The sequence below is a fragment of the Maribacter luteocoastalis genome (genome assembly GCF_048890225.1).
GTDB lineage: Bacteria > Bacteroidota > Bacteroidia > Flavobacteriales > Flavobacteriaceae > Maribacter > Maribacter luteocoastalis.
On sequence record NZ_JBMFZG010000005.1, the window covers coordinates 115,344 to 173,014 of the forward strand.

At 37.5% G+C, this 57,671-nt stretch carries 51 protein-coding genes and 1 tRNA gene (2 of these 52 cut by a window edge); 29 read left to right on the forward strand and 23 right to left on the reverse strand.

Annotation, left to right across the window (positions count from 1 at the left end; genetic code table 11):
• Together ACOCEA_RS11205 and ACOCEA_RS11210 are read right to left on the reverse strand one after the other, a co-directional pair.
• Positions 1-460 carry the 5' portion of a carboxypeptidase-like regulatory domain-containing protein gene (locus tag ACOCEA_RS11205; RefSeq protein ID WP_420756335.1) on the reverse strand. 317 nt of this gene lie to the left of the window's left edge, so only the first 460 of its 777 coding nucleotides appear in the window; the start codon lies at positions 458-460; its stop codon lies beyond the left edge, outside the window.
• Positions 450-1,193, reverse strand: a complete 744-nt coding sequence (locus ACOCEA_RS11210) for a hypothetical protein (RefSeq protein ID WP_420756336.1) — start codon at positions 1,191-1,193, stop codon at positions 450-452. Before ACOCEA_RS11210 ends, ACOCEA_RS11205 begins: the two co-directional genes overlap by 11 nt.
• Positions 1,194-1,489: 296 nt before the next feature.
• On the opposite strand from ACOCEA_RS11210, the gene ACOCEA_RS11215 reads away from it, so the two are divergent.
• From ACOCEA_RS11215 to ACOCEA_RS11235, 5 genes are all read left to right on the forward strand, one after another.
• Positions 1,490-5,278, forward strand: a complete 3,789-nt coding sequence (locus tag ACOCEA_RS11215; protein WP_420756337.1) for a beta strand repeat-containing protein — start codon at positions 1,490-1,492, stop codon at positions 5,276-5,278.
• Between the two features lie 2 nt (positions 5,279-5,280).
• Entirely contained in the window at positions 5,281-6,444 is a 1,164-nt protein-coding gene (locus ACOCEA_RS11220) for a T9SS type B sorting domain-containing protein (RefSeq protein WP_420756338.1), read from the forward strand.
• Between the two features lie 376 nt (positions 6,445-6,820).
• A complete protein-coding gene (locus ACOCEA_RS11225; protein ID WP_420756339.1) occupies positions 6,821-7,555 on the forward strand; it encodes a M15 family metallopeptidase in 735 nt (244 codons plus the stop codon).
• Between the two features lie 40 nt (positions 7,556-7,595).
• Positions 7,596-8,363 (forward strand): M48 family metalloprotease, encoded by a 768-nt coding sequence (locus tag ACOCEA_RS11230; protein WP_420756340.1) that lies wholly within the window; start codon positions 7,596-7,598, stop codon positions 8,361-8,363.
• A gap of 159 nt (positions 8,364-8,522) precedes the next feature.
• A complete protein-coding gene (locus ACOCEA_RS11235; protein WP_420756341.1) occupies positions 8,523-8,690 on the forward strand; it encodes a DUF6747 family protein in 168 nt (55 codons plus the stop codon).
• Between the two features lie 105 nt (positions 8,691-8,795).
• On the opposite strand, the gene ACOCEA_RS11240 is transcribed toward ACOCEA_RS11235, so the two are convergent.
• Positions 8,796-9,188 (reverse strand): ankyrin repeat domain-containing protein, encoded by a 393-nt coding sequence (locus ACOCEA_RS11240; protein WP_420756342.1) that lies wholly within the window; start codon positions 9,186-9,188, stop codon positions 8,796-8,798.
• Between the two features lie 228 nt (positions 9,189-9,416).
• Between ACOCEA_RS11240 and gpmI the strand changes: the two genes are divergently transcribed.
• The 3 genes from gpmI to ACOCEA_RS11255 are packed head-to-tail and all read left to right on the forward strand — an operon-like array spanning position 9,417 to position 12,565.
• Positions 9,417-10,937 carry a 2,3-bisphosphoglycerate-independent phosphoglycerate mutase gene (gpmI, locus tag ACOCEA_RS11245; RefSeq protein WP_420756343.1) on the forward strand — a complete coding sequence of 507 codons (1,521 nt, stop codon included), beginning with the start codon at positions 9,417-9,419 and terminating at the stop codon, positions 10,935-10,937.
• A 30-nt stretch (positions 10,938-10,967) separates the two neighbouring features.
• On the forward strand, positions 10,968-11,786 hold the full coding sequence (map, locus tag ACOCEA_RS11250) for a type I methionyl aminopeptidase (protein WP_420756344.1): 819 nt from the start codon (positions 10,968-10,970) through the stop codon (positions 11,784-11,786).
• A gap of 14 nt (positions 11,787-11,800) precedes the next feature.
• Positions 11,801-12,565: a class I SAM-dependent methyltransferase gene (locus tag ACOCEA_RS11255; RefSeq protein WP_420756345.1), complete on the forward strand. Its 765-nt coding sequence runs from the start codon at positions 11,801-11,803 to the stop codon at positions 12,563-12,565.
• Positions 12,566-12,567: 2 nt separating this feature from the next.
• Here ACOCEA_RS11255 and ACOCEA_RS11260 read toward each other — a convergent pair whose 3' ends face one another.
• From ACOCEA_RS11260 to ACOCEA_RS11295, 8 genes are all read right to left on the reverse strand, one after another.
• Positions 12,568-13,581: an FAD:protein FMN transferase gene (locus ACOCEA_RS11260; protein ID WP_420756346.1), complete on the reverse strand. Its 1,014-nt coding sequence runs from the start codon at positions 13,579-13,581 to the stop codon at positions 12,568-12,570.
• Positions 13,578-13,946: a Na(+)-translocating NADH-quinone reductase subunit F gene (locus ACOCEA_RS11265; RefSeq protein WP_420756347.1), complete on the reverse strand. Its 369-nt coding sequence runs from the start codon at positions 13,944-13,946 to the stop codon at positions 13,578-13,580. The genes ACOCEA_RS11260 and ACOCEA_RS11265 overlap by 4 nt, the downstream gene beginning before the upstream one ends.
• A gap of 69 nt (positions 13,947-14,015) precedes the next feature.
• Complete coding sequence (nqrF, locus tag ACOCEA_RS11270; protein ID WP_420756348.1) at positions 14,016-15,323, reverse strand: NADH:ubiquinone reductase (Na(+)-transporting) subunit F; 1,308 nt, start codon at positions 15,321-15,323, stop codon at positions 14,016-14,018.
• A 2-nt stretch (positions 15,324-15,325) separates the two neighbouring features.
• The gene (nqrE, locus tag ACOCEA_RS11275) at positions 15,326-16,084 is read right to left on the reverse strand and encodes an NADH:ubiquinone reductase (Na(+)-transporting) subunit E (protein ID WP_420756349.1); all 759 of its coding nucleotides are present in this window, start codon (positions 16,082-16,084) and stop codon (positions 15,326-15,328) included.
• Between the two features lie 20 nt (positions 16,085-16,104).
• On the reverse strand, positions 16,105-16,752 hold the full coding sequence (locus tag ACOCEA_RS11280) for an NADH:ubiquinone reductase (Na(+)-transporting) subunit D (RefSeq protein ID WP_420756350.1): 648 nt from the start codon (positions 16,750-16,752) through the stop codon (positions 16,105-16,107).
• Between the two features lies 1 nt (position 16,753).
• A complete protein-coding gene (locus ACOCEA_RS11285; RefSeq protein WP_420756351.1) occupies positions 16,754-17,503 on the reverse strand; it encodes a Na(+)-translocating NADH-quinone reductase subunit C in 750 nt (249 codons plus the stop codon).
• 2 nt (positions 17,504-17,505) lie between these two features.
• Positions 17,506-18,768: an NADH:ubiquinone reductase (Na(+)-transporting) subunit B gene (locus ACOCEA_RS11290; protein ID WP_420756352.1), complete on the reverse strand. Its 1,263-nt coding sequence runs from the start codon at positions 18,766-18,768 to the stop codon at positions 17,506-17,508.
• 2 nt (positions 18,769-18,770) lie between these two features.
• Positions 18,771-20,123, reverse strand: a complete 1,353-nt coding sequence (locus tag ACOCEA_RS11295) for a Na(+)-translocating NADH-quinone reductase subunit A (RefSeq protein ID WP_420756353.1) — start codon at positions 20,121-20,123, stop codon at positions 18,771-18,773.
• Between the two features lie 153 nt (positions 20,124-20,276).
• Here ACOCEA_RS11295 and ACOCEA_RS11300 point away from each other — a divergent pair, with 153 nt between their 5' ends.
• The 5 genes from ACOCEA_RS11300 (at position 20,277) to ACOCEA_RS11320 (ending at position 25,390) form a co-directional block, all read left to right on the forward strand.
• Positions 20,277-21,521 carry a type IX secretion system plug protein gene (locus tag ACOCEA_RS11300; RefSeq protein WP_420756354.1) on the forward strand — a complete coding sequence of 415 codons (1,245 nt, stop codon included), beginning with the start codon at positions 20,277-20,279 and terminating at the stop codon, positions 21,519-21,521.
• 21 nt (positions 21,522-21,542) lie between these two features.
• Positions 21,543-22,673, forward strand: a complete 1,131-nt coding sequence (locus ACOCEA_RS11305; protein WP_420756355.1) for a DUF3667 domain-containing protein — start codon at positions 21,543-21,545, stop codon at positions 22,671-22,673.
• Between the two features lie 6 nt (positions 22,674-22,679).
• Positions 22,680-23,066 carry a Co2+/Mg2+ efflux protein ApaG gene (apaG, locus tag ACOCEA_RS11310; RefSeq protein ID WP_420756356.1) on the forward strand — a complete coding sequence of 129 codons (387 nt, stop codon included), beginning with the start codon at positions 22,680-22,682 and terminating at the stop codon, positions 23,064-23,066.
• A 68-nt stretch (positions 23,067-23,134) separates the two neighbouring features.
• The gene (pruA, locus tag ACOCEA_RS11315) at positions 23,135-24,763 is read left to right on the forward strand and encodes an L-glutamate gamma-semialdehyde dehydrogenase (RefSeq protein WP_420756357.1); all 1,629 of its coding nucleotides are present in this window, start codon (positions 23,135-23,137) and stop codon (positions 24,761-24,763) included.
• Between the two features lie 114 nt (positions 24,764-24,877).
• The gene (locus tag ACOCEA_RS11320) at positions 24,878-25,390 is read left to right on the forward strand and encodes a DinB family protein (protein ID WP_420756358.1); all 513 of its coding nucleotides are present in this window, start codon (positions 24,878-24,880) and stop codon (positions 25,388-25,390) included.
• Between the two features lie 344 nt (positions 25,391-25,734).
• On the opposite strand, the gene rsmG is transcribed toward ACOCEA_RS11320, so the two are convergent.
• Positions 25,735-26,370, reverse strand: coding sequence for a 16S rRNA (guanine(527)-N(7))-methyltransferase RsmG (rsmG, locus tag ACOCEA_RS11325; RefSeq protein ID WP_420756359.1), 636 nt, complete (start codon positions 26,368-26,370; stop codon positions 25,735-25,737).
• Positions 26,371-26,490: 120 nt separating this feature from the next.
• Here rsmG and ACOCEA_RS11330 point away from each other — a divergent pair, with 120 nt between their 5' ends.
• Together ACOCEA_RS11330 and ACOCEA_RS11335 are read left to right on the forward strand one after the other, a co-directional pair.
• The gene (locus tag ACOCEA_RS11330; protein ID WP_420756360.1) at positions 26,491-27,591 is read left to right on the forward strand and encodes a fatty acid desaturase family protein; all 1,101 of its coding nucleotides are present in this window, start codon (positions 26,491-26,493) and stop codon (positions 27,589-27,591) included.
• 16 nt (positions 27,592-27,607) lie between these two features.
• On the forward strand, positions 27,608-28,798 hold the full coding sequence (locus ACOCEA_RS11335; RefSeq protein WP_420756361.1) for a pyridoxal phosphate-dependent aminotransferase: 1,191 nt from the start codon (positions 27,608-27,610) through the stop codon (positions 28,796-28,798).
• A 79-nt stretch (positions 28,799-28,877) separates the two neighbouring features.
• On the opposite strand, the gene ACOCEA_RS11340 is transcribed toward ACOCEA_RS11335, so the two are convergent.
• On the reverse strand, positions 28,878-30,371 hold the full coding sequence (locus ACOCEA_RS11340) for a TrkH family potassium uptake protein (RefSeq protein ID WP_420756362.1): 1,494 nt from the start codon (positions 30,369-30,371) through the stop codon (positions 28,878-28,880).
• Between the two features lies 1 nt (position 30,372).
• Positions 30,373-31,722 (reverse strand): Trk system potassium transporter TrkA, encoded by a 1,350-nt coding sequence (trkA, locus tag ACOCEA_RS11345; protein ID WP_420756363.1) that lies wholly within the window; start codon positions 31,720-31,722, stop codon positions 30,373-30,375.
• Between the two features lie 229 nt (positions 31,723-31,951).
• Between trkA and ubiE the strand changes: the two genes are divergently transcribed.
• The gene (gene ubiE / locus ACOCEA_RS11350; protein WP_420756364.1) at positions 31,952-32,683 is read left to right on the forward strand and encodes a bifunctional demethylmenaquinone methyltransferase/2-methoxy-6-polyprenyl-1,4-benzoquinol methylase UbiE; all 732 of its coding nucleotides are present in this window, start codon (positions 31,952-31,954) and stop codon (positions 32,681-32,683) included.
• 44 nt (positions 32,684-32,727) lie between these two features.
• Positions 32,728-33,423: a type IX secretion/gliding motility protein PorT/SprT gene (gene porT / locus ACOCEA_RS11355; RefSeq protein WP_420756365.1), complete on the forward strand. Its 696-nt coding sequence runs from the start codon at positions 32,728-32,730 to the stop codon at positions 33,421-33,423.
• Between the two features lie 69 nt (positions 33,424-33,492).
• Here the strand turns inward: porT and ACOCEA_RS11360 are convergent, their stop codons facing one another.
• A complete protein-coding gene (locus tag ACOCEA_RS11360) occupies positions 33,493-34,212 on the reverse strand; it encodes a TrmH family RNA methyltransferase (protein WP_420756366.1) in 720 nt (239 codons plus the stop codon).
• A gap of 75 nt (positions 34,213-34,287) precedes the next feature.
• On the opposite strand from ACOCEA_RS11360, the gene tamL reads away from it, so the two are divergent.
• The 12 genes from tamL (at position 34,288) to ACOCEA_RS11420 (ending at position 49,992) form a co-directional block, all read left to right on the forward strand.
• Positions 34,288-36,846, forward strand: coding sequence for a translocation and assembly module lipoprotein TamL (tamL, locus tag ACOCEA_RS11365; RefSeq protein WP_420756367.1), 2,559 nt, complete (start codon positions 34,288-34,290; stop codon positions 36,844-36,846).
• Between the two features lie 62 nt (positions 36,847-36,908).
• Positions 36,909-37,976 (forward strand): class II fructose-bisphosphate aldolase, encoded by a 1,068-nt coding sequence (fbaA, locus tag ACOCEA_RS11370; RefSeq protein ID WP_420756368.1) that lies wholly within the window; start codon positions 36,909-36,911, stop codon positions 37,974-37,976.
• Positions 37,977-38,011: 35 nt separating this feature from the next.
• On the forward strand, positions 38,012-38,872 hold the full coding sequence (accD, locus tag ACOCEA_RS11375; RefSeq protein ID WP_420756543.1) for an acetyl-CoA carboxylase, carboxyltransferase subunit beta: 861 nt from the start codon (positions 38,012-38,014) through the stop codon (positions 38,870-38,872).
• A 114-nt stretch (positions 38,873-38,986) separates the two neighbouring features.
• Complete coding sequence (rpsO, locus tag ACOCEA_RS11380) at positions 38,987-39,256, forward strand: 30S ribosomal protein S15 (RefSeq protein WP_420756369.1); 270 nt, start codon at positions 38,987-38,989, stop codon at positions 39,254-39,256.
• Between the two features lie 196 nt (positions 39,257-39,452).
• Positions 39,453-41,669 carry a polyribonucleotide nucleotidyltransferase gene (locus tag ACOCEA_RS11385; protein ID WP_420756370.1) on the forward strand — a complete coding sequence of 739 codons (2,217 nt, stop codon included), beginning with the start codon at positions 39,453-39,455 and terminating at the stop codon, positions 41,667-41,669.
• 157 nt (positions 41,670-41,826) lie between these two features.
• Complete coding sequence (locus ACOCEA_RS11390; protein WP_047247652.1) at positions 41,827-42,690, forward strand: sigma-70 family RNA polymerase sigma factor; 864 nt, start codon at positions 41,827-41,829, stop codon at positions 42,688-42,690.
• Positions 42,691-42,941: 251 nt separating this feature from the next.
• On the forward strand, positions 42,942-44,924 hold the full coding sequence (gene pulA / locus ACOCEA_RS11395; RefSeq protein WP_420756371.1) for a type I pullulanase: 1,983 nt from the start codon (positions 42,942-42,944) through the stop codon (positions 44,922-44,924).
• 16 nt (positions 44,925-44,940) lie between these two features.
• Positions 44,941-45,171, forward strand: a complete 231-nt coding sequence (locus ACOCEA_RS11400; RefSeq protein ID WP_420756372.1) for a VF530 family protein — start codon at positions 44,941-44,943, stop codon at positions 45,169-45,171.
• Entirely contained in the window at positions 45,171-45,623 is a 453-nt protein-coding gene (locus ACOCEA_RS11405; protein WP_420756373.1) for a tRNA (cytidine(34)-2'-O)-methyltransferase, read from the forward strand. The genes ACOCEA_RS11400 and ACOCEA_RS11405 overlap by 1 nt, the downstream gene beginning before the upstream one ends.
• 50 nt (positions 45,624-45,673) lie before the next feature.
• A complete protein-coding gene (locus tag ACOCEA_RS11410; RefSeq protein ID WP_420756374.1) occupies positions 45,674-48,328 on the forward strand; it encodes a c-type cytochrome in 2,655 nt (884 codons plus the stop codon).
• Positions 48,329-48,376: 48 nt separating this feature from the next.
• The gene (rpe, locus tag ACOCEA_RS11415) at positions 48,377-49,030 is read left to right on the forward strand and encodes a ribulose-phosphate 3-epimerase (protein ID WP_420756375.1); all 654 of its coding nucleotides are present in this window, start codon (positions 48,377-48,379) and stop codon (positions 49,028-49,030) included.
• Positions 49,030-49,992, forward strand: a complete 963-nt coding sequence (locus ACOCEA_RS11420; RefSeq protein WP_420756376.1) for a YpdA family putative bacillithiol disulfide reductase — start codon at positions 49,030-49,032, stop codon at positions 49,990-49,992. The genes rpe and ACOCEA_RS11420 overlap by 1 nt, the downstream gene beginning before the upstream one ends.
• A 27-nt stretch (positions 49,993-50,019) precedes the next feature.
• On the opposite strand, the gene ACOCEA_RS11425 is transcribed toward ACOCEA_RS11420, so the two are convergent.
• The 8 genes from ACOCEA_RS11425 to murG form a co-directional block, all read right to left on the reverse strand.
• Positions 50,020-51,363: an alpha-amylase family glycosyl hydrolase gene (locus ACOCEA_RS11425; protein ID WP_420756377.1), complete on the reverse strand. Its 1,344-nt coding sequence runs from the start codon at positions 51,361-51,363 to the stop codon at positions 50,020-50,022.
• Positions 51,364-51,616: 253 nt separating this feature from the next.
• Positions 51,617-51,690 (reverse strand) — tRNA-Arg (locus ACOCEA_RS11430).
• A 9-nt stretch (positions 51,691-51,699) separates the two neighbouring features.
• The gene (locus ACOCEA_RS11435) at positions 51,700-52,149 is read right to left on the reverse strand and encodes a GatB/YqeY domain-containing protein (RefSeq protein ID WP_420756378.1); all 450 of its coding nucleotides are present in this window, start codon (positions 52,147-52,149) and stop codon (positions 51,700-51,702) included.
• A gap of 87 nt (positions 52,150-52,236) precedes the next feature.
• The gene (gene ftsZ, locus ACOCEA_RS11440; RefSeq protein WP_420756379.1) at positions 52,237-54,156 is read right to left on the reverse strand and encodes a cell division protein FtsZ; all 1,920 of its coding nucleotides are present in this window, start codon (positions 54,154-54,156) and stop codon (positions 52,237-52,239) included.
• 49 nt (positions 54,157-54,205) lie between these two features.
• The gene (ftsA, locus tag ACOCEA_RS11445; RefSeq protein ID WP_420756380.1) at positions 54,206-55,549 is read right to left on the reverse strand and encodes a cell division protein FtsA; all 1,344 of its coding nucleotides are present in this window, start codon (positions 55,547-55,549) and stop codon (positions 54,206-54,208) included.
• Positions 55,550-55,556: 7 nt separating this feature from the next.
• Positions 55,557-56,276: a cell division protein FtsQ/DivIB gene (locus tag ACOCEA_RS11450; protein WP_420756381.1), complete on the reverse strand. Its 720-nt coding sequence runs from the start codon at positions 56,274-56,276 to the stop codon at positions 55,557-55,559.
• Positions 56,266-57,618 carry a UDP-N-acetylmuramate--L-alanine ligase gene (gene murC / locus ACOCEA_RS11455; protein ID WP_420756544.1) on the reverse strand — a complete coding sequence of 451 codons (1,353 nt, stop codon included), beginning with the start codon at positions 57,616-57,618 and terminating at the stop codon, positions 56,266-56,268. Before murC ends, ACOCEA_RS11450 begins: the two co-directional genes overlap by 11 nt.
• Positions 57,619-57,622: 4 nt before the next feature.
• Positions 57,623-57,671, reverse strand: the end of a protein-coding gene (gene murG / locus ACOCEA_RS11460) for an undecaprenyldiphospho-muramoylpentapeptide beta-N-acetylglucosaminyltransferase (RefSeq protein ID WP_420756382.1). 1,040 nt of this gene lie beyond the right edge of the window; only the last 49 of its 1,089 coding nucleotides appear in the window; its start codon lies off the right edge, out of view — the gene reads right to left on this strand; it ends in the stop codon at positions 57,623-57,625.

A 57,671-nucleotide genomic window follows, 5' to 3' on the forward strand; every position in this document is an offset into this window, starting at 1 on the left:
ATAATTCCCTTTCCGGTTTTGTAGGCACTTTTACATAAGCATTGGGCAGCCCTAAGGTAGAGGCGGTAACCACAGGCGCTGTTTCCAAGGTAGTTACATCCTTTATAATATCACCGGTTAGGTTATAGGGCATAACCACCACCTCGTCCAATTGCTCCAAGGCATCTTCCAACGGCACCATTACCAGTTTACTTTCCAACATAGCCTGGCTCACTACCAATTCTTTCTTTTTAAACTGAATGGCAGAAAAGACCAAAGTATCATTTACCCGTACGGGAATACTAAAAAAACCATTATTATCGGTAATTGTGGCGCGCTGTGTAGTGGTATTCAAGACATGGGTGGCCGCTACATCGCCATCCTTACTATATACCCTGCCTTCCAAATCCTTGACCATGCTATTTTGACCCATTGTAAAAACAGGTGCCAAAAACAATAGCCAAAGGATATTACTCCTCATTCAGTTCTTTGCGAAACGATTTACTAAGGTTTACCAAATTATCTATCAACTGAAACTCATTCTCCTTTTTGAGCAGCGACCTTGTGGGCATACGTTCATCACAATACAATAAGAATGTATTGATCTTGTCTTGTGGAATTTGCAGGTCTACCACAAAAAACTGATCGTCATACACTTGTCGTAATACATCACTCACCAACAATTTAGGCCCTTCCTCTGCGGCTGTATCCTTGGCTTTAAAAATAGCCCTAAAGATATTCGCAAAATTAATACCATCTGTCATTCCCCTCTCAGCTCTGGACAGGGCTATGTTTTCTACTTCCGTACCCCTATCCACTTCATATTCGTATTCTTTAAACTCCTCGTTTTTCACTTGTAAATAACGCTCTTGGTCCTCTGGTGTCACTACCACCTCATCTAGCTCTGTCACCTTTTCGTTTACAGCCACCACCAATCTATTTTTCGCCAATATTTCCGGGGTAATCTTTACCATTTCATACTGGTAATTTACGGCGGTAAACACCAGTTCGTCACCAACTTTTACAGCAATTGCAAACTCGCCATCCTTATTGGTCACCGTAGCCTGTTCGGTAGTGGAGTTGATCACATACTCATTGGCAACACTCACATTCTTGTACAGTACCTCACCACGTAAAAGCACCCTGCCATCATCTTGTGCCATGGCAAAAGTGAGTTGAAAAATAAATATCAGGGAAAGTAAATTTTTGATCATAAGAGTTTGTTCAGGGCATTCCCACCATGTGGAATACAATTAAAAGCATATAAAGAAAATACAAGTTCCCGTCTTAAAAAAAAACGGGCCACTAATCTTTTGTTAATTTCTATAGTATATAATTTGTTGAAACAAAGTAGCTATTTTTTTATTGGTCAACAAATTGGTTTTCACTTCACCGAATATAGCCTTCGTTTTAACTGATACTCGCATAATTTAAACCTTGAAATAAGGGTTAATTTAGATATAATCCTATTTTTGTCTTCCCCCTAATTTGTTTCTTTAAAGACCACATTATGAAAGCTATAGTCGTTTTATTTATACTTATGTTCGTTACTGCCCCGGCCGTATACGCACAAATTAAAATAGGTGACAATCCACAAAATATAGATCCCGCTTCGGTCTTGGAACTTGAAAGCAATTCTAGGGTCTTGGTAATTACCAAAGCTACTACAGACCAAATGACCGCTATAACACCGCAAAGAGGTGGTTTGGTTTATAATACCGATACCAACTGCATACATTATTACACGGGCACGGAATGGATCAACCTGTGTGATGCCGCCAGTTTTATCATTACCAATGACCCCATAGACAATGTAGCCAGTACCATTAGTATTGTAGAAACAGATAATAGCTATAATCTGGAAGTGGCACAGAATAGTATTAGAAGCCAAAATATTGTAGATGGGGGTATTATTGGCGATGATATACAAGATAATTCTATTACGCAAGATAAGCTTGGTGAGGATAGCGTAGGCTCCAGTGAACTTCGCCAAAACTCTGTGGGATCTATTGAAATAATAGATGGTAGTATTCAGCCTACAGACCTTGCCAACACCCTTGCCGATCAAGTATTAGCCACTGATGAAAACGGCCTCGTCCTATGGAAAGATGCCAGTAGTTTACAAGGGGCCAATACAGACGGTATTTCGATATCTGGCGATGGAACAATCGCCAACCCAATACGTTTGTCTGACGACACCCAAAATAGCATTAATGATAACACCATTAGTATCGCCACCCATATCTTGGCCGATACCGATACCGATGAGACCAATGAGTTAACAGATCTTGTTTTTGATACTGCAACAAATACCTTAAGCCTTACCAATTCCGCAACTGGTAATACCATAGATTTAAGTGGATTGAACAATACGGGTACCGATGAACAGACACTAAGCATTAACAATGACCATCTCGCCATTAGCAATGGCAATGATGTGGACCTATCTCGGTATTTAGACAATACTGATGAACAACAACTAACAATAAATCCTGCCGGTTCACGTATCTCACTAACAAATGGCGGTTTCGTTGACCTTCCACCTGGCACCGTAGATACCGATGAACAGCAATTAAGTATTAACCCAGCGGGCACACGAATCTCCCTAACAAATGGCGGTTTCGTTGACCTTCCACCTGGCACCGTAGATACCGATGACCAAGATTTAAGCCTAACCGGCAATATTTTGAATATAACGGATGGCACTGGAGTTGACCTTACCCCAATCCTGGGCGAAGCAGATACGGATGACCAAGATTTAAGCTTAACCGGCAATACTTTGAATATAACGGATGGCGCAGGAGTTGATCTTACCCCAATCCTGGGTGGATTAGATACCGATGACCAAGATTTAAGCTTAACAGGCAATACTTTGAATATAACGGATGGCGCAGGAGTTGACCTTACCCCAATCCTGGGTGGAGTAGATACCGATGACCAAGATTTAAGCCTAACGGGCAATATTTTGAATATAACGGATGGCGCAGGAGTAGACCTTACCCCAATCCTGGGTGGAGTAGATACCGATGACCAAGATTTAAGCCTAACGGGCAATATTTTGAATATAACGGATGGCGCAGGAGTAGACCTTACCCCAATCCTGGGCTCCGACCAAAATGCCAGCCAAGTACCTTTTAATCCGTATGTAACTCTTTCAGCAACAGACACCCAATTGGCTATTGAACAATTGAAAGATGAATTGGACATCGCAACCATTTCTGCTGGCGGAGAAAATCCAACAAACGAGTTACAGGATATTCAATTAACAGGAAGCGTTGTTTCCCTAACCATTCCTGCAACTCCCGGTAATTCTATAGACCTTAATACGGAATTTGCTACAGATGATGAACTAGCAGCTGCTATAGCGACCTCTGAACTTGCCGATGGTGATACCGATGCTTTAAACGAGATCGAGCTGCCCGACGACTCCGCGGCCACAGCGGGGGATGTGCTTTCAACCGATGCAGCCGGGAACTATTCATGGATTACGCCAAACCTAACGGATACCGACGACCAGACGGTGGACGAGTTCACTCTCAGCCCAACGAACATACTTAGTATCTCACTTGTAGATGACGCGGTGGCGCCTGTGACCGTTGACCTGTCCGTACTGGATGAATCAGCCGACATAACGGCGAACACCACATTGATCAACAACCATATTACCGCTGATGGGGACCTTAGCGACACGAACGAAATCGAGCTGCCCGACGACTCCGCCGCCACATCCGGCGATGTGCTTTCAACCGATGCAGCCGGGAACTATTCATGGATTACGCCAAACCTAACGGATACCGACGACCAGACGGTGGACGAGTTCACTCTCAGCCCAACGAACATACTTAGTATCTCACTGGTAGATGACGCGGTGGCGCCTGTGACCGTTGACCTGTCCGTACTGGATGAATCAGCCGACATAACGGCGAACACCACATTGATCAACAACCATATTACCGCTGATGGGGACCTTAGCGACACGAACGAAATCGAGCTGCCCGACGACTCCGCGGCCACAGCGGGGGATGTGCTTTCAACCGATGCAGCCGGGAACTATTCATGGATTACGCCAAACCTAACGGATACCGACGACCAGACGGTGGACGAGTTCACTCTCAGCCCAACGAACATACTTAGTATCTCACTTGTAGATGACGCGGTGGCGCCTGTGACCGTTGACCTGTCCGTACTGGATGAATCAGCCGACATAACGGCGAACACTACATTGATCAACAACCATATTACCACTGACGGCGACACAAGCAGTACCAATGAAATACAGGCTCTTTCTATTTTAGGAAACGACCTTTCCCTTTCCAACGGAGGTGGAACCGTTACCATACCAACTGGGGCGGCTGACGGAGTAGTCTCCGGAATAGCAACGGCAGGGACAAGCTTGAATGTAACCGGCGCCAACGGGGGGTTCAACGGTAGTGTGGACCTCGAAGCCCTTGTTGACACAGCCGCGGGAAACAACGGATATCTGACCGCAGAGGTGGACGGAGACATCACCAATGAAATACAACCCTTGATCTCAAGTGACGGGACCGTGGGAATTACCCCAAATGGTATTGGGTTCGATATTTCGGTTACTTCTGGGCAAAATTTATTTAGCACTGATGGACTTATATTAAATGCAAATAGAACTCATGATTTAAGTGGCTTTAATTTTAATTTAAATGGATCAGGAAGCGTTGGTATTGGCACCAACAACCCCACAAATAAATTACATGTTGAAGGAGCAATTAGAGTACAGGGTATTTTAAATTCAAATGGAGCATTAGATGGTAGCGAACCTTCTTACAGATTTAACGGCGACACAGACACAGGCATGTGGAGTCCTGCTGCAGACGAACTTTCATTATCAGCAGGAGGACAAGAAATTTTGAAATTAACAGAATCCGTTGGAAACGGACTGGAAATTATTGCTGAAGGAAGTTTAGAATTGACAGAACTATTAATAGATGAGAATGGTAATCAAGGAAATCCTGGTGATATCCTAAAATCAACTATCACCGGTACAGAATGGTCTGAACCGGCTGTAGTAGTAATGGGAAAGGCAAATGGAGCAAATTCAATTAATGCCGATGGGGCTACTGTATCGGGAGGAGGTGGTATTAATACTGTTAATTTTACCACTACCAGGCCAGATAATAATTATATAATCCAATTGACTGTGGTTGGTGACAATAGAATTTATGTTACTTCACAAACTAATGCTGGTTTTACAGTAGAAATCCGACAAAATACTGGGAATTCGCTAGTGGTTGCAGAATGGTTCTTTACTATTACAGACTTTTAAAAATGGATAAATACCTAAACTTACTCCTATACTTTTCTCTGGTTACTCTAAGTGCCCAAACCGCCCTATACAACAACGGCACCATAAGCATACACGAAGGTGGAACTTTGGGTTTCCACACCAACCTGATCAATACTTCCCCTTTTGACAATAACCTTGGCCTGGCAGGTTTCTACGGTCCACAAGCCTTAACGGTTTCGGGTACGGTAAGCTCCCAATTTTATGACCTGGAAATTGCATTGGATAACGACCTGCAACTGGAAGTAGGGCTGGACAATAGCAACAATACCAATTTTATTTTAGGCAACATCCGCACTCCCCTTTCCCAACCTACGGTATATTATAACTTTTTGGACCGTTCCTTTTATACTGGTGAAAATGATCTGTCCAAGATCATTGGCTATGCCGCCATTACCAATCAGCAAAACTTTGTATTTCCCATTGGCGACAGCGAATTTATGCGGCCTTTGGTCATCAACTCAGAGGATAGCAACCTGTTTGCCAAATGTGCCTATTTTTTAGAAGACCCTAATAATCCAAGTTCCATACCTGGTGTTTATACTTCATTTGATGTGGATTTAAACATTGAATATGTAAGCGATATTGAATTTTGGCGCTTAGAAGGCAATGTACCGTCTACCGTAACCCTTAGCTGGAATGCACGAAGTGATATGATCCTTTTTACGGATGATGCCACTAAAATAGTGCCTGTAGGCTGGAGTAAGCTTTCCCAGCGGTGGATTAACCTGGCCGGTAGTACTCCAGTGGGCTCCTTAACCGATGGTTTTGTAACCTCTTCCTCATTTGTTCCAGATGATTATGAAATCATTACCCTTGGCGTATCCAAAATACCTTACCAACCCCTATCAAAGGAGGTACTTAGTTTGGAAAATTACTTTGTATCGCCCAATGGTGATGGTATCAACGATTCATTCTATATTCCAGAATTGGAAGAATCGCCCAATAATTTTATGCAAATTTATGACCGTTACGGGCTAAAAGTATTTGAACAGACCAATTATAGAGACCAATTTACAGGGGTTTCTAACGTAGATAATTTTGTAATAACCAGAGCGGATGGCTTACCCGTTGGGGTTTATTTTTACACCGTTTATTTAGTGGACTTAGATTTAAATTATCAAGGTTTTTTGTATTTGGCAAGATAGTTTCCGTCATTTTAAAAGCACAAACAGTTATTTAAACTATTGCATAGGTACCATATCACCGTTTTCTAGGTTACTTCTTCCAAAAAACAACAATACGTCATATATCCATGGCACATATTGGATGTAGAATAGGCTAGTCCTATACCCCATTTATAAAGTGTTACCGTAATTATAAAATTGATGTATAATACGCCGCAACATCAAAATCTGGCAGGTATTTTAACGGCACTTAAAACAATATAGACAAACGTGAAAATAACGGTGTAAATATTTCGTTTATACACCAAGCCAAATTATTTGTTTAATTTTAAATTGGAAATGATTTGTCAACGTTTTACTTGTTGTACGTACTCCTTACCTAAAAGGTCACATAATTATGAAAAGAAGAACTTTTATTAAAAATAGCAGTGTAGCGGCATTAACATTGGCCGCTGTACCTTCCATCTTTGCAAACCAAGAAAATGAGTATTCCATTCTTGAACTTATGGGTAAGGCCGATATTGATTTGCATGGCGAAGGTATAAACCTTAGAAAAGAGGCACATGATGCATTCCTAGATATGAAAAAGGCGGCATATTCTGATGGCATAGACCTAAAAATAGTATCCAGTTATCGCAGTTTTAGTAGACAGGAGGCCATATTTGAACGAAAGTATTTAAGTTACACAGAGGATGAAGGCATGAAGCCATTGGACGCTATAGACAAAATTATAGAATACTCTACCATACCAGGCACGAGTAGACACCATTGGGGTACCGATGTGGATATTGTTGACGGGTACCGGAAAGTGGATGGTGATGTATTGGTGCCGGAAAAATTTGGGGCCGGTGGACCGTACGAGGACTTTAAACTTTGGATGGACGAAAACGCGGAAACGTATAATTTTCACTTGGTTTATACTGATAATCCCAAAAGAAAAGGGTTCAAATATGAACCATGGCATTATAGCTACGCACCCCTATCTATACCCATGTTAGAAGCATTTAGAGGAAAGAATATTGTATCGGTATTACAAAAGGAAGAATTTTATGGTGCAGAACACTTTACCATTGGGTATTTGAGGTCTTATATCCAAAACAATATTTTAGACATCAATAGATCACTATTGTAACCGTTTCGTATCTTAGTGTCTATCTTAGAACACTACCATTATGCGAAGAGGAAGTTGGAAAATCCGAATATTTATAGGGTTGGCGATCGTTGCTTTTGCCTTTATCCAAAAATGTAATAACAAAGAACAGAACCCCTATACAGGTAGGACGCAAACCATAAATATGTCCCCTGAACAGGAAATTGCCATTGGTCTACAAAGTGCACCGGAAATGGCACAACAGCATGGCGGTCTTTATCCAGATGAAAGGTTACAGTCTTTTGTAGATGCCGTTGGCAATAAATTGGTCAATAGCAGCATAGCCCGGGAGACCCCTTACCAATATGATTTTCATTTGCTGGCAGATGATCAGACCATAAATGCGTTTGCTTTGCCAGGTGGGCAATGTTTTATTACCTATGCCCTATTTTCACAGTTGAATGAAGCGCAATTGGCTGGTGTATTGGGCCATGAAATTGGCCATGTTATTGGAAGACATTCTGCAGAACGAATTGCGGAAAGTAGCTTTTGGCAAACCGTTACCATGGGCGCTACCGTTGGCGCAGATATGGGCGGTGTTGTAGGCAACATTGGCCAGAACACACTTTTGACAAATGGAAGGGGCGATGAATTGGAGAGTGATGAGCTTGGTGTTCTTTTTATGATTCAGGCGGGTTACGATCCCTATGAAATGATCAAGGTAATGGAAATCCTAAAGGCTGCGGCAGGTCCCAACCGCGTACCTGAGTTTCAAAGCACCCATCCGGACCCAGAAAATAGGATAGAAAAAATTAAAGAGGCAATTGATAAATATCAAGGGCAAGGTTAAACGTTAATTTTTGCTTTTCAACGTTAAAACCAAACAAATAAACCTTGGTTTTCTTTATATTTGAAAGTCCCAAATACCATTTTTTACTTAAAATTTGACCCTTATAGCCGTGATTTAGATAATTGCGTAATTAGAACCTGCGCCTAAACGAGAACTATAATGGGAACACTTACACACTTTAAAAATCTTTATTTTGAAGCTTTTAGAAATTGCAAACCAGAAATATTGGTGGTGATTTTGAAGGCGTATTCCATTTTTTGTGGTCTAATGTTATTTATGGCAGTCTATGCTTTTATATATAGGGCTTTTAATGGATTTGAGTTTTAACGTAAACACTCTTTTACCTGAACACTATAAGAGTTTATTTTAAAATAAAAACCCGTTGCATGGCAACGGGTTTTTTGTTTTTTGATTGATGTGAATGATGAATCCTTAAGCACCCATAGCTGATTCTAAAACAGATAGTGCATCGGTGGCATTGGCTATTTCAGCATATTTTTTAACAGAAAAACCTTGATTGCTCTTCATTTTAAGATTGGCCCCGTTATCAATCAGCAATTGAAGTACATCTGCCTTATTATATCTGGCAGCAAACATAGCAGGGGTCATTCCCAAAGATTTTTGGTTAACATCTTCCCCTAATTCTATCATACGTTTAACGGTAACAAAATCACCTTGCATAATTGCCTTGCAGAAAGAACTGATCTCAATTACTTTGGTTTCATAATTGAGGGCATTGTTAAAAAAAGTTGAGGTTTCTTCGGCTTTTAAGCCGCTGCCCAAGCAAAATAAAGCAGCGGACAGTGTTAGGATTGTTTTTTTCATGATGAATGAATTTAATTGATGAATAGATTTTGATTATATAAATATAGACTCTAGCTATAGCCAAATGTTACGGCATTAACACTTAAATAACTAAAGTTTAACAAATGAGGTAACCATTCGTTAAAAGCATTAACATCATGACAATAATTTCACAAAAAGACCTTGCATTCGCTAGTTATACTTAGTAAATCGTACTATTTTTGATATCTAATTTTTTATGATAAAAAGATGAACAAAAAAGTAATCTTGATGATATTGGATGGTTGGGGAAAATCTCCCGATCCAAAAGTCTCTGCAGTAGATAATGCAAATACTCCTTTTATAGACAGTTTATATACGAAATACCCGAATGCAAACCTAAGAACCGATGGTATGAACGTTGGTTTACCAGAAGGCCAAATGGGCAATAGCGAAGTTGGACATATGAACCTTGGAGCCGGTAGAATTGTGTATCAGGACTTGGCCAAAATTAATCTGGCCGTAAAGGAAAACACCTTAAAGGACGAACCGGTCTTAAAAGATGCATTTGCGTATGCCAAAGCAAATAACAAACCGGTTCATTTTCTAGGTTTGCTAAGTGATGGTGGTGTACATAGCCATATAAACCATATCAAAGGCCTAATTACCGCAGGTAATAATTATGGATTAGAACATATGTACGTGCATGCCTTTACAGATGGCAGGGATGTGGACCCGAAAAGCGGTAAGGGCTTTTTAGAGGATTTGGTTTCTTTCTCCAAGGACAAAAACACCCAACTTGCCACGGTTATTGGTAGATATTTTGCCATGGATCGTGATAACCGATGGGAAAGGGTCAAAAAGGCCTATGATGTAATGGTAAACGCTGAAGGGGAATTGTCTACGGATATTTCCAAGAGTATTCAAGAAAGCTATGACAATGGCAAGACCGATGAATTTATTGAGCCTATAGTAATGGCCGATAATGCTGGCGCACCAATTGCTACAATTAAAGAGGGCGATGTAGTGATCTTTTTTAATTTTAGAACGGACAGGGGACGTGAGTTAACACAAGTGTTGAGCCAAAAAGATATGCATGAACAAAATATGCATAAGCTAAATTTATACTATGTAACCATGACCAACTATGATGATTCCTTTGAAGGGGTGCATGTGGTTTATGACAAAGAAAATATAAGGGAAACCTTGGGAGAAGTGCTTGCAAACGCCGGAAAAAAGCAAATAAGAATTGCAGAAACAGAAAAATACCCACATGTTACCTTTTTCTTCAATGGTGGTAGAGAAACGCCTTTTGACGGTGAGAAGCGTATCTTATGTCCTTCCCCAAAAGTAGCTACGTATGACCTACAACCAGAAATGAGTGCCTATGAAATAAGGGATGCCATTATTCCTGAACTTCAAAAAGGAGAGGCAGATTTTGTGTGCTTGAATTTTGCAAATCCAGATATGGTTGGCCACACTGGTGATTTAAAGGCGGCAATTAAAGCTTGTGAAGTTGTGGATGAGTGTGCCAATGCCGTGGTAACCGCTGGTTTAGAAAATGGATACTCTTCATTGGTAATTGCGGACCATGGAAATTGTGAGACCATGATCAATCCTGATGGTAGCCCAAATACAGCACATACCACCAATCCGGTACCTTTGATTTTGGTGGATAAAGAGTTAAAACATATAGATGATGGGGTCCTTGGGGATATTGCTCCAACCATCCTAAAATTAATGGGTATTGAGAAGTCTACATATATGACCCAAGATTCGTTGGTAGACTAAGGTATACTTAAAATAATTTACCTTTGCCAAATGATAAAGATTAAATCGGCTGAAGAGATAGAATTGATGAGGGAAAGTGCCCTAATTGTCTCTAAGACATTGGGTATGCTTGCAAAAGAAATAAAACCTGGGGTAACTACACTGTATCTTGATGGTCTGGCTGAAACATTTATTAGGGACCATGGAGCCGTACCTGGTTTTTTAGGATTATATGATTTTCCAAATTCCTTGTGCATGAGCCCCAACGCACAAGTGGTTCATGGCATACCTAACAATGACCCTTTAAAAGAGGGTGATATTATTTCGATAGACTGCGGAGCCTTAAAGAATGAATTTTATGGTGATCACGCCTATACTTTTGAAGTTGGTGAAGTGTCGCCCGAAATCAAAAAACTATTGGAGGTAACCAAGAAATCCCTTTACATTGGCATTCGTGAATTTAAAGCTGGTAACCGAGTTGGTGATGTTGGCTATGCTATTCAAAAATATACCGAAGATCATGGTTACGGAGTGGTTAGAGAGCTTGTAGGCCACGGTCTAGGTAGAAAAATGCATGAAGATCCAGAAATGCCAAATTATGGCCGAAGAGGTCGAGGTAAAAAATTTGTTGAAGGCATGACCGTCGCTATTGAGCCAATGACTAACATGGGCACTAAAAATATAAAACAACTAAAAGATGGTTGGACTATATTAACGGCCGATGGCAAACCAAGTGCACACTTTGAACATAATGTAGCCATTGTAAACGGTAAACCAGAACTACTTTCCACTTTCCAGTACATATATGATGCCCTTGGCATAGTTAGTAACGAAGAGGATGAATTTAGACAGTCCGTAGTAAACACCTAGGAGATTCTGTATAAATGAAGAAAGTCTTCAAATTTTTTCTTAATCTAGTTCCAAGACCAATTTTAATTAAATTCAGCTACTTAGTAAGACCTCTTTTTGCATTCTACTATAAAGGGAACAAGTATGAAGACCCAATAGATGGTAAAAAATTTCGATGTTTTTTACCCTATGGCTATGAAAACCCAAGGGAGAATGTGCTATCCCCGTCTACCCTGTCATTAGAACGACATCGCTTATTATGGCTGTTTTTGAAAAATGAAACCAATTTCTTTAAAGATAAACTAGCAGTATTGCATTTTGCCCCGGAACAAGCTTTTCACAAACGATTCAAGAAATTAAAAAATATAAACTATACCACTACCGACCTAAATTCTCCCCTAGCCGATGTAAAAGCCGACATCTGTAAGTTACCTTTCGCGGATAATTCATTTGATGTAATACTATGCAACCATGTTTTGGAGCATATCCCCGATGACACCAAGGCAATGCAAGAATTATATCGTGTTTTAAAACCTAATGGATGGGGTATATTTCAAATTCCACAGGACTTGAATAGGGAGACCACTTTTGAGGACGATACCATAACAGATAAAAAAGAGCGAGCAAGGATTTTTGGTCAATATGACCATGTTAGAATCTATGGTAAGGACTATTTTAACAAGTTAAGAAGTATAGGGTTCCAAGTTGAGGAAATAGATTATTCCAACAAAATTACTGCTGAACTTTGGGACCGATACCGTTTGGCAAAGACAGAAATTATCCCTTTAGTACGGAAATAAACTTAATTTTGCTGAACCACTAGCTCCTTAAAGCCATTCGTAAGAAATTCCTGTGTTTCCCCAGTCTCGTCCAAATAAATAACATAGGCCTCTAATGCCCTATTTTTAGCAATAAGCTTAAAAGCATCCTCCAAATCCATTGCCATAAAAGCTGTGGCATAAGCATCTGCAGTGGCACAATTATTGGCGATTATATTAACCCCTAAAGTAACTGAGTTTTTGGTATAGCCCGTTTTAGGATCAACGGTATGCACATACTTTTCCCCCGTTTGTTCATCTATCCTAAACTTTCTGTAATTACCAGATGAAGCAAGCGCCTTGTCCTGTAAATTAAGTAGAATCTTAGAACCTCTAGTAGTTGTTGATTCTGGATCATCTATACCAACCAACCAAGGTTTTCCTTTTGTTTTATTAATCCCTTTGGCAACCAACTCACCGCCTACTTCAATTAAAAAATCAGTTATTCCTTTGTTTGAAAGCATAACCGCTACCCTATCTATAGCATATCCTTTGGCAATTGCGTTAAAATCAAAATATATACGGGCATCTTCCTTCTTAACCCTATTGTCATTGGATAATGCCACTTTTTCAAAACCCACAAACGCTAGCAAACTATCTACTGAAGTACTATCCATTGTAATTTCTTCTCCGGGCCCAAAACCCCATGCATTTACCAAAGTACCCACGGTTGGGTCAAAATACCCATTAGTATTATCATAAATAGTTTTAGAAAGTTGAAAAACCTCCTTAAACATATGATCTACAACTACTGTAGAATCGCCCTTATTAATTTTAGAAATATCTGAACTAGGGATATACGTAGATAAGGATTGATTTACAGCATTAAAGACTGAATCTATTTCCTTTTGATAATCTACAGACGCATTAGCTATGTAAATTATAGTATAGGAGGTACCGAGAGCAGCTCCTACAGATTGATTTCTCACCCATTGGTTTTGTCCAGAATTACAGCCCACAAACAACAGCCCTATCACAATTATTAAGTACTTCATCATTCCTTTATTTCAACCAAACCGTCATAATCAACGATATATTCCTCATCTAGATACACAGGCAAATTATAATCCTTTGCATTAACCAATCCGACAGCAGCATAAAATGTCCGTGCTTCAAATTTCAAGGCATGATCTCGCATTTTATTTAGATCTGCCATAAAAAAGTCCATATCCTTAGGATCCCCAGGATACTGGATAGCCTTAACGATAATAAAATGCATCTTTTTTTCCTTGGTACAAACAAATTGTGGGTTCTTTCTTAGCTCACTATTGACCGCTAAAAACTCAAATCCTTCCGCTTCCAATTGTTTACCTACCAAATTCATGGCCAAATTATGAAGTTCTTGTTCTGTTAGTACATGCATGAAAAAACTAGTTCTAAAAAAACCGATATGTATACATATCGGTTTTTTTTATTTATTAATTTATTTTGATTAACCTCCAAAGTCATCAAAACGAATATGCTCATCTGGGATACCAAAATCCTCTCCCATTTTTTGCACCGCCTTGTTCATAAGCGGCGGTCCACAGAAGTACAATTCTATATCCTCTGGAGATTCATGTTGGCTTAAATAATTATCTATAACACAATTATGGATAAAACCCACAAAACCATCTCCTGGAGCATCAATATTTTCTTTAACCTTCCAATTATCCTCTTCTAAGGGCTCTGATAAAGCCAAATAAAAATTGAAGTTCGGAAACTCTTTCTCTAATTTATAGAAATGATCCAAATAAAACAACTCGCGCTTAGACCTACCTCCATACCAGTATGTTACCTTTCTATTTGTCTTTAAGGTTTTGAAAAGGTGATACAAGTGTGAACGCATTGGTGCCATACCTGCTCCACCGCCAACATACAACATTTCTGAATCAGATTCATTGATAAAGAACTCACCATAAGGTCCAGAGATAACACAGTCATCGCCTGGTTTTAGGTTAAAAATATATGAAGAAGCCACACCAGGATTAACATCCATCCAGCCATTTTTAGCCCTATCCCAAGGTGGGGTAGCAATACGAACGTTCAACATAATCTCTCTACCCTCAGCAGGATAAGAAGCCATGGAATAAGCCCTCTCTACCGTTTCAGGGTTTTTCATGACCAAAGGCCATAAGTTAAATTTATCCCACTCTGCCTGAAACTTATCAGGCGTTTCATGTTCCTCTGGATGGGCGGTGATATCAATATCAGCATATTTCACCTCACATTCGGGAATTTCAATCTGAATATATCCACCTGCTTTATAGCCCATATCTTCAGGAATTTCAACTACGAATTCCTTAATAAAGGAGGCCACATTATAATTACGAACCACTTTTGCCGGCCATTTCTTAATACCGAACACTTCTTCTGGAATCGTAATTTCCATATCCTGTTTTACTTTAACCTGACAGGCTAAACGTGCACCATGGTTTAATTCCTTTTTTGAAAAATGAGGTGTTTCTGTAGGCAATGCCTCGCCTCCACCGGACAATACATGGCACTCACATTGAATACATGTTCCACCACCACCACATGCTGATGGAAGGAATATTTTCTTATTTCCTAAAGTTGTCAAAAGAGAACTACCCGAATCTACTTCAACTTTCTTCTCACCATTTATAGTTATGGTCACAGGACCCGATGGTGATAACTTTTCCTTTGTAAACAACAGTAGTGCTACTAGGACCATTAATAAAATCAAAAAGGCCACTACTGTGATTAATATTGTTCCACCTGTACTTGTAGCTAAAATCATTCCTATTTGTTTACGTCGTTATAAGAGATTTCTTTTTCATCTATCTCCTTTTCTGTTGATACGGCCTCTGTAGATGGCACTTTTACTTTTTCCTCAATTTGCTGAACAGTTCCTTCTTGAGCTTCTGCTGCTGGTTCATCCCCACCAGTTAGCATACCTCCAAAACTTTGAAAGCCAATACCCATTAATCCAGTAATAATGAATGTTATTCCTAGACCACGTAACGGTGCAGGTACATTTGAATAACGAATCTTCTCCCTAATTGCAGCAATTGCCAAAATTGCCAAGAACCAGCCAATACCAGAACTAATACCGTAATTAAATGCAAGACCCAAAGTTTCTATCTGTCTAGATTGCATGAATAACGAACCACCCAATATGGCACAGTTTACCGCTATCAAAGGTAAAAATATACCCAACGAGTTATACAATGAAGGAGAAAACTTCTCTACAACAATTTCCACCAATTGTACCATGGTTGCAATTGTGGCAATGAAGAGTATAAATGATAGGAAACTAAGATTGTAATCCGCATATTCCGGACCCAGCCATACCAATGCTCCATCTTGCAATAAATATTTATCCAATAACCAGTTTAAAGGAACTGTCACTGCCAATACAAATATTACGGCAGCTCCCAGACCAACAGCTGTAGTTACTTTCTTAGAAACGGCCAAATAGGAGCACATTCCCAAGAATACGGCAAATACCATGTTATCTATAAATATTGATCTAAAAAATAATTCTATATGCTCTAACATTATTTTATTTTAAGTATTTCCTAGTTTTCTTCTATTAATGCAGGGTTTCTTGAACGTTGTACCCAAATTATTATCCCAACAACAATCAATGCTGCAGGTGGAATAATCATAAAACCGTTATTTTCATATCCGGTAGCGTATAAACCAGTCTTCTCAATGGGATCGCCTAATACAGGGAACCCAAATAATGTTCCTGAACCTAATAACTCCCTAAAGAATCCAACAATAACCAAAATAATACCATAACCCAAAGAGTTACCTATACCATCAAGAAATGACCGCCATGGCCCGTTTGCCAAGGCAAAAGCCTCAAAACGCCCCATGATAATACAGTTGGTAATAATCAATCCAACGAAAACAGCCAGTGTTTTACTTAAATCGTAGGCATAAGCCTTTAAGACTTGATCTACCATAATAACCAAAGTAGCTACTACAATCAGCTGAACGATAATTCTAATTTTAGAAGGAATAATGTTCCTCATTAAGGAGATAACCACGTTACCAGCCGCTAAAACAAACATTACCGAGATGGCCATAACAACAGAAGCTTTCAGTTCCGCAGTAATTGCCAAAGCTGAACAGATACCCAATACCTGAATGGTAATAGGGTTGTTATCCGCAAGCGGATCCGTAATAAGATTAGTATCTTTTTTTGATAAAAGTGCCATATTAATTGGTTCTAATCGTTTGTAAATAATCCTTGTAAAGATTCACCGTTTCTTTGATCATTGCAGAAACACCGTTTCCGGTTATAGTTGCCCCTGCCAATGCATCTACCTCATTATCATCCTTAGTGTTGTTCAAAGGGTCATTGTTTCCTTTTGCTACACTAATACCTGCATACCGTGAACCGGACATAATGCTCTCGCCTTCAAAATCATCCATAAAATAACGTTGGTTGATGTTAGCGCCCAGACCAGGCGTTTCCCCTTTATGGTCAAAATAAACACCTTGCACAACCATATTGTTGTCCAAAGCTATAAACCCCCAAATAGCGTCCCATAAGCCTTTACCATACATAGGTATGATATAAAACTTTTTACCATCCTTTTCACCTATAAATAAGGGTAATTCCGGTGTTTCGCCTTTTGCCGCCAACGCCATTTGCTTTTTCATATCGATCAAATAGGCTTCATCATTATTAAGGACCTCATCACCCTTAATCACCAATTGCTCTTTGATATATTTAGTAAATTCTTCCTCTACAACATTGGTAGGAACGAAACTTACGTTTCCCTTTCCTTCATTTTCATTTACACCCATGGCGTAAAGAATGTTCTGTTGTTTTTCAAAGCGCATGTTCTCGTCTATCCTATCACTAAGGCTAGAGGCCAAGAAAGCAAGGATAGAACCAACAATTATCACCATAACCGCCGCAAAAACAACGGTATATACGTTTTTATCTGTATTGATTGCCATAATTAAACCGTTTCAGCTTGAAATTCAGCTGCCTTACCATCCGAATCTTTCGGAAGTACAACAGCATTCTTTAATCTTTTCATTCTTCGTTTCACATTGCCCTGTACCACATAATGATCAATAGTAGGCGCAAAAACATTCATCAATAAAATTGCCAAGAAAACACCTTCTGGGTAAGCTGGGTTAAATACACGAATCATCACAGAAATAAATCCGATCAAGAATCCGTATATCCATTTTCCCTTATTGGTTTGTGAACCTGTCACAGGGTCAGTTGCCATGTAAACTATACCAAAGGCAAGTCCGCCAACTATAAGGTGTTTCCAAAAATCGAAACTCATTAAACCGTAGAATTTACTAGTTTCGGTAATCCATCCCATTTCTACTACTTGGTTAAAAATAAGTCCCATAACCAAAGAACCCAATACCGCGCTCAACATAATCCTCCAGCTAGCAATTTTGCTAAATATCAAGAAAAGTCCACCTATCAGTATTAAAAATGCAGAAGTCTCACCGACAGAACCCGGTATGAACCCAAAGAACATATCAGAAACCGTGTAACTCATTTCAGCTCCTTTGTTTTGAGCCAAATAGCCCAAAATTGTCTCACCAGAAATGGCATCTGGACCGCCAGCACGTTCAACAGCCTCATGCACCCATACCTTGTCGCCACTCATCCATGTTGGATAAGCGAAGAACAAAAATGCCCTAATGGTCAAAGCTGGATTTAAAATATTCATTCCCGTACCACCAAAAACTTCCTTTCCAATTACTACGCCAAATACTACAGCAACAGCAAGCATCCATAATGGGGTATCTATAGGTACAATTAAGGGAACCAACATTCCAGTTACCAAATAACCTTCTTCTACCTCATGACCTTTTATGACAGCGAAAATAAATTCCACTAAAAGACCAACACCATAGGAAACAACAACCAAAGGCAAAACCTTTAGGATACCGATCCAGAAATTATCCCATGTCAGGAAATGCTCCATAACAGAGAAATTCTCTGGAAATCCGTTTATTGCTGAATAATGTTGATAACCAGCATTGAACATAGAAAACAATAAAACCGGCACTAAAGCCATAATTACCGTATTCATGGTCCGTTTTAAATCATCTGCTGCTTTTACATGTGTTCCACCAGCATGTGTAGTTTCGTCTGGAGTAAACAAAAAAGTATGAAAGGCATTGAAAGCAGGTGCCATCTTTTTGCCTTGATACTTAAGTTTAAGCTCGTGCAATTTACTTTTTATGCTCATTTTTATCCGATTTCTTTTTGTAATAAATCCAATCCTTCGCGTATGATTTTCTGGTGCGGCTGCTTAGAGATACATATAAACTCTGTCAACGAAAAGTCCTCTGGAGCCACTTCATACAATCCCAATTGTTCCATCTCATCCAAATCCTTCACCATACAGGCTTTCAACAATTGCATTGGGTAAATATCCAATGGAAAAACCTGCTCATACTGTCCCGTTACCACAAAAGCCCTGTGCTCACCATTAGTATTGGTGTTTAAATCATATTTCTTATTAGGCTGCAACCATGAAAAAGTCAAGGCCCTTGTTGTAGATATTTTGTTGAAAATTGGCTTGTTCCATCCGAACAACTCATAATCATCACCTTCTGGAATAACACTTACAGTGGTATTGTAAAAACCTAAATAGCCATCAGGACTACTTTTTTTACCTGTAAGTACATCACCATTTATTACCCTAAAATTTTCTTCATTCACACCACTGGCATACAAGAAAGTAGAAATCTCCGCGCCAATTTTAGTGGTAAAATATTTCGGACTTTTAACAGAGGACCCTGCCAATGCCACTAAACGCTCCGCATTGAACTTGCCCGTCAATAAGAATTCCCCAATTATTATCAAATCTTGTGGAGATATTGTCCAAACCAACTCTCCCTTATTAATAGGGTCAATCCTATTAATTTGAGTCCCCACCAATCCAGCAGGATGTGGCCCTGAGACCTTGTGCAATTCAATACCCTGCAATGTTGACAATGGCGATTTTCCACTATTCCCAACGGATACATGTACTTTCCCCGGGGTTAACTTACCCAAAGCAGTAATAGCGGCTTGCAACTCAGCTTCCTTACCCTGCAAAACATAATCTACATCAGCAGCTAATGGCCCTGACGCATAACCAGAAATGAAAATAGATTTTGGCGTAGTATCCGGATTAGCAACTACATCATATGGTCTTTGTTTAATAAACGGCCAACAACCGCTTTTCAACAAAGCCCCTTTTATTTCCTCTTTGGAAGTTTTTGCTAAATCAATCTTAGTATGTGCTACGGATTCCTGGGCTTTATCAGCAAGGACCTTAACTGCTAAGATTTTTCTTCTAGCTCCTCGTTGTATCTCTACAAGCTCACCACTTACCGGGGAAACAAAAAGCATGTCTTCAACATTCTTATTGTAAAACAGCGGCTCACCTGCTTTAACCTCAGCACCTTGCTTTAACAGCATTTTTGGCGTAATTCCGTGAAAATCTTCAAGATTTAAAGTGTAAACATTACTTAATACCGCCTTGGAGGTCGATAGATCGGCAGCACCTACCATATTAATGTTCAGACCTTTTTTAATTCGAATGTCTTTAGACATATTATTGCAGACCTTAGGTTATCAAATTTTGGTGCGAATTTACTACTAAAAGAAAAGTTTTCATAATAATTACCCTATAATTTCCGCATTCTATCGATGTTAATTTGTTCGGCATCCTTTTTGTTTACCTTTACCCCTAAAAATAACATTACAATGCGTTTATTTCTTAAACAGGTTTTGTTCCTTTTGTGCTTTCAAGGATTATTAGCACAGGTTCAAGAAGAAGTAAATCCTCCTTCAAATATAAAGTCCATTGTGTTCAAAGGACCAACAGAAGACCAATTCCCAATAATTAAACTAGGGGAACCTATTTTCTTAGAGTTTGATGACCTTTTGGCCAATGAACAAGACTACTACTATAAGATAACCCATTGCGATTATGACTGGACCCCATCAATACTTCTAAAATCACAATATTTAAAAGGTATAGACAATCAGCGTATCATCAATTATGAAAACAGCTATTCTACTTTAGAGACCTACTCCAATTATCAATTAACGATCCCTAACAATAACCTTAGCTTAAAAGTTAGCGGGAATTACATATTAGAGATATATAACAGCAGCTATGAACTTCAATTTTCTAGACGTTTTATTGTTTTCAAGGATATAGTGAAGATTGGCGCAACTGTTAAGCGTTCACGAGATTTTGAATTTTTAAACGAAAAACAGGTCGTACAGTTTACTGTAAATTCAGGAAATTTTAGATTGGTGAATCCAAAAAAAGAAGTAAAGGTCGCTATTTTACAGAATTACCATTGGCCAACCACTATAAAAAATATTGCACCCCAATTTACTTTAGGAAATGAATTGGTTTATAAATATGACCAAGAAACGTCCTTTTATGGTGGAAATGAATATTTGTTGTTTGACACTAGTGATCTAAGGGCTCCAAGCTCCCAAATTGCCCGTATTGAAATTGGCGAACTTTACGACCATTATTTGTTTGCCGATTCATTTAGAAATGATAGGCCTTACACGTATTTCCCAGACATTAATGGTGATTTTGTAATTAGGACCCTGCAAGGAGACAATGCCTCTAGGGAGGCAGAATACACCAATGTTCATTTCAGCTTACCATATGAACAAACATTGGGTCTGGATGACGTTTATATCTATGGTAAATACAATAATTATGCTTTTACCGATGACAACAAAATGACGTACAATGAAGATACTGGTATGATGCAAGCCACCCTAAAATTAAAACAAGGCTTTTATAATTATAAGTATGCCACAATGGGAGATGACGGAACCATAAGAACCAATGCCGTTGGTGGTAATTTTCATTTCACAGAGAACAATTATCTAATTTTGGTATATTACAGAAATTTTGGGGACATGTATGATAGCATTATAGGTGTAGGTTCCGCAAATTCACGAACAATAAGTAATTAAGTATTGTAGGTTATTTTTCATATGGAGACCAAACCTAGCATAAACACTTCAGGTCGGTACAAATTGCAATACAGGGGCATAACTTGTCTAAATTGTAATCATCCATTGGATATAAGTGATAAATTTTGCCCAAATTGTTCACAGGCCAACAGTACCAAAAAACTCACCTTAAAAGATTTTTTTGAAGAATTTTTTTCCAATATTATTTCCTACGATTCAAGATTATTAAAAACACTTACCACTATATTAACCAGACCTGGAAGTATTTCCAAGGATTATATTTCAGGTAAACGAGTATCCTATACAAACCCATTTAGGTTTTTACTTAGTTTAGCAATCATTTATTTTCTTTTGATCGGTTCTAGTGGCAACTTTGACAGTTTGGATAAATATGGCTCCCAGCCTGGAAAATTTAATTTTAATCTATCCAATCCCATTCTTGAGGACATACAAATTAAGGGCCAAGGAGAAGAAAAAGAACAATTACTTGCCAAATTTGATTCCTTAGGACTAGACTCCCTTATCAATAAAACGGTCCGTTTAAGGGACTCCATAATTTTAGACGACCCATTAAAGGAACTACGGGCTACAAAAGACAAAGGGTTCTTTGAAAGGTATTTTAGAAAGCAAGAAATATTTTCAACATTAATAAAAAAGGACACTTTGTACTCTTTTGATGATGCAATTGAAAAATACGGTATAGAAAACACAAAAAGCAATAAATTTGCTTTTAGCGCAGCCAAGAGTATCCAAAAGGCACAAAGACAGCCTGGAGCCTATATTAATTCATTATTCTCCAAGCTTCCGGTTACTACTTTTTTCTTTCTACCTATATTCTCTTTGTTCATTTGGTTGATATATATCAGAAAAAAATATAATTACACCGATCATTTGATCTTTAGTTTCCACAATCAATCTTTGTTATTTATATTGCTCATTGTTAGCTATTTAATAGACTCCATTTTTGAGACGGATAGTAGTTGGATTTTCATTTTGATTTTTAGTGTTTACCTCTATAAAGCAATGCGAAATTTCTATAAACAGGGAAGATTTAAAACTATTGTTAAATACATTTTCCTTAACACTATTTTCATTATTTTAGCAAGTATTGGAGCTATACTATTTTTTGCTGGCAGCATATTTACTTACTAGCACACTATGACAACACAGGTAACAAAAGGCATAAAAGTCTCCGTGAAGACAAATTTTGAGGGAACGTTCTTTAAGAACTATAAAATGCATTATGCTTTTGGCTATACTATCACTATAGAAAACCAGAGCAAAGACTCCGTACAGCTTACCTCGCGTCATTGGGAAATTTATGACTCATTAAATGAGTTAGAAACTTTGGACGGCGAAGGTGTAATTGGTAAAAAACCAGTGATTAAACCTGGCGAATCACACACATATAATTCTGGTTGCTTGTTAACTTCACCAATTGGTGCAATGAAAGGTCATTACAACATGGTTAATTTTAGCTCTACAGAAAAATTCAGGGTTTATATCCCCACCTTCAAATTTAGTGCACCATTCGCCCTTAACTAATCGTTTTTTATAACACTCTTTACTACCTTTGTTATAATTATGAATTTTAAATTATAACATAAGACACTATGGGTAAAGGATTTTTCCAAGTTCCGACTGCAATAAACGAACCTATAAAGAGCTATGCTCCGGATACTCCAGAACGGGATGCGGTTTTAAAGCAATATAAGACATATTTCAATGGCCAAATTGATATACCAATGTACATTGGGCCCAATGAGGTACGCACAGGCAATACAAAACCAATGTCGCCACCGCATGACCATAAACATATTGTGGGTAATTATCATTTGGCAAATAAAGCGCATATAACCACCGCTATTAAAAACTGTTTGGAATCTAGGGAAGCTTGGGCCAATCTAGCCTGGGAACAAAGAGCTGCAATATTCTTAAAAGCGGCTGACCTAATTGCTGGACCATATAGAGCCAAAATCAATGCAGCTACCATGATAGCGCAATCAAAGACAATCCACCAGGCAGAAATTGATGCCGCTTGTGAGTTGATAGATTTCTTAAGGTTCAATGTAGAATACATGTCCCAGATTTATGAGGAACAACCAGATTCTGCTGAAGGCATTTGGAACAGGGTAGAATACCGGCCTCTTGAAGGATTTGTCTATGCCATAACCCCTTTTAACTTTACCGCTATTGCCGGAAATTTACCCGCAAGCGCTGCAATGATGGGCAACGTTGTTGTTTGGAAACCCAGTGATAGCCAAATATTTTCTGCCAAAGTTATCGTTGACGTATTTAAAGAAGCTGGATTACCAGATGGCGTAATCAACGTTGTATATGGCGACCCTGTAATGATCACAGAAACCATTTTGTCAAGTCCTGATTTTTCAGGTATTCATTTTACAGGCTCAACACATGTATTTAAAGAGTTATGGAAACAAATTGGCAACAATATCAACACCTATAAAACGTACCCAAGAATAGTAGGGGAAACTGGAGGTAAAGATTTTATTATTGCTCATTCTACAGCAGTTCCTAAACAAGTGGCAACGGCCATAATCAGAGGTGCCTTTGAATTTCAAGGGCAGAAATGCAGTGCAGCTTCAAGGGTATATTTACCTAAATCCACATCAAAAGAGATATTGGATTTTGTTAAGGCAGATTTAGAATCCATGAACAAACCGGGATCTCCTGAAGATATGTCTAATTTTATTACGGCCGTAATCCATGAAGGATCGTTTGACAAATTGGCAAAATATATAGACCAGGCCAAGTCTGATACAAATGCAGAAATTGTTGCCGGAGGAGGTTATGATAAATCTAAAGGTTATTTTATTGAACCTACGGTTATTGTAACAACGGACCCAAAATATACCACAATGGAAACAGAACTATTTGGACCGGTGGTAACCGTTTATGTTTATGAAGACACCAAATGGAGCGAGACTTTGGATTTAGTTGATTCTACTTCAGAATACGCACTAACTGGTGCTGTATTATCGCAAAACAGGTATGCCATTGACGAAGCCACCAAAAAGTTACAAAACTGTGCAGGTAATTTTTATATAAATGACAAGCCTACTGGGGCAGTAGTTGGCCAGCAACCATTTGGTGGCGCTAGAGCATCTGGAACAAATGACAAAGCCGGTTCTGCACAAAACCTATTACGTTGGGTATCGCCAAGATTAATCAAAGAAACATTTGTTACCCCAACAGATTATCGCTATCCATTTTTAGGTTAAACAACTGATGTTAAATTACCTGAAAAAGCATAAAAATTTTATGGTTTTTAATTACATTCATAACCTCTAAAGAAAATCTTTGGAGGTTTACTAATAAACAACAAACTATTTAAAATGAAAAAACTAGCAATAGCAATCACATTATTGGCCGTTTGTACTACCTATGCCCAAGAAAAATTAACGCAAGGCACCATCAAAGGGGTTTTGACTGGCAACCAAGCCCAAGTTATCCAATTGGCAGAGGCTTTTTCCGAAGATCAATATAGCTGGAGACCATCTGAGGGGGTAAACTCAGTTGGAGAGGCCCTTTTACATGTTGCGGGCGCCAATTATTTTTTAGCTTCTAAATTAGGTTTCCCACCACCAGAAGACGTTGATATGATGACCATAGGCAAAATTACTGGGAAGGATAATATTATCGCTGCCTTAAAAAAATCGAATGAATTTGTTTTGGATAAAATTACAATGATAGAGGACGAGAAATTAAATGATGAAGTTGATTTCGGTTTCGCCAAAATGAACAAGCTAAGCGGACTATTAATTATCATGGAACATAATGGCGAGCATAAAGGACAATTGATTGCTTATGCAAGATCAAATGGCGTTGTACCACCATGGAGTAAATAAAAAACATGTTTATAAAATAAAAAAAGTGTCAATTGACACTTTTTTTATGCGCTATTTTCAACAAAGGTTGGTCTTTCACAACCTATTTCAATTATAAAACACTGTTTATCAGACAAAAAAATACATGTAAGAAGCAGTCAAAGTAATTTAAATGTAAATTTAACGTTAATTAATTGTAAATTATAGGTTATTTAAGGATATTTGTATCGTTATGAAACGTATCAAATTTTACAAAAACATAAAGCTATATTTCCTTTGCTCCCATCTACTTGTTTGGAGACAAATAAAAACCTTTGCGAAAAAATATCGAATGGGATATTATGGGATCCTAAGTCTGTAGCTTGTTAACCTTTATATTTTAAAGGAAGATATACTACCTTTTTGGTAGCAAAGAAATCATTGTCAAAATAATCCGTTAAATTAAAAACTTCTGCAGTTTTATAATCTTTTAGTTCTTCATCCAAATCACCCCCTTTTAAATAAAGAATTCCATTTTTTCTTTCGTGTATAGACTCTTTTTTGATTTTACCCTTTATCCAATACACAAAAGTTGGCATCGCCGCCACGGCCCTACTCACTATAAAATCAAACTTATCAGGTATTTCCTCTACCCTTTTGTTTATGGTTTTTACATTATCCAAACCAAGGCCTTGGACCACTTCATCAACCACCTTTATTTTCTTCCCTATAGAATCTACCAAGGTAAATTGTGTTTCCGGAAATAAAATAGCCAAAGGAATACCAGGAAAACCTCCACCAGTACCGACATCCAATACTGATGAACCAGGTTTAAAAGATTGAATTTTAGCTATTCCCAAAGAATGCAAAACATGCCTAAGATAAAGTTCATCTATATCCTTTCTAGAAACAACATTGATTTTTTGGTTCCAATCTTTATAGAGTTCTTCGAGTAAAATGAACTGATTTCTCTGTTTTTCAGATAAATTGGGAAAATATTCAAATATGGTTTCGACTGTCATACTTATATTTGTAAATTAAGAAAATTAGTATATTCACTTTGCAAAGATTTTCATTTTAATCCATCTATCAAATTAATCGGATATCAATTGCAATATATTTTATAGAAAAGCTTATCTATTATGGAACAAAACACAATTCGTTTTTCAAGAAAAGATTCTACCCAGTTTTTCAAGACATTGAACTTGAGAGTAAACGAGTATTTCAAAACTAACAAAATCAAGAAAACTGGTAATTGGCGGTTACATTTAAAAACAATAATAATGTTCACATTGTTTTTAGCCCCTTACTTTTTAATTTTAACCCTAGGCCTACCAAATTGGGCCAATATACTTCTAACCATTGTTATGGGTGTTGGCATGGCTGGTGTTGGCATGAATGTTATGCATGATGGCAATCACGGCTCATATTCCAATAAAAAATGGGTGAATAAAATTATGGGAAGTAGTATTTACATTCTAGCAGGAAATGTATACAACTGGCAGGTTCAGCATAATGTATTACACCATACCTACACCAATATTCATGAACACGATGAGGATATGGAAGCAGGCAGAATTCTACGTTTTTCCCAACATGCAGAATGGAAGAAACATCATAGATTTCAACATTTTTATTCTGTTCTTCTTTACGGGCTTTTAACATTCAATTGGGCAATAACTACTGATTTCCAACAGATGTACCGTTATATGAAACGTAAATTGTCTTATGGAAAGTTGCCAAGCGCAACCCTTAACTGGAGTACATTGATCATCACCAAGCTTTTATATGTCACTATTTGGATAGTGCTACCGATGCTAATTTTGGATATTGCTTGGTGGAAAATCCTAATAGGTTTTTTTCTAATGCATTATGTTGCTGGTGTAATTCTAAGTGTTGTTTTTCAATTGGCACACATAGTAGACCATGCAGAAACGCCACTACCTGACGAAAGCGGTAACATGAAAAATACTTGGGCAATACACCAGCTATTTACCACGGTCAACTTTGGCACAAAAAACCGTATCGTAAACTGGTTTACAGGTGGTTTAAACCATCAGGTTGAACACCATATTTTCCCAAACATCAGCCATGTTCATTACACAAAAATTTCAAAAATTGTGAAACAAACGGCCAAAGAATTTAATTTACCATACAACGAGTATAAGACAACTAGAAAAGCTATAATTTCGCATTTTAAACACTTAAAGGAATTAGGCAAACAGCCTTCATTACAGTACTAGTAATTTTATATTGAACATGAGCAATCAACTATCCGATAGGATTAACAGTTTAGCGCCATCAGCAACTTTGGAAATGGCAGCTAAAGCCCGTGAATTACGAGCAGCAGGAAAAGACATAATTGGTTTGAGTCTTGGTGAACCAGATTTTAATACACCTGACTATATTAAGGATGCCGCTATACAGGCCATAAACGATGACTATAATTCATATTCACCCGTAGATGGTTATGTTGAATTAAAAAAAGCAATCGCAACAAAATTTAAAAGAGACAATGGTTTAACCTATGAAGCGGCACAAATAGTTGTTTCCACAGGCGCCAAACAATCGTTGTATAATATTGCGCAAGTTGTTTTAAATGAAGGTGATGAAGTTATATTGCCTTGTCCATATTGGGTAAGTTATGCCGATATTGTTAAATTGGCAGATGGCGTACCTGTTGAAGTACAAACTTCATTGGAAAACGATTTTAAAATGACGGCTGAGCAATTAGAGGCGGCCATAACCCCTAAAACCAAAATGTTATGGTATAGCTCCCCTTGTAACCCTAGTGGGTCTATCTACAGTAAGGAGGAATTACGGGCATTGGCAGATGTACTTCAAAAATATCCGCAGATTATTGTGGTTAGCGACGAAATTTATGAACATATTAATTATGGTGTTACAGCACATGCCTCCATGGCAGAATTTGACGATATGTATGATCGTACCGTTACCGTAAATGGTGTTGCCAAAGCTTTTGCCATGACCGGATGGAGAATTGGTTACATTGGCGCCCCTGCCTATATTGCACGTGCTTGCAACAAATTACAAGGACAAGTTACCAGTGGTGCCAATTGTATTGCACAGCGTGCAGTTATTACAGCTTTGGAGGAATCACCTGAACGTATACAGTACATGGTTGATGAATTTAAGGAACGAAGAAAACTAATATTGAGTCTTTTAAATGCTATTGAAGGATTTAAATGTAATGAACCAGAAGGTGCTTTTTATGTTTACCCAGATGTAACCGCATTTTTTGGAAAGACCATCAACGGAACAAAAATCAACAATGCATCTGACTTTGCCATGTACTTGCTGGAACATGCCAATGTAGCCACAGTAACTGGCGATGCTTTCGGAAATGGCAATTGCATTAGAATATCCTATGCGGCATCTGTAAATGAAATTAAGGAAGCCATTAGTAGAATTAAAAATGCTCTTTCTTAATTAGAACATTTAAATAACTATAAAATCCCCTGTATTCTCTAATACAGGGGATTTTTTTATATAATCATACAAAAATCTTCTAGGTGCGTTTCCAAAAATAAGGTGTTAATAAGATAAGTACTGTAAACAGCTCTAAACGTCCTGCTAACATTAAAAATCCACACCACCACTTTGCCAAATTTGGCAAGCCATTAAAATTACTTACCGGATTTAAGCTACCTAATGCAGGACCTACATTACCTAATGATGAAGCGGCACCACCTATGGCCGATTCAAAATCAAGTCCTAAAAAGCCAAGTACCAAAGCGCCGATTATGAAAAGTAGCATATACAAAACGAAAAAACCGATAATATTATAGACAATTTTTTCTTTCACGGTCTTGTTGTTATATCGGACAGGTATAATAGCATTGGCATGCAAGGTGCGCTTAAATTCCATCACACCATTTTTTATAATCAATAAGTGTCTCATCACCTTAATACCTCCGGCAGTAGAACCAGCCGACCCCCCAAGAAAGAAGAGACCAAAAAAGAAAATCGTTAAAAAAGGGGTCCAAGCGGTAAAATCAGCACTTACAAAACCAGTGGTTGTAATTACAGCTATTACTTGGAACAAGGCATGCCTAAATGAACTCTCAGCCTTTCCTAAAACCATAGGGTAACCAGGAGTTTCATTGTTTAAATTCGCTTGATAATAGATTACCAATGCCGCAATTACAGTGGCCAATATGGTAAACATTGCATAATATCTAAATTCTTCATCTTGTAGTACTTTTTGTATTTTACCCTTGAAAGCAAAATAGCTAAGTACAAAGTTACTTCCCGCCAAAAACATAAAAAAGATAACTATGTATTGTATAAGCGGTTGGTCGTTCCAATGGGCCAGACTAGCATTTTTTGTCGAAAAACCACCTGTAGATAATGTTGCCAAAGCGTGGTTTATAGCATCAAAAAAGGACATTCCAGCTACTTTCAACAAAATGGTTTCCGCAACGGTATAGCCAAAATAAATTAACCATAAGCGCTTTGCAGTATCGGTAATTCTAGGATGTAGCTTATCTGAGCTGGGACCAGGCGCCTCTGCCGCAAATAGCTGCATACCACCGATTCCCAATAAAGGAAGTATGGCAATGGCAAGTACAATAATTCCCATACCACCAATCCAATGGGTTAAGCTTCGCCAAAATAAAATCCCTTCTGGCATTGACTCAATATCATCCATAATCGATGACCCCGTGGTGGTATAACCAGAAACCGTTTCAAAAAATGCATTGGTAATGTCTGGAATTGCACCAGAAAATATGTACGGCAACATTCCAGAAATGGACATCACAATCCAACCAAAAGTGACAATTATATAGCCTTCCTTTTGTTTTACCTCTTTTCGGTGGCCCCTAGTATAGTACATTGCAAAAATACCACCAAACATCGTTGTAATTGCTGCCAATAAAATACTTAAAGTAGCACCATCCTTATAAATACCACTGACCAGTGCCGACAGCAGCATGAAACCTCCATTGCATAAAAGCAAGAGTCCCATTAAATGAAATATAATTCTAGAATTAAGGCGCATGTTAAAGGAACATTCGTTCTATTTTAGGTATCTCTTCTGGATGACAGCATACCACTACCCTATCTCCCTCTTTAATTTCAAAACCACCTAATGCTATTATTCCCTTTCCATCACGTACGACACCGCCGATAGTGGCAGCTTTGGGGAAATCCAATTCCCGAATAGTAGAACCGGTTACTTTGGAATTCTTTTTAACGATGAACTCTAAAATCTCTGCATTTAGATTGTTCAAACGCATTAAGGCCACAACCTCACCTTTTCTAATATGGCGAAAAATATTGTTGGCAGCCAGTAGTTTTTTATTTATTAAGGTATCTATGCCAATAGAATGGGAAAGTTGAAAATAATCCATGTTTTCAACTAAGGCAATCGTTTTTTTAATGTATTTGGACTTTGCCACTAAACAAGACATGATATTGGTTTCGGAATTACCAGTTACCGCTATAAAAGCATCCATAGATTCCAAGCTTTCCTCATCTAAAAGCTCAACGTTTCTTCCATCACCATTTATTACCAAGGCATTGGGAAGATCATCTGCCAAATCAAATGCCTTTTCCTTATTCTTCTCTATAAGTTTTACATTGAACTTTTTGTCGCATAAGTCTCGAGCTGTTTTAAAACCCACTTTACTTCCACCCAAAATCATCACATTCTTAATCTCTTCCTTTTTCTTCCCTGTAAGTTTATACAGCTCGTCCACGCCTTCCTTTACGGTAATAAAATAAACTTGATCACCTTCTTTAAACAACGTGTCACCTCTTGGGATAACCGTATATTGAGTACCTAAACGTTGTAGTGCAATTGGCATAAAATGCAGCTCTGGAAAAATAGTAGCCGCTTCTTTTACCATTTTACCAACAAAGGGAGCGGATTTTGGAAGTGAAACCCCTACCATAATCAACTTGCCATCCTCAAATTCATAGGTGTCGTTAAAGGCCGATTTATTAAGTAATAATTGTATTTCGGTTGCTGCAAGGGCTTCGGGCGAAATTAACTCATCAATGCCAAGTTCAGAAAAACGTAAAATATCTTTATTGTATACAAACTCAGTATTGGAAATTCTAGCAATTGTCCTTTTACAACCCAACTGCTTGGCCAACATACACAAGGTAATATTGGTAGTTTCCGATGAAGTAACCCCAATTACCAAATCAGAATCTTGGACTTTAGCGTCTTTTAATAAGGAAATAGATGTGGCATCCCCTTTAAGTACCCTAATATCCAAGTGATTGTCCGCATAAGCAAGACTTTCTTTATTGGTGTCTATTAAGGTTATGTCTTGGGATTCGTAAGAAAGTAATTTGGCCAAATGAAACCCAACCTCACCAGCACCGGCAATAATAATTTTCATTTAATTTTTTAGCTCACTTTATCCAGAAAGAAAGAATATCCTTTTGCCCCTGTTCTTTAAAAAAAGGAGCGGAATTTCTGAAATCAGCAATTAATATGGCACAAAATTACACAATTTAAAATAGCTTTCCTCTTATTTCACACCTTTTAAACGACCCCAACTTTTCCGTATAGCTATGAATGCCATTACCGTACACTTGTTAAGTTGTATCTTTGCCAAAAAATTTACCATGTCACAAAAGGTTACGCCCTATAAGGACTCTCAACTTAGTAAAAAAGAACAGGTTACCAAGATGTTTGACAACATTTCAGAAGATTACGACAGCCTCAATCGCGTCATTTCTTTTGGCATTGATGTAAAATGGAGAAAAAGACTGGTAAACCTGCTGAAAAAAGAACAACCTAATACTATTTTGGATATTGCAACAGGCACCGGGGACCTTGCCATTGCCTTATTAAAAACAGGAGCCCATAAAATCATTGGTTTAGATATTTCACCAGGAATGCTATCCGTAGGCAAAACAAAAATTAAGCAAAACAATCTTCAAAATACTATTGATATGATGGTGGGTGACAGTGAAAACCTGCCTTTTGACGACTCTTCTTTTGATGCCATTACCGTAGCATTTGGAGTTCGAAACTTTGAATCCCTGGAAATTGGACTTTCTGAAATATATAGGGTATTAAATCCTGGTGGTACTTTAGCCATTCTAGAAACCTCTGTACCAACAAAAACACCTTTTAAGCAAGGCTATCATTTATACACAAAACATATACTGCCCGTTATTGGAAAAATTTTCTCTAAAGACAATTCCGCATACGGCTATTTAAGTGATTCTGCCGCTGTTTTTCCACATGGTGAAAACTTCAACAATATTTTACGTAAAATTGGGTTTATAGATGTAACTAACAAACCCCAAACTTTAGGGGTAGCATCTATTTATCTAGCCAAAAAAAAGTAGTGTAAATTACTTTTTAAGCGTGAAACAGGAGTAATATACGGTAAATGAAAAAATGGTTTTTAATAGGTTCTATTTTATGTATAGGAGTACAGAACATAAGTGCCCAATTTAATGAGAACCCAATATTAAACAAGGAGAACGAAGACAAAAAATTTCTTAATTGGGGATATTTTCTTGGTTTTAATCAATATGATTTTAAGTTCGATTATAAAGAAAATAATCGGGATATCTTAGTCAGTAAGTCATTGGGCTTTAACGTTGGGCTTATTGGTGAAATGCGACTCAATAATTTTTTCGACCTCCGATTTGAACCAGGACTGCATTATACATCCAGAACATTAGGTTTTCCAGGTTTTGATGAAGAACGCCAAGCAATTCGCGAAGTAAAATCTACGTATATCAACTTTCCTTTACTTATTAAAGCAAGCTCCAAGCGATTAGGAAACTGGAAGCCTTTTTTAATTGGAGGCGCCTCTACCACTTTGAATCTTGGAAGTAATGAAATGAGCCTCGATGATAATAGTGCCGGTACTTTTAGAATGAAAAAATGGGTATATAATTATGAATTAGGCTTTGGAATAGATTTCTATTTAGAGTACTTCAAATTTAGTCCCTCTATTAGAGGTGTTTTTGCCTTAACAGATGAACTTGTAAGGGATAATGACCCTAATAGCCCATGGACAGGAAACATAGATGCTATGCGAACAAGGGGCATTTTCATTAATTTTACTTTTGAGTAAGAATTAGCAATTAACAAAAATTGTTCTTATTTAATTGACCAAACCTATCTTTCAATTAGAAGAGTACCTTTATTTTCTAATCTCGTTCAACAAAATTGCGGTTGCAGTACCTACATTAAGACTTTCCGCAGTTGTACTGCCATATTGTGGAATAGCAATGGCTTTATGACAAAGTTGTTTTACTTCCTGGGAAATACCACTTCCTTCATTCCCCACAACAAGGATTCCTTTATTGGGCAACGAACAATTGTTTACATTTTCTCCATCCATAAAAGTACCATAAACAGGTATACTGCTGTCACCCAAAAATTGGGGTAGATTTAAATAGGTAATACTTACTCTCGCTATGGAACCCATAGTAGCCTGTAGCACTTTTGGGTTATAACAATCTACCGTTGTATTGGAACATATAATATTTTCTATACCGTACCAATCACACAATCTTATGATTGTTCCCATGTTGCCGGGGTCCTGAACCCCATCTAGTGCTAAAACCCAATCATTGACCTCTAAGGGTTTTGATTTTGGAATATGAAATACCCCAAGTACACCATTTGGATTTTTTAATGAACTGATCTGACCAAAATCCTTTGCATGGATTTTTACTGCGCCATGCTCCTTAAAATAGGTCTCATTAAGCTCATCCGTGAAAATTTTATACACTTTAAATTGGGATGCCAACAACTCTTCTACAGCCTTTTTACCTTCCATTACAAATAGGCCATGTTGGTTTCGGTACTTTTTTTGCTGTAGACTTTTTATAAATTTCAATTCACTTTTGACAACCATACAAATAATGTATTTTTGATTTCTATGAGGACGGCGATTTGTTCAACAAACAACTTGGTAAAATTAAGCTTATTCTTGCTTTTAGCAACAATTACACTGTCCTGCAATTCATTAAAGAAAATTGAAGAGGATGAATATCTTGTGGTGAAGAATACCATACTTGTAGATTCCCTAAAGATCAGCGATGAAGATGTTGAAAGTCTCATTTATCAGAAACCAAACGCGGCTTTACTAGGCTATCCTCTACGTCTTAACCTATATAACTTAGCTAAAGAAAACCCAGATTCACTTTATCAAAATTGGTTACTTAAAAAACCAAATAGAAAAAAAAGACTCGCCAATCTATTATCCGAAAAACAATTGGATCGTCTAGGGGAATCTTTTTTGGTAAAAGGCTTAAGCGTGTGGTTAAAAGATATTGGTGAGGCCCCTGTGGTGCTCGACACCTCAAGGTCAAGGAGGAGCTTGGAACGCTTAAGTGCTTATTATGACAGTAAAGGTTATTTTAATAATGAAACAAGTTATACCGTAGACACAACCGGCCGTAAACGAAGAGCTGCGGTTACTTATGAAATTAACCTAGGTAAACCTTTCACCATAGATTCACTATCCAATGAGATTTCCTCCAAAGCCATAGATTCTATTTACTTTTTAAATGCGCAAGAATCCCTCATTAAAAAAGGGCAACGTTTTGACTTAGATAATTTTAATAGTGAAAGGGAAAGACTAACTGGTATTTTCAGAAATAACGGGATACGAAATTTTCAAGAAAGTTCAATTTCATATGATATTTTAAGGGATACGACAAAAGCTGCTGATGACCAAAAAATGAACATCAATCTAAATATTGGTGATTTAAAAAAGAGAGGGGAAGATCAAGTAACCACTTCAGAATATAAAGTAGAGAAAATCAATACGATTGATATTTACACAGATTATCTGTCCTCCAGCAACAATGGCACATTAGAATCCATTCCTTATCATGATTTAGTCATTTATTATTCCGATCAGTTCAAAATAAAACCCAAAACCTTGGCCGATGCTATTTTTTTTAAAAAGGACAGTATCTACCGTGATATAGATAAAATAAGAACTTCAAGACAGTTAAATAGTCTTAATATATTTAAATACCCAAATATCATATTTGAAGAGGACTCCGTTCAAGGAAAGGTAAATACTAAAATTTATTTAGCTCCAAAACCAAAATACTCATTGGGTACCAATTTCGAAATCAGCAGAAGTAATATTCGCAGGGTTGGTATTGGCGTTGGCGCTTCCTTACTTATTAGAAATATTTTCAAAGGAGCCGAAAACCTTAGTCTTTCAGTTGATGGCGCGTTTGGACTTTTAAGTCAAAAGACCTTCAATGAAGATTATTTCTCCGAAATTGGAGGTGAAATCACTTTGGATTTTCCTAGAATTTGGTTTCCTTTTATTACCACTTCTAAAATTATACCCAATTATACATTGCCCAAAACCAGGATTGCCATTGGTACTAGTTTCCAACAAAATATTGGCCTTGATAAACAAACCTTGAATGCGGTCTTAGGCTATAACTGGACCCCTAATGACTTTAAAAAACACGCAATAGAACTATTAAACATTCAATTTGTTAGAAATGTGAACAAGGAGCGATTCTTCAATGTTTACAGAACCACATATAATCAACTTAATGATATTGCCAACAAAGATGGCGTCAATCCCAACCCAAACTATTTTGATGAGGATGGCAATCTAACTACCCCTGCCGAAGTTACGGATAATGCCACTGCCGGTACTTCTAATTTTATTGATGATGTATTGAAAGGAGATATTCCAATTACAAATCCAGGTTTAACCCAAGATAATTATGATGATGTCAAAAGTATTAACGAACGTGAACGAAGACTAACTGAAAACAATCTGATTTTTACCACCAATTACACTTTTAACAAAAACAACAGAAATGGTATTACTGATAACAGTTTTTATCAGTTTAGATTTAAACTGGAAAGCGCTGGTAATTTATTATCTGGAATTTCCAATCTTATCCCTTTTAATGAAAATGATGATAGCCAATTATTAGTTTTCGGTGTTCCTTTTTCACAGTATGTAAAAACTGAGTTTGATTTTGTTAAATATTGGGATCTTTCCCATTCCAATGTGCTTGCTGCACATACCTTTTTTGGAATTGCCATACCCTATGGCAACTCAAACAACATACCCTTTGTACGCAGTTATTTTGCAGGTGGATCCAACGACAATAGAGCTTGGTTCCCTTATTCCTTAGGCCCTGGAAGTACCGCGGCCATTAATGATTTCAATGAGGCCAACCTTAAATTATCGCTAAATCTAGAATATCGTTTTCCAGTAGCCGGTAATATAAAGGGCGCTATTTTTGCAGATGCCGGCAATATTTGGAATGTGTTTGATGATGTAGAAAATAAGGAGGCCACATTTAACGGAATTGAATCTTTGAAGGACATCGCTCTTGGCACTGGATTTGGCCTAAGATATGATTTTACCTACTTTCTCTTTCGTCTAGATCTTGGGTTTAAAACCTATAATCCGGCAGAGATCCAAGCTAAAAGATGGTTTAGAGATTACAATTTTGCGAATTCAGTTTTACAAATTGGCATTAACTATCCATTTTAAGTTTAATTGTTTTATTACTTTTGTTGCACATTTTTTTTTAAAAAACCAATAGACCTAAAATTATGGCTCATAATATCAAACCCGGTGTAGCAACTGGAGATCAAGTTCAAGAAATTTTCAACTATGCAAAGGAAAAAGGATTTGCACTTCCTGCAGTTAACGTAATAGGATCAAACACCATTAACGGTGTTTTAGAAACCGCTGCAAGTTTAAATGCTCCCGTAATCATACAATTCTCAAACGGCGGTGCACAGTTCAATGCAGGCAAAGGTCTTTCAAATGAAGGACAGAATGCTGCCATACAGGGCGCTATTGCAGGTGCTAAACATGTACACCAATTAGCTGAAGCATATGGAGCAACAGTTATTTTACATACGGACCATTGCGCTAAAAAATTATTGCCATGGATAGATGGCTTATTGGATGCTAGTGAAAAACACTACGCAGAAACAGGCAAGTCTTTATTCAGCTCCCACATGATAGATTTATCAGAGGAACCTTTAGAAGAAAACATAGAGATATGTAAAGGTTACCTAGAGCGTATGAGCAAAATGGAAATGACTTTAGAGATAGAGTTGGGAATAACTGGTGGTGAAGAAGATGGCGTAGACAATTCAGATGTAGATGATTCTAAGCTATATACCCAACCAGAAGAAGTTGCCTATGCTTACGAAGAACTATCCAAAGTAAGCCATAGATTTACAATAGCGGCTGCTTTCGGAAATGTTCATGGTGTTTACAAACCAGGTAACGTAAAGCTCACCCCAAAAATCTTGAAAAATTCCCAAGAATTCATTTCAGAAAAATATGGTGTTGAACAAAATCATATAGATTTCGTTTTTCACGGAGGTTCTGGATCTACCGTTGAAGAAATTAGGGAAGGTATCAGTTATGGTGTTATCAAAATGAACATTGACACCGATTTGCAATATGCATTCTTGGCCGGTGTTCGTGATTATGTTCAGGAAAACAAGGACTTTTTACAATCTCAAATAGGAAATCCAAAAGGAGCTGATGAGCCTAACAAAAAATTCTATGACCCAAGAGTTTGGTTAAGAAAAGGTGAGGTTACTTTTATAGAGCGTTTAAAAAAGGCGTTTGAAGATTTAAATAACGTTAACACTTTGTAATTCCCTTAAGTCACTAACTTTTAATTATGGATAACATGACGGCTTGGTTTAAAAGAAAGGAAAAAGGAATACAGACTTCAACTGAGGAAAAAAAAGACACGCCTAAAGGTCTATGGTATAAATCCCCAACAGGAAAGATTGTAGAATCTGAAGATTTAGCCAAAAACTTTTATGTAAGTCCAGAAGATGATTATCACGTAAGAATAGGAAGTAAGGAATACTTTGAGATTCTTTTTGATGATAATAAATTCACAGAACTTGACGCCAAACTTTCCTCTAAAGATCCTTTAAAATTTGAGGATACCAAAAAATATGTTGACCGGTTAAAAGCTGCACAAAAGAAAACGGGACTTAAGGACGCAGTTAGAACTGGGTTTGGCAAATCTTTAGGTAGGAACGTTGTGATTTGCTGTATGGACTTTGCCTTTATAGGAGGATCAATGGGTAGTGTAGTTGGTGAGAAGATTGCGCGTGGGATTGACCATGCCATTAAAACGAAAGTACCTTTTGTAATGATTTCAAAATCTGGTGGAGCCCGTATGATGGAGGCAGCATTGTCTTTGATGCAATTGGCAAAAACCTCTGTTAAACTAGCCCAATTGGCAGAAGCTGGGTTACCATATATATCATTATGTACCGATCCAACAACTGGAGGAACAACAGCATCCTATGCTATGTTAGGTGATATAAATATTGCCGAACCAGGTGCCTTAATTGGTTTTGCCGGACCTCGTATTGTAAAAGATACTACAGGAAAGGAATTACCAGAAGGATTCCAATCTTCAGAATTTCTTTTGGAACATGGTTTCTTAGATTTTATTAGTCATCGTAAAGAACTAAAGAAAAATATTAATCTGTATATAGATTTAATTCAAAACAACCCTATTCGCAAGTAAGTTCAATTTAAAAAAGCTATGATTAAAATGTATGTGGGATAAAAAAAAGAAGTATCTTTGCGCCCTGATTGAAAATCAATCACATACATAAAAATCATTTAAAATAATATTGGAATGTATTTAACAAAAGAAGTAAAAGCCGAAATTTTTAAAAAATACGGCGGAAAAGTGGAGAACACTGGTTCCACAGAAGGACAAATTGCATTGTTCACACACCGTATCAATCATTTGACCGGTCACTTGAAAAAAAATCATAAAGACTACAATACGGAGCGTTCATTAGTAAAGCTTGTAGGTAAAAGAAGAAGTCTTCTTGATTACATGATTAAAAATGATATTGTAAAATACAGAGAGCTGATAAAAGAGCTTGGTATTAGAAAATAAAACAAAAAAAGGGATAGCTAGCTATCCCTTTTTTTAAACTACTTCAAGTCCAAGAAGCTAAAAGGGACAAACAAAAAGCTACACTTAGTTTTTCATTGGTCTTTGCAAACACAGCAACAACAACACAACAGCAGATCTATATAGATCGACCATTGTTTAACAAAATCCCGAGAAGTATCGGGTTTAAATCAATTTTATGATTCCAAAAGTATTTAAAGAGGTCATTGACCTTGGGGACGGTAGGGAAATTTCTATCGAAACCGGAAAATTGGCAAAGCAGGCCCATGGTTCTGTTGTTGTTCAATCTGGAAAATGTATGTTATTATGTACAGTTGTTTCCAACTACAAGCAATCTGATGTAGATTTCTTGCCTTTAACAGTAGATTACCGTGAAAAATTTGCTGCCGCGGGTCGTTACCCCGGTGGTTTTTTTAAGAGAGAGGCTAGACCTAGTGATGGTGAAGTATTGACCATGCGTTTGGTAGATCGTGTTCTACGTCCACTTTTCCCAAAAGATTATCATGCAGAGACTCAAGTGATGATTCAGTTGATGTCCCATGATGAAAATGTTATGCCAGATGCGATGGCAGGTCTTGCCGCATCCGCAGCTATTCAACTTTCAGATTTTCCTTTTGAGTGCGCTATCTCTGAGGTAAGGGTAGGTAGACTTAATGGTGAATTTATCATCAACCCCTCGTTTGCCCAATTAGCCGAATGTGATATTGATATGGTTATAGGCGCATCTGCTGATTCTGTAATGATGGTTGAAGGCGAAATGGATGAAATTTCCGAAGAGGAAATGACAGAAGCAATTAAATTTGCACATGAAGCCATCAAAGTACAATGTGCCGCACAATTGAGATTGGCAGAGGCTTTTGGCAAAAAAGAAGTACGTGAGTACGAGCCAGAAAGAGAAGATGAGGATTTGGCCAAGAAAATTTATGATATGGCTTATGACAAGGTATATGCTGTAGCAAAGGCCGGTTCTGCCAAGCATGAAAGAAGTGCTGCTTTTAGCGAAATAAAAGAGGAAATCAAAGCTTCTTTTTCTGAGGAAGAGCAAGCTGATTTCGGTGGACTTATCTCAAAATATTACTATAAAGCAGAAAAAACTGCAGTTCGTGACCTTACCTTAAATGAAGGTTTACGTTTAGACGGTAGAAAAACAACTGACATTCGCCCAATTTGGTGTGAGGTTGATTACTTACCTTCTACACACGGTTCTGCAATTTTCACACGTGGTGAAACACAAGCATTGGCTACGGTAACATTAGGAACATCTAGAGATGCAAATCAAATTGATATGCCTTCCCAAGAAGGTGAAGAGCGTTTCTATTTACACTATAACTTCCCTCCTTTCTCAACGGGTGAAGCAAGACCTATTCGTGGAACTTCCCGTAGGGAAGTAGGTCACGGTAACTTGGCGCAACGTGCATTAAAAGGAATGGTACCAGCTGATTGTCCTTACACTGTTCGTGTAGTTTCAGAAGTTTTGGAATCTAATGGTTCTTCTTCTATGGCAACCGTATGTTCAGGCACTATGGCATTGATGGATGCTGGGGTTCAATTGAAAAAACCAGTTTCAGGTATTGCAATGGGATTGATTACCGATATTGAAACAGGTAAATATGCAGTTCTTTCAGATATCTTAGGAGATGAAGATCACCTAGGTGATATGGACTTTAAAGTTACCGGTACTGCAGATGGTATTACGGCTTGTCAAATGGACATTAAAGTAAAAGGATTGTCCTACGAAATTTTAGTTAATGCATTAAAACAAGCTAGAGATGGCCGTTTACATATCTTGACCAAATTAACAGATACTATTTCTACTCCAAATGCAGACGTGAAAGCGCATGCTCCTAAAATGGTCACCAGAGTAATTCCTAACGAATTTATTGGGGCATTAATAGGACCAGGAGGAAAGGTTATCCAAGAACTGCAAAAAGAAACAGGGACAACTATAGTAATCAATGAAGATCCTGTTACAGAAGAAGGCATAGTTGAAATCCTTGGAACCGATCAGAATGGTATTAACGCGGTATTGGCGAAGATAGATTCTTTAATGTTCAAACCAGAAGTTGGCAGCGTATACGAAGTAAAGGTTATTAAGATGTTAGATTTTGGTGCCGTTGTTGAATATTTAGATGCCCCTGGCAATGAAGTTTTGTTACATGTTTCTGAGCTAGCTTGGGAACGTACAGAAAATGTTTCTGATGTGGTTAATATGGGAGATGTATTCGATGTAAAATACTTTGGTTTAGATCCTAGAACTAGAAAAGAGAAGGTTTCACGTAAGGCGCTTTTACCTAAACCAGAAGGTTTTAAGGAAAGACCACCACGTGATGATAAACGAAGGGACGATCGTCGTGGTAATGATCGTAATCGCGATAGAAAACCAAGAAGGGATTAATTATCCTTTTAAATAAAATGAAGCCTCGATACTACAATCGGGGCTTTTTTGTGCCTTTCAACGGAAAAATGAACTTTTTTTTAATCGATTGTAACATTCGGAAGATTTTTACGTATAAGTATATGCAGTCTATGCAAATTGAACTTAATTTATTTTAATGAGACAGCTTAAGATTACAAAACAGGTCACCAATAGGGAGACCGCATCTTTGGACAAGTACTTACAAGAAATTGGAAAAGTGGACTTGATCACGGCAGATGAAGAAGTAGAGTTGGCACAACGTATCAAGGCAGGCGACCAGATCGCTCTTGAAAAACTTACAAAAGCCAACCTCAGATTCGTGGTATCCGTGGCCAAACAGTACCAAAACCAAGGACTTACTTTACCGGATTTGATTAACGAGGGCAACCTTGGTCTGATCAAAGCTGCACAGCGTTTTGACGAAACGCGGGGATTTAAATTTATCTCCTACGCCGTATGGTGGATCCGTCAATCTATATTGCAGGCATTAGCAGAACAATCACGTATAGTTCGTTTGCCTTTGAACAAAATTGGATCTATTAACAAGATCAACAAAACGTTTGCATTTTTAGAGCAAGCACATGAGCGTATTCCTTCTGCAGAAGAAATTGCAAAAGAATTGGATATGACCGTAGAAGATGTAAAACAGTCCCTGAAAAATTCTGGACGCCATGTATCTATGGATGCTCCATTAATTGATGGTGAGGATTCTAACCTTTACGACGTATTACGTAGTGGTGAATCTCCAAACCCGGATAGGGAGTTATTGCATGAATCGCTACGAACAGAAATTGAACGTGCTCTAGAAACCTTAACACCAAGAGAAGCAGATGTTATTCGTCTTTATTTTGGTTTAGCCGGACAACATTCTATGACCCTTGAGGAAATTGGTGAAACTTTTGACCTTACCAGGGAAAGGGTTCGTCAAATAAAGGAAAAAGCAATACGTAGATTAAAACATACTTCTAGAAGTAAAATCCTAAAAACGTACTTAGGATAGGACAATATAAAATTGCACGTTAAATAATCCTTAAATTGGATATTTGGCATATTAATTGTAATTTTAACGGTAACAACAGTTTATCATGACTGTTCGTTTTTTGATTGATGAATAAACTCCGGCTGATTACCGGAGTTTTTTCATTTTATGAGTTTATCGTTTATCAAAACAACGGTCCACAGGCTGAAATATCGAGAATGGTAGTGAAAGAATTACTATCTTGATGTAACTTGCTTCGCAGTCATTTTAATATGAAAAACTTAATTTATCCTTTAATGGCGATTCTCTTTTTTAACGCTTGTAAACAAAAAGAAATCTTAATGGGGTATGACACTTACCCGCAACCAACCGAAGCCAATCTTTGGGTTTCTTATGGGAAAAGTGCCACCAATTTTAAACTATGGTCTCCTATAGCCAATAAAGTAATACTACGGCTTTATAAAAACGGGCATGATAGCATACCTGAAGCCAACTATGAGATGCAAAGTTCAAACGACGGCTTATGGTCTAAAAGATTGGATGGGGATTTAAACGGTAAATATTATACCTATCAAATAAAAACCAATAAAACCTGGCTAAATGAAACTCCAGGAATTTATGCCCAAGCTGTAGGCGTTAATGGCAAAAAAGCAATGGTTTTAAATCTAAAAAGTACAAATCCTATAGGGTGGGAAAAGGATAGTGGACCAAAATTAAACTATCCCAATGAAGCCATCATTTATGAACTGCATATAAGGGATATGACCATTCACCCAAATGCTGGTTCTTCTAGGCCTGGTAAGTACTTGGGTTTGGTTGAAGAAGGCACCAAAGGGCCAAAAGGTGTTGCAACAGGAATAGACCATCTTAAAGAATTAGGCATTACACATGTTCACTTACTTCCAACTTTTGACCACTATGCCATTGATGAAACAAATCTGGATACCCCTCAATTTAATTGGGGTTATGACCCAAACAACTATAATGTGCCTGAAGGTTCCTTTTCTTCTGACCCCTTTAATGCGGAAGTGAGAATTAGGGAATTTAAAAAAATGGTAAAAGCCTTTCATGATAATGGCATAGGCGTAATACTTGATGTAGTCTATAACCATACTGGTAAAACCGAAGAGTCCAATTTCAATCAAGAAGTACCCGGATATTATTATAGACATTTACAGGATGGCTCTTATTCGGATGCCGCCGCTTGTGGCAATGAAACTGCATCAGAACGTGCTATGATGCGAAAGTTCATGTTAGAATCGATCTTATATTGGACCAAAGAATATCATATAGACGGATTTAGATTTGATTTAATGGGTATTCACGACATTGCCACTATAAACAAAATTGCGGATGAGGTAAAAGAAGTGAATCCAAATATCATGCTTTATGGTGAAGGATGGACGGCAAAAGATTCCCCATTACCAAAATTTAAACAAGCGCTGAAACAAAATATTCAACAACTTCCTAAAATATCAGCCTTTAGCGATGATCTAAGGGATGCCCTAAAAGGTTCTGTTTTTGAAGATAAAGACATAGGTTTTGTTAATGGCGGCAAAAAAATGGAAGAATCCATAAAATTCGGTATTGTTGGCGCAATAAAACATCCACAGATAGATTATAAGGCAGTTAATTATTCTGATCAACCTTGGACAAATGAACCATGGCAAGCCATCTCTTATGTTTCTTGTCATGATAACCATACGCTGTTCGATAAATTAAAAATTTCAAGAAGTGACGCCACATTACCCCAACTAACAGCAATGGATAAACTAGCCAATGCCATCGTACTAACATCACAAGGAACCTCTTTTCTGCATGCGGGCTCTGAGTTTCTTCGCACTAAAAATGGAGAACATAATTCCTATAATCTGCCCGATAGCATAAACCAGATAGATTGGAACAGGAAAAATGAATTTAAAAATGTTTTTAAATACTATAAAAATTTAATATCCTTAAGAAGGGCACACCCAGCCTTTAGAATGACCAGTGCTAAAGATGTTGCGAACAATTTAGAATTTATTACTGCTGATGAAGGCACAATAAGCTATATAATTAAAAACAATGCCAATAATGACGAATGGAAAAATATATTGGTCACTTACAATGCGAATGAAAAAGCGCAACTATATAAATTAAGTGGTTCATGGCAATTGGCAGTTTTAGGGGATAATTTTGACTTAGATGGATTAACGGTTGTAAAAGATGCAATTGAAATTCCTTCAACATCTATGGTTATCGCTTTTCAGAAATAATCTAGCAAACTACTATATGAAAGAAACCAATTCAACACAACCTAACAATCCCCTTCATGGCATTAAATTAGTTACCATACTCGAGGAACTTACAGAAAAGTACTCGTGGGAAGATTTGGCTGGCCAAGTCAACATTAACTGTTTTAAAAGTAATCCGTCAATAAAATCAAGTTTAAAATTTCTGCGGAGAACCCCTTGGGCCAGAGAAAAAGTAGAACAATTATATTTACAATCCTTTAAAAAATAATGAGTTTCAACATTGTACTTATAGAACCAGAAATCCCCAATAACACGGGTAATATTGGTAGATTGGCCCTTGCTACCAATTCCACCCTACACCTGGTAAAACCTTTTGGTTTTGAGTTGACCGACAAAAGACTCAAACGTGCCGGTCTGGATTATTGGCAGTACCTAGACGTCCATATTTATGAGAATCAAAAAGTGTTCTTTGAAACACACAAAAATGCTGACATGGTATTTTTTACTGCAAAAGCTAACAATCATCATTGGGAAATAAAATATACAGATAATATGTTTCTGGTTTTTGGTAAGGAATCAGTAGGCCTACCATCAACCTTGGTTGAAGATAACAATAATCAAACTGCCAAAATACCTTTGTACAGTCCACATATTAGAAGTTTAAACCTTGCCAATGCCGTTGGAATTTCCGTTTATGAAGGTTTGCGACAGTTGGCTTAATACTTCTTAGAGATTACTTTGTATATTTAAATGACCAACAATATACATATATGTACAAGCGTAGCCATACATTCTTCTTTTTAGGAATCTTCCTGGTTCTTTTTTTCTCATGTAAACCAGATGAGAAACTAGAGGGCAATAAAACCAATACAGAAATAAAATTCCAAATTCCAGATGGGTTTACATTAGAAGAAATTTATCATCCAAGTAAATATGACCAGGGCTCTTGGGTGGCTTTGGCAAAAGGAAATGATAATCAAATGTTTGCATGTGACCAATATGGCAAAATATACACTTTTCAAGTATCCAATAATCAAACAAGCTTAGCACCTAAAGATGTTGTGCCATTAGATTTACAAATTGGCGAGGCGCACGGATTGATTTGGGCTTTTAATAGTTTATATGTAGCCGTAAACAAAAGATGGGATAAAGATATATCTGATTCTGAACAGGCGGGCAGTGGCATTTACAGAATCACTGATGAAAATAAAGATGGAAAACTAGATACCTCACGTCTGCTCCTAAAGTTGGAAGGTAGTGGAGAGCATGGCCCACATAGCTTTGCCTTATCGCCTAACAAAAAAGAAATTTATTTTATAGCAGGCAATCATACCCTAATCCCTGATAAAGTAAAAGAAAATAGTAGGCTACCAATCAACTGGGGCGAGGATAATCTTTTTGAGCCCTATTTGGATGCCAGGGGGCACGCCAATGATATAAAAGCACCTGGAGGTTGGGTAGCAAAATTTAATCCAGAAGGAACCCAATGGGAACTTTTTGCGGCAGGTTTCAGAAATGCCTTTGATATCGCTTTTAATGAAGATGGTGAACTATTCACTTATGACGCAGATATGGAATGGGATATAGGTATGCCTTGGTACCGCCCAACGCGTATTTGCCATGTAACCAGTGGCAGTGAATACGGCTGGCGAACTGGATCTGGAAAATGGCCTGCCTATTACCCAGACAATTTACCAGCCGTACATAACTTGGAACAGGGCTCCCCTACAGCTGTTATCTCTTCTAGCGGCCTTAACCTCCCTACCAAATATAGTAATGGTCTTTTTGCGATGGATTGGAGTTTTGGCACCGTTTACTTTATCAGCTTAAAACAAAATGAAAGTTCCTATACTGCAGAACGGGAAGTATTTTTAACAGGTACCCCACTTCCACTGACCGACATGGTAGCAGGTTCTGATGGCAACTTATATTTTGCTACTGGTGGTAGAAACTTGGATTCCCATTTATACCGCTTAAGTGCTAATGACAATTATGAGGTTGAAAAGAAACACAATTCGGAAAATCATACCCAAACACTTAGGGAATTGCGCCATAAACTAGAAGTATATCATACCAAAAATGGTCAGGACGGAATAGATCTCGCATGGGCCAATTTAAACCATAGGGATCGTTTTATACGATATGCAGCACGTTTAGTTTTAGAACATCACCCTGTTGATCAATGGCTAAACAAGTTTAATGCAGAAACAGATGACAACAAAGTAATTGAAGCCGCAATTGCCATGTCCCACCAAGCTGACAAAGTTGCACAAAATGTGATTTTAGAAAAACTACAACCCATTCGTCTAGAAGTTTTAAACAAAGAAAAGCAAGTAGATTTACTTAGGGCTTATTCGCTGAACTTTATAAGAATGGGATATCCCAATAATTCCTATCAATCAAAAATCAGTAATAAACTACGCGGTTATTTTCCTCATGCAAATACCATAGTGAATAAAGAGCTTGCTCAATTACTTCTATACTTAAAAACTCCTGGTATTACGGAAAAACTAGTAGCCCAATTAATTCATCACACTAAGAACAAAACGGTTACAGAAGGTGTGGAAATGTTGAGTGGGGAAGCTACTTTGAGAAGTGAAGAATATGGGCCTCTTATCCGTGAGGTTATAGATAAAATGCCCCCAAGTGAAGCTATTTATTATGGCATGTTGTTGAGCAATGCCAAAGAAGGCTGGTCAAAACAATCAAGGAAAAGTTATTTTCAATGGTATTATGACGTACTTTCTTCAAAAGGTGGTATGAGCTTTAAGGCCTATATGGAAAATGTACGTCAATGTGCGTTAAATAATATCCCAGAAAACGAAAGAAACTATTTTCAAGAAATCTCAGGTTCCTACGCCCCCTCAAGTGCCATAGCTGATCTTCCCCTACCAAAAGGTCCGGGTAAAAACTATAGCGGTGGTGATATGGGTGATATTGTTTGGAGTGGTTTAGACAACTACAATGGAAATTATGAAGATGGCGAGCGGGCATTTAAGGCGGCAACATGCGTACTTTGCCATAGAATAAAAGGTGAAGGCGGTGCTGCGGGGCCTGACTTAACGCAGGCGTATTCAAAATTTGGTACGTATGACCTCATGTTTGCTATTTACAGTCCAAATGATGAAATCTCTGACCAATATGCAAATACCCTTTTCCACTTAAGAAATGGCAGCAAAATTGCTGGTCGGATAAAAGTTGAAACCAACGATTCTATAGTTCTCATGCCCAATCCATTTAATGAAATGTATACAACTACTTTAGTAACAGAAAACATCGTTAAAAGGGAACTTTCACCAATTTCCCCAATGCCATCTGGCTTGTTAAATAGATTAAATAAAGAAGAAATCATAGATTTATTTGCATATCTAAATTCAGGCGGGAACAAAAACCATGAAATTTATACTAATTCCAAAAATCAATAAGGGCTAAATTGCTATTGCGTATTTTTGTAATTGAAATAATAGTATAAAATGAAATTACCGTTAATAGCCCCTTCCCTATTGGCTGCCGATTTTGGGAATTTACAGAGAGATGTTGAAATGGTCAACGAAAGCAAAGCAGATTGGCACCATATTGATGTCATGGATGGTGTTTTTGTTCCTAATATCTCCTATGGCATGCCGGTTATAAGCGCTATTCAGAAATATGCAACTAAGCCTTTGGATGTTCATTTAATGATAATAGATCCTGACCGTTATATCACAAAATTTGCAGCACTTGGCACAAGTGTCCTAACCGTACATTACGAAGCTTGCACCCACTTACATAGGACCATACAAGCAATAAAAGATGCTGGAATGAAAGCTGGCGTTGCCTTAAACCCACATACGAACATAAAAGTTTTAGAAGATATTATTTCCGATTTGGACTTAGTTTTAATAATGAGTGTTAATCCTGGTTTCGGAGGTCAATCCTTTATAGAGAATACCTACCAAAAGGTTAAGGATCTTAAAGAAATGATATCCAAAAAAAACACCTCAACTTTAATTGAGATTGATGGTGGGGTAACAACACAAAACGCCTCTAAATTGATAGCAGCCGGCGCAGATGTATTGGTAGCGGGCAGTTTCGTCTTCAAAAGTACAGATCCTATGAAGACCATAACAGAATTAAAAGGAGAATAATGATATATGATATTGCTATCGTTGGGGGCGGACCAATAGGCATTGCTTGTGGCCTTGAGGCTAAAAAGAATGGTTTATCTTATATAATCATTGAAAAAGGCCCGATAGTAAATTCACTTTTTAACTATCCTGCCAACATGCAGTTTTTTTCTTCCTCCGAACGGTTAGAGATAGATGATATTCCGTTTATTAGTAAGGAAGCCAAACCTAAACGTGATGAAGCTTTAGAATATTATAGGCGTATTGTAACTAACCATAAGCTCAACATTCATTTATTCGAAAAAGTTGATGTGGTAAAAAAACAAACTGATACCTTTTCTATAGTAACCAATAAAGCAACTTACAAATCAAAAAAAATAATAATTGCCACAGGTTTCTATGATATTCCCAATTTATTGGATGTTCCTGGAGAGTCTTTAAAAAAGGTTTCTCACTATTATGACAATCCCCATTACTATGCTGGTCAAAAAGTAGCGGTAATTGGTGCCAGCAATAGTGCTATAGATGCGGCCTTGGAATGTTGGCGTAAAGGTGCAGAGGTTACCTTGATAATTCGTGGCCCTGAAGTAGGGCAGCGCGTTAAGTATTGGGTAAGACCTGATATCATCAATAGAATTGAGGAAGGTAGCATAAAGGCTTATTATAATAGCATTGTAGAAGAAATAACCGAGAATTCCATAACAATCAAGACTGGAAATGAGCATGTTACCTTACCTAATGATTTTGTTTTGGCACTAACAGGTTACAAACCCAATTTTAAGTTTTTGGATGCCATTGGCATCCACATTTCAAAGGACGAAAAAAGATTACCGGAGTATGATGGGGAAACCATGGAGACCAATGTTAAGGGACTGTATTTAGCTGGGGTAATTTGTGGTGGGATGGAAACGCATAAATGGTTTATTGAAAATTCCCGAATACATGCTAAAATGATAATTGAACATATTAAAGGCAATAGATAAAAACTCTCCATTACCCGCCAGTAAAAACTATAAAGTCCAAATACTATATCCAATACCTGATTTCTTTAATTTCCAAGATGTTTCCGGATTATAGGTGCCGTATCCCATTTTTAACAATAACTTATTGTCAATTTTAGCCACATATAAACCAGAAGAACCATCATTGGTCTCTAGAACTTCAACCAAACTATTCGCATTAATTAAAAGTTCTTTCCTTAAAAGTATAAATTCATTAATATCCTTTTTTAATTCACCTGTCTGATCTTGAAAAAAATAGTGATAGGACCAAATCATTGGAATGCCTGGGTGGGTCAATAAATAAGCATACCCCATTCTTATTTGATTGGTACTATTGGAGAAAAGATTGTCACAATCACTCCTATTGATACACCCCGTATCATGGTTATCCAAAAATGTAACCGATTTATCACCATAACCATTACTACTAGATAGTCCAAATTGTTTATTAGAATTATTTAAGACAGAATAGTTAAGATTAACAATAGCCTCCCTTAATTTATACTTCAACACAAAATCAAAAGCACTTGATTTTTTTGCCGAAACCCCTGAGGTAGTTTTATCAGTACCATCTATCCAATATTTTATTGCATCTAAATTACCATCCCAGTACTCACCTACTGAGTAATAGTAGGGTGCTGAACTATTATATTCACCCACATACTTTGGTGGAAAGCCCTTGACAAAATCATAACGCCAAGAATCAAAACCTAACTCTTGTAATCTTGACAAATAATCTTTTATACCTGTTTGAACAGAATGGCTTTTATGATTCAAGTCGCGTGCCCCTTCCCACTGTTCACCTTCATCATTGTCGCCACATGGCCTAGTCCCAAATGCCAGAGGATTGGTATTACCTTCATCATCACTACAAATTGCATCGCAAGGCCAAGAGGGATTTGTAAAATCTGTCCAAGTAGCTGTACCTATGCGATGATTTAAAACCAGATCAGCCATTCCATGCATTTTTCGATTGTTTATTAGCTGTAACAGTGATTTCAATTCATCCTCACTGCCATGATTAGAATTAAAGTTAAAAAGCTCTCTTGGATGGTACCCCATTCCCTCGCCTTCACTAGGTGGTGGCAACCATATGACGTCAATATTAGCGTTTGATAGTTCCACTAGCTTTTCCTCAACAAAATTGTAAAGTGATCCCGACAATGAGATTTTATTATCCAAGTACGAGTCCCACCAAAAAGCTTGTAACATCACATCATTGTTAGGTTCGCTATCAGCGAAACTACTGAGACCTTTATCAACATTAGGCTCTTCCATAACAGCCTCATCTTTTTCTTGACTACAACTAAATGTCACTAAAACAATTATAAAAAATAGTATTTTTTTTATCATTTCCTTATTTTTTAAATTGAATATCCGCAATGAGTCATATAATAACGTTACCTTGAGCGCAGTCGAGAGGTCGTTTGACATAACGTACTCAAAAAGAGGTCTCGACTGCGCTCGACCTGACATGGATTACTATGTTTATGACTCATTGCGGACATTCAGTTTTTTTATAAAACCAAACAACACATAATAAACACAGATAGAAAATATTTAAAATATAAAAGGCCCTGCATATGCAAGACCTTCATTAAAAAAGTGACCCCGGAGGGATTCAAACCCCCAACCCTCAGAGCCGAAATCTGATGCGCTATTCAGTTGCGCCACGGAGCCATTATCCTATTATGAATTTAATTTCTGCTTTACTATAGTTGATATCATTTTACCATCTGCCTGTCCTGCCAATTCTTTAGAAACAATACCCATTACCTTACCCATATCCTTCATGCCTGAGGCACCTGTTGCCTCAATAGTTTGCACTACCACTTTCTCAACTTCCTCCTCTGTCAACTGTTCTGGTAAAAATTGTTCAATGACCGCCACTTGGGCCAACTCTGGATCTGCTAAATCTTGTCTTCCCTGTTCTAAAAAGATTGCTGCGCTATCTTTTCTTTGTTTTACCAACCTTTGTATAAGTTTTACCTCTTCTTCCTCTGTAATCTCAGTTGCAGAACCGCTGGTACTTGCTAACAATAAAGCCGATTTAATTGCGCGTAAAGATTCCAAAGCCACAGCATCCTTGGCTTTCATAGCCACTTTCATCTCATCCATTACTTTTTGCTGTAAACCCATAACTACATGATTTTGGTTTGCGAAGATAAAAAATAAACCCGAAAACAGCTTTTGTTTTCGGGTTTAAAACGTTAGTTACGAAAAAACTTAGTCCACATTATCATGCAGGAATGAGTTATTTGATCGCAATTGAATTTCATCATTACTATCATCACTTAAACTAGTTCTTGATATTTTGTTCTCCCTTGGATTTTCGTTCAAATCTACACCCTGTCTTTTATAGGCAGGTTCCTTTTCTATTTCATCGATGTTACTTAAACTATTTTTGAACTTATAGTTAAAATCCTTTAATTTTCTTCTGCGCTCATCAGCTCTTTCCCTTAGTAGCTCCTCTATTGGAGTTTCCATTGGGTCTATTTCAGTTTGTCTTATAGCCGTTGTATTTTGATTCGCTACGGTTCTTTTTTGAAAAACCAATTCATCCTCAACTATTTTGGGTTCAAATTCCTCTGCTTTTGACTTTGCTCCTGTCAGTTTATTTTCCAATTCCATATAATCATCTAGACTATATCTTGTTTCACCTTTCTTATTGTATTCCAAAACCGGAATTATTTCAACACTGTCCTTAACATCAATATCCTTAACATCATCATCTAAACTAAAAGTAATAACATTCTCCCTTTCCTCTTCACCTTCTAATGGCAGCTCAAAACTCATTGCAAACTGATCATCTTCCTCTTTACGCACTTTGAGGATTTCTGGCTCTACTACTTCTATATTTCGTAAGGCATCGGAAGATTCTATGATAATAAAGTCATCTTCCGATACATTATCCGCAGCTACCTCTTCATAAAATACATTGAAGTTTCGAATATAATTAGTTGTGGGAATCAAATCAAAATCACCTTCATCCAACAATTGATATCGTGCTTCTGGAACCTCCTTTACTTTTACTTCTACCTCATCATCAACTAAAGTATGGACGGTCTTAGAATTCGAAAGTAATTCTTTCTCTGCCTTTTGCCCTTCCTCAAGTGTGTGGATAATTTTTTTTGTTTCGGTATTAACGATATCATCTTGTTGTTCAACGTTGAAACCGGTTGCAATTACGGTTACCGCTATCGCCTCACCTAACGTGTCATCCTCACCAACACCCATGATAATATTGGCTCCATAACCTGCTTCTATCTGGATATGGTCATTGATTTCACCTATTTCATCAATAGTAATCTCTTGTACTCCGGAAACTATTAACAACAATACATTTTTAGCGCCTTGAATCTTATTGTCATTAAGCAATGGGGAATCCAGGGCTTTCATGATTGCTTCATTGGCCCTTGAAGAACCAGATGCCACGGCTGAGCCCATAATAGCCGTACCACTATTGGAAAGTACGGTCTTGGCATCCCTTAAATCTATGTTTTGGGTATAGTGATGTGTAATTACCTCTGCAATACCCCTAGCTGCAGTCGCTAAAACTTCATCAGCTTTTGAAAAACCAGCCTTAAAACCAAGGTTGCCGTAAACTTCCCTTAGTTTATTATTATTGATAACAATTAATGAATCTACATTCTTGCGAAGTTTCTCAATACCCTTTTGGGCTTGTTCACAACGCATCTTTCCTTCAAATTGAAATGGCATCGTAACAATTCCCACTGTAAGAACATCCATTTCCTTTGCAAATTTGGCTATTACGGGAGCAGCACCAGTTCCTGTTCCCCCACCCATTCCTGCGGTAATAAATATCATTTTGGTAGTATTGTCCAACATCGTTTTGATATCTTCCATACTTTCCATAGCAGCCTGTTCACCAACTTCAGGATTGGCACCAGCACCCAATCCTTCTGTTAACGAAACCCCTAATTGTATTTTGTTTGGAACAGGACTATTATCCAATGCCTGGGCATCTGTATTACAAATCACAAAGTCTACCCCGTTTATTCCTGCCTGGAACATGTGATTAATGGCATTGCTACCACCACCACCGACGCCAATGACTTTAATAACGTTACTTTGATTTTTTGGAAGATCAAATGAAATACTATCAAATTCGCTGTTCTTACTCATATTACTTTTATTACTGGTTAATGTTGTATTCTATTCTATGTATTCTTACTTATTCCGCGTTATCCAAAAACTCTTTTAATTTCTCTGACCATTTATCAAAAACTGATTTTCTTTCCTTACCCATTCCTACACTTTCCAATTGTTGCTCTTCAGCCAGCACATGTTCTTGATCAAAACCAGAACTCTCATTAGTTCCTGACAAGGTCTTGTTATGGCGGTTTCCCAACTTTGAATCATTCTTTACCGCATTCATCAATAATCCTACAGCGGTAGCGTATAACGGACTTGCCACCTCTTCATCAGAATCACCTGCCAAATGTTCATTGGGATATCCAATTCTAGTATCCATACCGGTAATATATTCTACCAGTTGTTTTAAATGTTTTAACTGACTACCACCACCAGTTAAAACTATACCGGCAATAAGCTTTTTCTTTTGCTCATCATGTCCATAATTCTTGATCTCCACATAAACCTGCTCTATAATCTCAACCACCCTTGCATGTATAATCTTAGAAAGGTTCTTTAATGTAATTTCTTTTGGTTCCCTGCCCCTTAAACCTGGGATGGATACAATTTCATTATCCTTATTTTCACCGGGCCATGCAGACCCAAATTTTATTTTAAGCAGTTCTGCCTGCTTCTCAATTATAGAACAGCCCTCTTTTATATCTTCTGTGATAACACCACCTCCAAAAGGTATTACAGCAGTATGTCTTATGATACCATCTTTAAAAATGGCCAAATCAGTAGTACCACCACCTATATCAATTAAAGCTACACCTGCTTCTTTCTCTTCCTGACTTAAAACTGCATCTGAAGAGGCTAAAGGTTCCAATGTAATATTACCTAAATCCAAACCGGCACTTTTAATACATCTACCCACATTTTTAATGGAAGTAACCTGACCCACTACTACATGAAAATTAGCTTCTAAACGGCCCCCATACATTCCTATTGGCTGTTTAATCTCGGCCTGCCCATCAACTTTATATTCTTGGGGCAATACATGAATTATTTCCTCACCAGGTAACATAATTAATTTGTAAACTTGGTTGCACAAGGCATCCAAGTCCCCTTCATTAATTACCTCTTCAGAATCTGAACGGGTAATGTAATCACTATGCTGCAAGCTTCTTATATGTTGGCCAGCAATTCCTACCACAACAGAACCTATTTTAAGTCCAGAATTTACTTCTGCCTGTTCCACTGCTTGTTGAATAGACTTTATTGTCTGTGTGATATTATTTACAACACCTCTATGCACCCCAAGACTCTTGGATTTACCAATTCCCAAAATCTCAATCTTACCGTATTCATTTTCCTTACCAATAATGGCAACGATTTTTGTTGTACCGATGTCTAGACCGACTGAATATCTTGTTTGTTCCATTTTATTTTTAAATTTTAGTGCACACTACCTGGTTATTGAACTCTAAACTTACTATTGCAAAATTCTCCAGTGTCTTATCCTTATTTGCCTTGGCATAAAAAGCCTTAAAATTGCTGAACTTTTCCTCTAGATTATCAATATCCCCAAGATTTACCACAAATTGATTAAGCCTAAATTTTAATTGATAATCATTTGCTGATACTACATGTATACCAATTATATTTTTACGCAAAAAATCATCCTTGTTTATAAACTCCAATATTTCGTATACATCCTCAAGGCTCTCACCTGTAATATCACCCGTAATTATGGGAACTCTGGCCGAATAATTCGACGAAAACGGCATGCGTTTTCCATCATCGTCCAAATAGAACTTTGAATTTCCTTCTATGCGTCCGATTGGTTTACGTTGAACAATTTTAGACGTAAGCTCACCATCTATCGTAAGATATACTTGGGCACTTTTCACCATTTCATTGGCCTCTAGGACCTTTTCTATAGTATTCAAAACTAATTTTTCTTTGGGCACATTTTCTAGGCGTCCATAATTTTGTATTAACAATTTATTAACCGTCCCTTCTGTGATGTATAAATTTTGATCACCAATAAATTTTATGGCGACTTTGTCAATGTTTTTCTTTTTATTTCGCTGGTTTGAAAATGAGTAAACCCCCATTAACACAACTACTAGCGTAATTATTTTTATAAAACCCCAATTAGTGCGCATACTCCAATTCGTTTTTAATATTAATCACCTCTAAACCTATATCACCTGCCCCCATGGTTACCAACACCTGAGGATTTTGTAATTTTATTTCTACTATTAAATTTTCTTTCTGTACAATTTTTTTGTTTGGATTTAATATTTTTCGAAGCAACCAATTAGAATCAACACCCTGTATGGGTTCTTCCCTTGCCGGATAAATTTCCAATAGAATAATACTATCAAATCTGGATAGACTTTTAGCGAATTCGTCACCAAAATCCTTTGTCCTTGAAAATAAATGAGGTTGAAAAACGGCAAGTACTTTTTTATTTGGATGCATTTCTTCAATAGCTTGATATACGGCATCAATCTCTGTGGGATGATGTGCATAATCATCTATATATACCAAATCATCCCGCTTTATTTTATAAGAAAAACGTCTTTGTACACCTTTAAAACTTGCAAGTGCTTCTGCCAGGCGATACGGTGGGGATCCTGCTTGTATCGCCATGGCAAATGCAACCAAACCATTAAGCAAATTATGCCTCCCTGGCTTATTGAACTTAACTCCTTTTAAAACAGTATCCGGAGTTCCCAAATCAAATATGTAGGTACCATGTTCTATTTTTATATTTCGGATACAATAATCCGAATCATCCTCTATGCCGTAGGTAATACCCTCCAAAGGCAAACCCTTTCTAACAAATAATTTGCCGCCTGGCTTTAACCGATTGGCGAATTCCTTAAAGGATTTATGTAGTTGACCAATATCTCCATAAATATCCAAATGGTCGGCATCCATTGATGTTATACAGGCAACGTTTGGTGACAGCTGTAAAAAGGAACGATCAAATTCATCTGCCTCTACCACCGCATACGCCGTACCCTCTAACAAGAAATTACTATTAAAATCCTCTGAAATACCACCTAGAAAGGCAGTTAAGGGTATTCCCGTTTCTTTAAGCAAATGTGCTAAAATACTTGAAGTTGTAGTTTTACCATGGGTACCTGCAACAGCCAAGCAAAAGGAATCTTTTGTAATCATTCCTAATACTTCTGAACGTTTTTTTATTACAAACCCATTTTGTAAAAAGTATTGGTACTCTGAATGTGATGAAGAAACTGCTGGTGTATATACCACCAGCGTTTTATCTTTTTGTAAAAAGTTTTTTGGAACAAATTCCAAACCATCAGAATAATGGATGTCAATATTGATTTTAGCCAATTCTTTGGTCAATGGCGTCTCGGTTTTATCATAACCAGCCACTTCTTTATTGATAAACCTAAAATATCTTGCCAAAGCAGACATACCTATACCTCCCACTCCTATGAAGTACACATATTGTATGTCGTTTAAATTGATCATTTTATACCAATAATTTTTCTATCTCATCACAAATATCACTTGTTGCGTTT

What these genes read in the sequence shown, in the direction of transcription:
- ACOCEA_RS11210 (WP_420756336.1), bottom strand. Translation starts at nt 1,193, where the DNA reads ATGATCAAAAATTTACTTTCCCTGATATTTATTTTTCAACTCACTTTT.
- ACOCEA_RS11215 (WP_420756337.1), top strand. Translation starts at nt 1,490, where the DNA reads ATGAAAGCTATAGTCGTTTTATTTATACTTATGTTCGTTACTGCCCCG.
- ACOCEA_RS11220 (WP_420756338.1), top strand. Translation starts at nt 5,281, where the DNA reads ATGGATAAATACCTAAACTTACTCCTATACTTTTCTCTGGTTACTCTA.
- ACOCEA_RS11225 (WP_420756339.1), top strand. Translation starts at nt 6,821, where the DNA reads ATGAAAAGAAGAACTTTTATTAAAAATAGCAGTGTAGCGGCATTAACA.
- ACOCEA_RS11230 (WP_420756340.1), top strand. Translation starts at nt 7,596, where the DNA reads ATGCGAAGAGGAAGTTGGAAAATCCGAATATTTATAGGGTTGGCGATC.
- ACOCEA_RS11235 (WP_420756341.1), top strand. Translation starts at nt 8,523, where the DNA reads ATGGGAACACTTACACACTTTAAAAATCTTTATTTTGAAGCTTTTAGA.
- ACOCEA_RS11240 (WP_420756342.1), bottom strand. Translation starts at nt 9,188, where the DNA reads ATGAAAAAAACAATCCTAACACTGTCCGCTGCTTTATTTTGCTTGGGC.
- gpmI (WP_420756343.1), top strand. Translation starts at nt 9,417, where the DNA reads ATGAACAAAAAAGTAATCTTGATGATATTGGATGGTTGGGGAAAATCT.
- map (WP_420756344.1), top strand. Translation starts at nt 10,968, where the DNA reads ATGATAAAGATTAAATCGGCTGAAGAGATAGAATTGATGAGGGAAAGT.
- ACOCEA_RS11255 (WP_420756345.1), top strand. Translation starts at nt 11,801, where the DNA reads ATGAAGAAAGTCTTCAAATTTTTTCTTAATCTAGTTCCAAGACCAATT.
- ACOCEA_RS11260 (WP_420756346.1), bottom strand. Translation starts at nt 13,581, where the DNA reads ATGATGAAGTACTTAATAATTGTGATAGGGCTGTTGTTTGTGGGCTGT.
- ACOCEA_RS11265 (WP_420756347.1), bottom strand. Translation starts at nt 13,946, where the DNA reads ATGCATGTACTAACAGAACAAGAACTTCATAATTTGGCCATGAATTTG.
- nqrF (WP_420756348.1), bottom strand. Translation starts at nt 15,323, where the DNA reads ATGATTTTAGCTACAAGTACAGGTGGAACAATATTAATCACAGTAGTG.
- nqrE (WP_420756349.1), bottom strand. Translation starts at nt 16,084, where the DNA reads ATGTTAGAGCATATAGAATTATTTTTTAGATCAATATTTATAGATAAC.
- ACOCEA_RS11280 (WP_420756350.1), bottom strand. Translation starts at nt 16,752, where the DNA reads ATGGCACTTTTATCAAAAAAAGATACTAATCTTATTACGGATCCGCTT.
- ACOCEA_RS11285 (WP_420756351.1), bottom strand. Translation starts at nt 17,503, where the DNA reads ATGGCAATCAATACAGATAAAAACGTATATACCGTTGTTTTTGCGGCG.
- ACOCEA_RS11290 (WP_420756352.1), bottom strand. Translation starts at nt 18,768, where the DNA reads ATGAGCATAAAAAGTAAATTGCACGAGCTTAAACTTAAGTATCAAGGC.
- ACOCEA_RS11295 (WP_420756353.1), bottom strand. Translation starts at nt 20,123, where the DNA reads ATGTCTAAAGACATTCGAATTAAAAAAGGTCTGAACATTAATATGGTA.
- ACOCEA_RS11300 (WP_420756354.1), top strand. Translation starts at nt 20,277, where the DNA reads ATGCGTTTATTTCTTAAACAGGTTTTGTTCCTTTTGTGCTTTCAAGGA.
- ACOCEA_RS11305 (WP_420756355.1), top strand. Translation starts at nt 21,543, where the DNA reads ATGGAGACCAAACCTAGCATAAACACTTCAGGTCGGTACAAATTGCAA.
- apaG (WP_420756356.1), top strand. Translation starts at nt 22,680, where the DNA reads ATGACAACACAGGTAACAAAAGGCATAAAAGTCTCCGTGAAGACAAAT.
- pruA (WP_420756357.1), top strand. Translation starts at nt 23,135, where the DNA reads ATGGGTAAAGGATTTTTCCAAGTTCCGACTGCAATAAACGAACCTATA.
- ACOCEA_RS11320 (WP_420756358.1), top strand. Translation starts at nt 24,878, where the DNA reads ATGAAAAAACTAGCAATAGCAATCACATTATTGGCCGTTTGTACTACC.
- rsmG (WP_420756359.1), bottom strand. Translation starts at nt 26,370, where the DNA reads ATGACAGTCGAAACCATATTTGAATATTTTCCCAATTTATCTGAAAAA.
- ACOCEA_RS11330 (WP_420756360.1), top strand. Translation starts at nt 26,491, where the DNA reads ATGGAACAAAACACAATTCGTTTTTCAAGAAAAGATTCTACCCAGTTT.
- ACOCEA_RS11335 (WP_420756361.1), top strand. Translation starts at nt 27,608, where the DNA reads ATGAGCAATCAACTATCCGATAGGATTAACAGTTTAGCGCCATCAGCA.
- ACOCEA_RS11340 (WP_420756362.1), bottom strand. Translation starts at nt 30,371, where the DNA reads ATGCGCCTTAATTCTAGAATTATATTTCATTTAATGGGACTCTTGCTT.
- trkA (WP_420756363.1), bottom strand. Translation starts at nt 31,722, where the DNA reads ATGAAAATTATTATTGCCGGTGCTGGTGAGGTTGGGTTTCATTTGGCC.
- ubiE (WP_420756364.1), top strand. Translation starts at nt 31,952, where the DNA reads ATGTCACAAAAGGTTACGCCCTATAAGGACTCTCAACTTAGTAAAAAA.
- porT (WP_420756365.1), top strand. Translation starts at nt 32,728, where the DNA reads ATGAAAAAATGGTTTTTAATAGGTTCTATTTTATGTATAGGAGTACAG.
- ACOCEA_RS11360 (WP_420756366.1), bottom strand. Translation starts at nt 34,212, where the DNA reads ATGGTTGTCAAAAGTGAATTGAAATTTATAAAAAGTCTACAGCAAAAA.
- fbaA (WP_420756368.1), top strand. Translation starts at nt 36,909, where the DNA reads ATGGCTCATAATATCAAACCCGGTGTAGCAACTGGAGATCAAGTTCAA.
- accD (WP_420756543.1), top strand. Translation starts at nt 38,012, where the DNA reads ATGACGGCTTGGTTTAAAAGAAAGGAAAAAGGAATACAGACTTCAACT.
- rpsO (WP_420756369.1), top strand. Translation starts at nt 38,987, where the DNA reads ATGTATTTAACAAAAGAAGTAAAAGCCGAAATTTTTAAAAAATACGGC.
- ACOCEA_RS11385 (WP_420756370.1), top strand. Translation starts at nt 39,453, where the DNA reads ATGATTCCAAAAGTATTTAAAGAGGTCATTGACCTTGGGGACGGTAGG.
- ACOCEA_RS11390 (WP_047247652.1), top strand. Translation starts at nt 41,827, where the DNA reads ATGAGACAGCTTAAGATTACAAAACAGGTCACCAATAGGGAGACCGCA.
- pulA (WP_420756371.1), top strand. Translation starts at nt 42,942, where the DNA reads ATGAAAAACTTAATTTATCCTTTAATGGCGATTCTCTTTTTTAACGCT.
- ACOCEA_RS11400 (WP_420756372.1), top strand. Translation starts at nt 44,941, where the DNA reads ATGAAAGAAACCAATTCAACACAACCTAACAATCCCCTTCATGGCATT.
- ACOCEA_RS11405 (WP_420756373.1), top strand. Translation starts at nt 45,171, where the DNA reads ATGAGTTTCAACATTGTACTTATAGAACCAGAAATCCCCAATAACACG.
- ACOCEA_RS11410 (WP_420756374.1), top strand. Translation starts at nt 45,674, where the DNA reads ATGTACAAGCGTAGCCATACATTCTTCTTTTTAGGAATCTTCCTGGTT.
- rpe (WP_420756375.1), top strand. Translation starts at nt 48,377, where the DNA reads ATGAAATTACCGTTAATAGCCCCTTCCCTATTGGCTGCCGATTTTGGG.
- ACOCEA_RS11420 (WP_420756376.1), top strand. Translation starts at nt 49,030, where the DNA reads ATGATATATGATATTGCTATCGTTGGGGGCGGACCAATAGGCATTGCT.
- ACOCEA_RS11425 (WP_420756377.1), bottom strand. Translation starts at nt 51,363, where the DNA reads ATGATAAAAAAAATACTATTTTTTATAATTGTTTTAGTGACATTTAGT.
- ACOCEA_RS11435 (WP_420756378.1), bottom strand. Translation starts at nt 52,149, where the DNA reads ATGGGTTTACAGCAAAAAGTAATGGATGAGATGAAAGTGGCTATGAAA.
- ftsZ (WP_420756379.1), bottom strand. Translation starts at nt 54,156, where the DNA reads ATGAGTAAGAACAGCGAATTTGATAGTATTTCATTTGATCTTCCAAAA.
- ftsA (WP_420756380.1), bottom strand. Translation starts at nt 55,549, where the DNA reads ATGGAACAAACAAGATATTCAGTCGGTCTAGACATCGGTACAACAAAA.
- ACOCEA_RS11450 (WP_420756381.1), bottom strand. Translation starts at nt 56,276, where the DNA reads ATGCGCACTAATTGGGGTTTTATAAAAATAATTACGCTAGTAGTTGTG.